The following is a 57,671-nucleotide window of genomic DNA, read 5'->3' as shown; positions in this document are numbered from 1 at the left end:
GACTCTTTGCAGAGCACATCGTTGGATTACTAGAGATTTCTATGGATAAATAAATGTTTTTAGGATTTTTTCAAACGCTTTATCATTTATCACGCAGCTGTAAATTCGGTGTATTATTTTATTTTTGACCGCTTTTTAGAAATATGGGAAACCGTAAGATAGGACAAATATGAACCATTAGATTTGCCAAAACATGAATCAAAAACAAAAGTTAATCTGTATGAGGTTTAAAAATCTAATTGAAGCAAAAGGCTTAACAAAGTATCTATTTTTATTTGCTACTCTATTAACTCTAAATGCGTGCAGCAAAAACCAAGAGGCCATCATAGAACAACCCATGGATGAATTCAGCTACGAAGTGGAATGTAGCAGTTGTGAAATCACCTATACCGATAAATCCAACAGCACAAAAACAGTAAAGCATACAGAAGGAAAGTGGGATTATGTATTTGATCAGAAGATCAGCTTTGAGTTAAAGCTATCCATCAAGACCTTGCTAGCATATAAACAGACAATAAATGCATATATACTAAAAAACAAAGAGATCGTATATGGTGATGTGGGATATAACCAAACTCATATAACCTATGACACACAAAGAGATTTGGGATATGGAGTCTATGGCGCATATAAAAACACAGACTCGGGAAATGGAGGAAATAATGGAGGTAGCACCAAACCGACATCGTCCGTATGCGGAGCCAAAAACAAATCGGGAGGCTACTGTAAGCGTGTCGTTGCCGGTGGAGGAAGATGCTGGCAGCACCGCTAAAAGCTTAGTTATATATTGGTGGATTCCATAAAAGCTTCAATTATGCTAATCGCATTTGAGATAAACCTTTTTTACATGGAGACAGTTGAAACAGCAATACAGGGGCCGAAGTGAAATAAATAAGAAGTACTCCGGATAAACAACATCGGAAACACCTGAGACTAAAGCCAAACATGAGGATATAAAAATACAATACTTGGTGATTCCGAACGACCACAAGGTACGTGTTACCTTATCCCAATAGATCATATCAAAATATAAAGGTAGTATGCGCTTATTTTAACTGCATACTACCTTTTCTTTCTACTGATTGTAGATTACAGCTCTATAAAAAAAAATAGTCGGAGCCTTATTTCTTGAACTGCGCTTTTAAGGTTGTAACGCCAGTGACAAGACTTGTTTCATTTACCGTAACATCTATATCAGTCAGATCCACGCCTTCCCAGACTCCAGCTACTTTGAGAATATACCCTGTATTTTTATCTCTCAAAGTCGCGATATATGGAACATTGAGTTTAAATTTCGCAACTTTCGCAGTAGCAGTAACTTTGGTTTTTGCTGGAACAAGTAAAGGAAAATCATATGTTCTAGTATCTTCAGAACTTTCACTTTGTCCATAAGTATAACTTTGAGATGAGCCAACCTCTGTTTCAATTGAACCTGACGCTAAGAAAGGAACCTTGGCTTTAAAACTAGTACTGACTTTAAGTGAAAAAGAATTTTGTTCAGAGAAGTTGGACGTTTTACTAGCTTTGCTTCCAAAGTTTGTAGTCATTGACTGTTGGACGCTTGAGCCATTTGAATAAGACCAATTTACTATAAAGTCAGGAATTTGAGTAATTGTAGCTCTGGCATCATTTAGGTATTCTATATTTTGAATTTCATAATCCCCTATAACGCGTAATTCAAAAGTTTGATTTAATTGATTAAAATTCTTTCCAAAATATATTTTATTTGCTTGGCCGCCAATAACTTTATTGTATACGTTACCAATTGTAGGTTCTGGACCATCAAACCCTAACACATCTGCATTTTGTAGAGTATAACCAGGTTTATGTTGGTATGACTCTATAAAATTCCACATCGCACCAATTGAATTGGTATTGTCTTTTACGTATAAAATATCTACGTTGGGATTATTGGTGTAAACTCCCGCAGAAACTAATTTATCTTCTACATTTTTTATATAAATATAGCCAGTTAATGGCATGATACCTATTTTAAACCTCTGGTGGGGATTGTTTGAATTTTCTGGGGCTAAGAGAACTTCTTGATTGGTTCCTTGTGAAGTAAAGAATCTGTCTGCAGTGGTATTTCCTTTTACAACAATATTCAAAGGAAGATCTTTAAGGTCATAAAGTGTTGATGGATAAGAAAGTGTTGTGTTTTTAGTTGTAATCAAAGACTGATTGGGGAATAATTTTAAGTATTTCTTTAAGGGAGATTCTTCTATGGGTATTATAGCACCCATTCCCGCAGTGTCGACCACCCCAGCTTGCCCTTTAGCTTGAGCATTTGATAACATCTCTTTCTCATTTTGAATAGGAGAAATAATTTCTTTTTGGCAAGAATTCAATAAAATGAAAGCCGACAAAATAATTAAAAATGACTTTTTCATACTTTATTTTAATTTTGTTAGTAATTTATAGCAATTATAGCTACCTTGTAGTAAATATAGTTAAATATAATTTATAATGAAGAAATTATCATTTATTGTATTCTTAATAATACAACTGTCTTGCTCAAAAAGCAACAACCCAATAGATATAGACCAGAATTCGCCTGATAGCTTATCTTCTAATAAGTATGAGATAATGAATATTCTGTTTGACACAAATTCTACTTCAGTAGAAGAAATTAAAGAGTTGAAACCTAATCTTACCTATCAAAATACTACAGGCACTGTTCAAAAGATAATAATTGATCCCCAACCAATATTCGAAACATCTTTTTTTAATCAAAAATCCGATAGTGTTTTTACACTTGTTGATTCAAGCACATTATATAGTGTCCCTCAATATGTGGATAATTCACAAATTTCTTTAGGGGAAAAGAAATGGAAATACGAAAAAAATGAATTGAAAATACCATCCAATCTAAATCTAAAGGATTCAGTTTATGTTCAACCTAATAAAAATCTAAAAGGGTCAATAGCCATTATTTTCAACAAAATAACGTCTGAATATGTATTAACTCTTAGAGATATTAAAACCAGAGAAATTGTTAAAGTGAATGGTATATGGACTGGTTTTATCCCAAACCGATTAGAATGCTCTATGGAATTCGAAAATCTGTAAATTTGAAATACACTTGAATGTAAAATATTACTTCTTCAGTGGACAAGAATTCGGCACTCAAAAGATTATAATAAGAGTACATAGTATATGTACATAAATGGATTTACTATCAATCCATTATATGTTTGCTACGTTGATTAATTAGGAATATCCTTTAGATAAAGCGCAAAAATTGCCACAACTGAAATTGTTCGCTTATATAAAGGCAGTAAACATTAAAATCTACGGTCTTGGTTCTCTGTATATAGGTTGGAATTCGCGGTACCATTTTTCTAACTTATTATCCTTAAAGCGAAACAAATAGAATTCTTCATCAAAAGGGACATTCCTATAGGAAATTACTTCTATGGTATCCGTATTATTTATCTCCTTTTGCGCGATCGAATAGGATGATCCGAGAATATTAACGACTTGCGATTTGGACATGCCCAATTCGAGCTGCTCCATCTTCGATTGTCTCATTGTGGCTATTCGTACGCCAGAGCAAGAAGATAATATCACCGCCAAAAGACCTATAATAGTTATTAAGTTTTTTTTCATATGTCTAATTTAAGGAATAAATCTATCAAATTGATCTATTTATGTCATGGATACAGTTGCTTTCTTGACGATTTCAAAATCGGTATAGAGTGATATGTCCCTCCACATAGTTGTTTATATTTGATAGTCTATCTTTTATATAAACACGCCCAATACCCAAATCGGAAGCTGTTAAGTCTTTGTAAATGTTTAGGCAGGATGATGCTTAGAGCACTTATTTTTAAATGCTGTAATGATGTGTTCTGCGTAGTGGATTTGTGCATCAGGTCCCTTGGCATCCGGATTAAGCTCGATTTTTTCTGTGTGTATGATCTTGTTCTGATACGCAAATGAAAAGAAGGCAAAAAGCTGGAAACCAGATTCCTGTACAGGTGTCGCATATCCAGTTACAGCAATTCCCCAATCAGTTCCAAACAGCTCGGCAGTATAGAGCGCCATCTTATTGGATATAACACTAGAAACACAGTCGCACTTTTTTGCTTCCTTTTCATCCACTTTTAGCAAATTCACTTTTTCCTGTAAAGTGTAGGCGGTAATGCCACCTTTATAAATTTCAGATGCCTGGAGCATCTGCGACAATAAAAACTGTAGATAGCCTGAAGTAACACTTTCAGCAGTTGAAACAGTTTCACTTAAAGCAGATAGTTTTTTGCTGATTTTGCCCAGTTCATCTGTTGGAAATTCTGATCTATTCTTTATCATTTTTTAATTATCAAATAGTTTGACATTTTGATTAAGATCCCCGTTGATCAAGTCATTTTTTTAAAGAAAAATTTTCTTCCTGTGTACTGCTCAATTGCTTCTCCCAAATCAATTCCCTCACCTAACACGGGTTTAAAGCTAATACCTTCAAAATCTTTGTAGTCTTAAGCAAGACCTTCAACAACTATGGCAAGCCTTCTGACTGCTGGATCCGGAGGTAGTGCTTTCGGAACAGCTCAGCTTTTGAGTACGCCCTACATTTTCAAGCGTAGGACGTAATGCAAATGCGACGCATCGTGCATCTGCACCACAAAGCGAAGCACTTTGCCAAAAAATGTTTCCCCAAAAAGGATATGTTAGAAGTTGTAGTAAATTGCTTTGTTATGCTAGCTTCTATTTGGCATGACGCTTCTTGAGATATTCTTCCAATTTCTTTCTGTCATTGCTACCTATGGCACGTATTGCACCAGTAACCGCTTGGGAAGAAACTCCCATCTTTTCCTTAAAATATTGGATTTCGTAATTTTCTGAACCACTGACTTTGTTTCTGTCAGATTTCCCTTTTTTTGATTTGTTATCTGCCATGATATAATTTTTAAAAAAATTTACGATATGATAAACCAGCGTTTGACTTATTCATACATATAACACCAACAAAACTTAAAAGGTTGCATTTAATAATAAATTTTCTGGTCTTTAATTGCTAGCATCAGTCAATCTTTTTTGCTGAATAACAAAGGTCTCCTTGAAATCTTTCGAGATTTTCAATCTTTTTCTAATAAGTAGAACCTCAAATAGATAATTTTAGTGTCGTTGCATCAATGACCAGATTAGTCATCAATCGTTATTTCAACAATTATTTATTTCAACGCTGGAGATTACTGGTGGAAACTTATAGGTTTTTCCATCCTCTAAGATATTTAACAAAAATCATTTTATAGACGCCTTCAAGGGCGCATCAAAATTTTTTGGCTCTAAATCATTTATAAAAAGGGTAGCTTAGCTTATACTTAAGATTCAAAAAAACACAGGTCTCCTACATTAGGTAGATCTGAATAATCATTAATTAGGTCTGTTCTTTTCCCAAGCATATTACGAATACAATCCAAGGTGTCTCCCTGCTGTCCTTAAAAAACAAATTAAATTTTGACTAACAGATATATTACTATTTCTAAAATCTATAAATCCTAAAAATATAACTTACTTAAAAACCATATTTACTTATTTCTTTGGCCGTGTGCAAATGGTTTCGCAGATTTTGTTCCAGCAGCTTTCTTAGCTTGTCCGGGAGGTACTTTACCGCTATTTCCAGCGGTTCTTGTCGTATAACAAGAAGTCAAAAATACCATACAAATAAGGGTCAATACTATAAAAATTTTTCTCATACTAAATTTTATTATAAAAGACTAATAACGTGCCAAATATATCTTTGGAGACAAAGCAACTAAAAGAATACATTATGGTAATCTAAGAAATCTTTCCACAAAGGACAGTTGACTAGTTAAAACTACTCTAAATTCCTTTCCAAATGTTTGTAAAAAATTATCTGTGCTTTATTTTCCTCTTCTTGATCTTATTGGCAAACTCCTTTTTCTGATAATATTCGTCTAAATAGGCCAAAGTGGATAATTACAAAAATGAAATAATAACCTTCATAAAAATAGCCTATAGAAGATTATTTAATATGAATAGTATTTATTGGTTTTGTTTTTATGAAGTTCATTGATAAAATAGATATAAGCATAATGATAATACCCGTTATTTGTATTAACGTCAGGTTTTCCTTTAGCAGAAGATGTGCAGATAAATACTGCTATGGGTAAAAACGTCAAGGTTTTCTTTGTAAAAAATCGATAAAACGAATTGTAGAACCCTATACAATCAATAGTAAATAAAATTGATCAAAATATTTGGGTTTTTCACTTATACTTGAACTGAAGATTACTTACCATAATAAATACTTATATTTGATCATGAGCAATACCACTGCATTTTTACTATCTATTTTATGCGCCTTTACGGCTTTTCTGATCCTGGGTTTCAACTATTTTGCTTTATACCAATTACTCCCGATAGCTGTTTTTTACATTTTTCAACTGAAAGTTTTTTATAAAATAAAGCGCTCAGAAACAGCATCTTTTATATTCTATATACTCTCCATATTAATATTACTTGTATTTCCACTAACAGCACAAATTATGTGGTATTTTGACATTAATCATCTGGCTTCAAAATCTTCTACCAGCGGTTTACTTTTTGTCTGGCTTCCAATTTATGCAGTTCTTCCAGGAATCATAACCTGTTCACTCGCTTCGATAATTAGCAGAAAATCTGAAAAACAAATGAATAATTAAAAATACCAGATATAGATTTTTCTTGATTAGGAAAAGTAATTTGTCCTGATATTTTAAATTCTTCAACAAATTGGATTACGGCATATAACCTGTAGTAAAAGGAGCTTTTATCTTATTTTCGCCTGGACATAGTTATATTATGGCTCTAACTGTTATCATAACTCCGAGTTACTAGACTACATTTTAATAGAGTTCTTCTCAATAAGTTCAATTGATTAGACTAATTTTTCGTTTACTCTTCTTCTTCTTTTAAATACAGTCGAACATATTCTATAAACCTTTCTTCTATTGATCCAAAAGATTTAAAATCTTCTTTTGCCTGAATTAAACTAACTCTATTTGCACTACCTTCGTATGCAGGGTCTATAAACTGTACACCATCATCTTCCCAATAACAAACGAAGCAAAGTTGAAAAGTATTAACCTGCTTCATCACTTAAAGTTAAAGAGCCACAACAGGGGCAAGCATACTTTCTATTATTCTTATTTTCCATAAAGCTGTACTTGTTTTGGATTCACGTCTTGAACATCCTGTGCTTCCCCAATCTCTAAACCAAGATCTAACATGACACATTAAAAGCACATTTTATTAATGTTTATCATCTTCAAAAAAAAGTTTCTGCATCTACTATGCTATGGAAATGCAGGAACAATATGCCTATTTTACCTTCTCGGAATAGAAAACAATCTGATCAACAATATGGATGACACCATTGTTGGGAACAAGATTCGACGTACGGATTTGCCATTGTCTATTGGTTCCTTCATTGATGAGCCCAACATAGGTACCAGTATGGGATAGGTACATGATCTGATCATTTTCAGTCTGATATGCAATGGGCTTGTTTTTTGGAGACAACGCAGGATCATTAAAATTTACTACTGCTTTTACAATATGATATCGCAACATATCTTTCAGTATGGATATCGGTACTGTACCTATAGCGTCGTAATTATTTTCTTCTAAATATGCCTTAAACGCACGATTTGTGGGCAGAATGAAGGTCGATTTATCTGTACGTTCGTATAATCCTTCATCCTTAGCTAGCATAATTGCTTCTTTTAGGGAAGACAAAGAATCATTTTTTTGGATATAGGCCCATGCAGACATATTTAATTTGCTATTGTCTTCTGCGTAATCGTATTCAAAGCTGTCCTGTACTTCGCAACTAAAAAAAGTAACCAACACAGTAAAAATGCACAGAATAAAAGTAACGATATATTTGATCTTCTTCATATGATTATCTATAGAATTCATTTTGTTTCAAATTTGGATTTTTTAATAGTTCACCTTCGTGTATTGGCCACAGCAGATTTCGATTGTCCGAGAGGCCATTGATCGGTTTCATTATTGAAATTGCAGTTCCTGTACGTACAAGATCAAACCACCGATGTCCCTCGAAACAAAGCTCTATGGATCTTTCATGCAAAATACCAGTGAGTAAGCTTCCAAATTGGATGCTGGCGTTGTTTTGATCCAAAGCGGAAAGTCCTGCACGGATGCGGATACTGTTCAGTAAGTCCAATGCTTCAACGGTCTGGTTTAAATGGGCATGTGCTTCGGCCTTGAGTAAGACGATATCAGCTACTCTGGTTAATACAATATTGCCTGAGGAAGGTTCTGGGCTCTCATCATTAAATCCCTGACCAAAAAACTTCCATATCTTACGTGGCTGTACTTGAGATACATCGTAAATACGTGGTTTGCGAAGATCTCCAGGTTCGATAGACGCGATAAAAGATGTACTCGGTACATAGTCACTATCGGAACCCATGGCATACCATATCCGGAGATTATTGGTCTGTACTTCATTGTAGCCGACTTCAAAAATACTTTCGGCACTGCTTCCTTTCACAAAAATGTTATTCCAATCCTCGATCGATACCAATGTATATTGCGGATCCTCAAGCACTTTTTCGGACATTTCTATCGCCCGTGCATATTTCTTTTGCCACATGTATAGTTGCGTCAGAAAAGCATAAGCAGCTCCTTTGGTAATCAACACACGATTTCCGGCACCTGAATAATTCGCAGCGCAATTCTCCGTCGCTAGCATCAAATCTTCCTCCACCTTAGCCAATACTTCAGCCTCCGTATTCTTTTGGACAAACAGCTCTTGACCCAAACCCTCGTACGGCTCTATGACTAAAGGTACCTCTCCCCAGATCCGAACTAAGTAAAAATAAGCTAGTGCCCTCAACGCATGTGCCTGCCCGAGTAATTGTTTTTTAAGTTCGCTATCTTCAGCTCCAAATGCTTGGGGAATATATTTAATCGCGTAATTGGCTCGGGATATAACGGTGTAAAAATTATCCCACCGTGCTGAATTGATAATGGGCGTTAACGTATTTTGTTGCAGCGCGGCAGGGTCAGCGGCATGACGGGTCACGACATTATCTGCCCGGCCCTCGCCCCAATACGCATAATTCTGACGGAAAAGAGCTTGTAGACCATTATAGATTCCATTGACTCCGGCTTGGGCGTCACTGGGCTTTTTATAGTATCCTTCTCCAGAAAAATTACTAATAGGTTCCTTATCCAGCAACGAATTAGAACAACTGGTAACAGATAGAAAGAGAATAGACAAAAATGTATATTTAAACAATTTTTTCATCGTTATTTATTAAAGTCCAAAGATTAAACCAAACGTAAATGTGCGGCTTTGTGGGTAAGAGCCTTCATCCAATCCTACACGTAGACCAGAATAGGAATTGACATCGGGGTCAAAGCCAGTATATTTTGTCCAGGTGACCAAATTCGTAGCGGTAACAAAGGCATCCAACTTGCGCAGACCTATCCGTTTGCTCCAAGCAGAATCAAAAGAATATCTTAAATTGACGTTCTTTAATTTGAGGTACGAACCATCTTCAACCCATCTACTTTGGACTCTGCTATCGGACTGTTTTGGATCGTCCCGAATCAATCGGGGAAAATCTGTTTGATCTCCTTGCTCCCGCCACCGATTAAGGGCATCGGTAGATAGATTGTTGTAACGAACAATGGAGTTCCGTTGATGATTCAATTCGTTGTAAATCTGATTACCGACAGCATATTGAAAAAACACATTCAGATGAAAGTTCTTATAGCTAAAATCGTTAGAGATCCCACCAAAATATTTAGGTTCTGCATATCCGATAATTTCCCGGTCATTCTGATCGATAATTTTGTCATTGTTGACATCCTTCCAAATGGGGTCTCCACCTACAAATACAGCTCCGTTGGCTCCATTAGTTAGCTTGTTTGTATTGTCTTCATCACGAGCATACACGCCAAGAAAACTCCAACCATAAAATACCCCAATAGGCAATCCTTCTTTTAGTATATGGAAATTACCGTTTTGGATATGCCCATTAGTCAGTAGATTCTTCGGTAAAGAGGTCACTTTATTCCTATTCAAGCTTATGTTTACATTCGTGTTCCAACGAAACGCTCCTTCTAGATTACGGGTCTGTAGGCTAAATTCCAAGCCACGATTCTCAATCGATCCTATATTTTGTGTAATAAACTCAAAGCCAGAGGTTCCGGGGGTAGGCACATTATACAGCAAATCTTTTGTTTTCTTCAAGTAGGCATCTGTTGAAAACAGGATTCTATTATTAAAAAAACCAAGCTCTAAACCTAGATTATATTGATGGGTATTCTCCCAGGTGAGGCTCGGATTGGGCATCACTGTTGGCGCAGCGCCCGAAAAATCCAAATAGTTTGTCCCTAAGGTAAACTCTCCTCTTGAAGTGTAGTCACCGATGGCTTCATTTCCAGTACTTCCGAGACTAAAACGGAGCTTACCATCGCTCAGCCAGCCCAGATTTTTGATACTTTCTTCTTCCACAAAACGCCATCCTGCGGATGCAGAGGGAAAGAAACCAAACCGTCGTTCACGGCCAAAGCGGGAAGAACCGTCAGTACGAAGATTGAATTCTAACAAATATTTGCCCTCATAATCGTAAGTAACCCGACCAAAGTAAGAAAGCATGGCGTGTTCAGAAGCGACATTTACGCCTTGGTTCGAAATCACAGATGCACCATTAAGGGTACGGATATCATCGCTTGGAAAATATTCTCCATTGAGACCAGTCCGGTCATAACGCCATTTCTGAAAACTCATGCCCAATACCGCTCCAATATGGTGCTTATCCGCCACATTTTTTGTGTAAGTGAAGTAACTCTCATTTCCCCAAGTAAGATTTCCGGAAGATCGTACGGCACCGCTATTGTATCCTTCGCGGTAGTCCAATATAGATGGCATAAATTCATCTTCCTTCATTGAAATATAATCCAGATTTACATTGTTCCGGAATTTAAGATCCTTGTAAATATCAATTTCTAGATATTGGCTTCCAATGATACGATTGCTCTTATTGAGATTGGTTGAAAACAAAGCCATACCGACAGGATTACGCTGTCCAATCATATAGCCGTTCAGTGATCCATCAGGCAAGTACATCGACATATTTGGTGGTCTTATCAATAAACTCCTGATAATACTCAAATTCCCGGAGCCAGCAGCATTCGTTCGATTGTTCACCGCATTTGTATAGGAAATGCTCTGCCCTATCCTCACGCGATCTGAAATCGTAAAATCAACATTCAGTCGCGAGGTAAACCGTTTATAATTCGAATTCAATATGACTCCATCTTGATCCAAATAGGAAGAACTCCATGCGTATTTTGTTCCTTCATTACCTCCTCTTACAGAGAGATCTAACTTATACTGTTTTGCGGTACGCATCAACTCATCCTGCCAGTCTACATCACCATTGTTCATGGGGTTGAGGGAATCGATAATTGTATAGAAAGGATCTTCTGGGATTGTCATCCCACGATAAGAGTCCAATACTGCTTCTCGATACTGTCTGGCATTAAGAACACTGAGTTTTCGCGTCAACGAACTTACCCCTGCATTTGCATTCAATATCACTTCCGGCTTACCTGCTGCACCTCGTTTGGTTGTAATCATCACGACTCCATTGGCAGCCCGAGATCCATAAATTGCTGTAGATGCGGCATCTTTTAGTATTTCAATCGAGGCGATATCGCTTGGATTGATATCCGCCATTGGATTGAGACCTGAATTTTCGGTGCCATTTAAAGAAGAAATAGAATTGGATTCAAGAGGAATACCATCCACAACAAAAAGCGGATTATTACCCGAGTTCAGCGAAGAACTTCCCCGGACACGTATACTCATCTCTCCACCAGGTGCTCCCGAATTGGAGGATACCTGCACACCAGCAGCGCGTCCTTGTAAAATGGAAATAGGATCCTGTAACGTTGTTTTCTCAATTTCAGCAGCACCTACAGAAACAATAGCTCCTGTTAGATTCCGCTTTTTCTGACGGCCATATCCCACCACAACAGTTTCTTCGATCATATTGGAAACAGCAACTAAAGCTATCGTATAGCTTGTACGCGAATCTATTTTTATCGTCTGACTTGAATAACCCACAAATGAAAAAGTAAGCGACTGTCCTATTGTCCCATTTTCTAATATAAAACCACCCTGCTTATCCGTCGTTATGGTCGTGCCATTTTTATCTTCAAGCTTTACAGTAACCCCGAGTAAAGGTGTTTTTGCGACCGCATCGATCACTTTGCCGATGATCGTTTTTTGCTGCGCTATTGCACCGGCAGGAATTATCAATAGGACATGCAAAAAAAACAAGGATGGTACATAATACGACAACCATAGCTTACATTGGGTAGCATTAAATTTCATACGAAGGTTTTAAGTTTATATCATCTCTAAATTGTCGATAATGATTAATAAAAAGTATTTTAATGAAAACATTTACATTAAAAAATTAACCATGATCAAATAATTAACGACGGAAAAAAAACTATAGTATATGGAGCAATGCTTTTTGTAACATTATTGTTATAATGATGGGTTTCATGCTCCTAAACCAAGACTAAAAAAAATTCGTCTGGTTGTGCAGAAAGATATTCTAACTTATCGAATGGCTGACACCTTGCGTCGTAATCCACTATCCCTTGGTTCAACTGTTATTGTAAAATGGTAAAATTTGGTCTTTTAGTTGTAATTCAAAATTAGAATGCCAGTATCAGTTGGGACGATAGTCCTAATCAAAGATTAGCTGATTCAATGTACTTTCTTAGAGTTTATTTTAAAACTTGAGTGTCCCTAAAGAATCTTATACTTACTGATCATATCATAATTACATTTTCCAACTTCCAATCGACATCATAGAGTATTAATTGAAAAACTAAAGAAGCCCATAAATTAATACTCGTACGGAATATTCTGATTTCTTTATCGATGTGGTATTGTTGTTATGGCATCCTATATTGAACTTTAGCATCTTTGAATTGTTATTATTGTAAAGCATAATTATGGAAGAATATAATAGTCTGGAGTCTCGTATCTCGCTATATGATAAATACTATGGCTTTATTGAAAATCCTGATGATTTCAATTTTGAGTACAACCCACATCGGCTAATAGTCAAAAATTATGCTTTGCGAACGAAGGACCGCAATAGTTATTATAAATACCTAGATGAATACTTTTCTCACTTTACGAAAATCGAGTTAAACAATTTTGATTATGAAGTCAGGTATATCAGGCAATTTGACCATGCTGAGTTATTGGCATGGCTCTCGACAAACAATGTGAAAGTTTTAGAATCAGATATTTCCTTTGAAGATCCTGATGCAATTTTTAAAATGATATCTGTTTCAAATTCTGAAAGCCCGACTCTATATACGTTAGAAGGTGAAGATTATATTCTTAACCGCATATTACCAAGGGATTTGATTAAATCACCAAATAAAACGTGGATCAATATTAAAAAAATTTAAATACTTGGTATCTATGAAGTTCAATTTTGTTTCATCAGCTTGAAAATATTAAAAAGAATTATAGTGAGATCCAAAAAAGATCACTCTACTACATTGCGATGATCAAAATACCTTATTTTATCTCAAGTTCGATAACTTCATCTGATCTCAATAATATCCGCACAGGTCAATGCCGAACTTAGCTTACTACGCTCATGTGTAATTTGAAATTTAAACTAATTATTGAGCAACAGTTCTAATATTTTACAAAAAATAAAAATTGATTCTTTTTGAAAAAATATTTTGATTATAAATAATTTTCACTTACCTTTGTGATAGAATCAAGCATGATTGTGGGATGTTAAAGATAGTAGGTATTTCCTATCTTGCTTTTCTTCACCTATCGATTGCTAATTTTTGTTATTCATAAAAAGTGCGCAGTACTCTTAGAGCTTGACTCCAATCAACCTTCAAATTACACACCTCCTTTTTCTTTCTAGCAGATCGATTAACTTCTGTAAGTCATATTGGATGACTTTACAAAAGTTCAGATTTAAATAATTTTCAATAAAAACAATAATATAATGCAACAAGGAACAGTAAAATTCTTCAACGTTACCAAAGGTTTCGGTTTTATTACACCAGCAAACGGTGGTCAGGACGTATTTGTACATTCAACTGGTTTAATGGATGACATTCGCGAAAACGAAAGTGTTACTTACGAAGTAGAAAACGGTCAAAAAGGTGTTAACGCATTCAATGTGCGCATAGCAAGATAAAAGAATTCGAGAATTATTCTAATTCTTGTTATTTTTGATGTAGTAATTAGCTAAATGCTAATTAACTACATTTTTTTTTGCATTTAAACCTCCCATCCAAAATCATTCTATGATCGCGTAATGATTGGCATTTAATACATAAACCTGCAATATTGCCAAAAAATATTTCTCCAATTAATTTTACCTCCACATCTGCGTGATCATTCTAAAAAGCAAAAACAAGGATCGATTCTAAGCATAACTAGTTTTTAAATTACTTTGAGGGTGTATTATCATGTCGATTGATTCACTATCATATTGTAAAATCCATCCTAAAGATTAAAATTAACAATTCATTTTTGAATTATGTACGGCAACCACTTGCCTGTGGGTGGCATGATGAAACTGGTGTACTTAATCATCTGCCTCATTCCATTTTTCTTTATTTTTTTCAGTGAACTACCTCAGGTAGCCAAACATAGTGAGCTTATAAATACCTATAAAACAAAAACGAATGAATAAACCAACGATGCATTAAGTTTAGAACAGGTGCTGATGAAATTGATGTACTGATTATAAAAGATATATCACCAAATGCACAATGCCAATACACAATTTGGGCTTGACCATATTACAAGTATATATTAAATTTGGTGATAGGTTAAAGCTAGAGAGAAAAGTTTAAAGAGAGACCAATGATACTGTTGGTGATACCTTTGCTACGATGAACCCCTTTATCCGAAATCTATAATTGAGAACATATCCTCAATACTAGCATTAACGGACGGTATCATTAATTCCAATATCAAAATCAACTCTGAATTTTATAAAAAGGGTTCAGTTATAATGGGTACAACCGAACCCTTTTTTATAAAGTTTGTGAGATTTTTATAAATAAAACTATCGAAACTTCAATAAAGTTTTTTTTGTACTCTTAAGAAACTCATCCATGTTAAAACAGTATCGTTTATATACTTTTTGTTGTCGACAAAAATAGGATAACTCACCTTCTCCGTTATTCAGTCCAATGTAATACGTAGGTGTAGGTGTGCCCCTCAAATGAAATTTAAAGTCAGAAAAATACGTATCCAAATCCTCATGATATGACAACATTTCCTCTTGATTAAAGAAAAACGATCGCTCGTAACCGAGATCTCGCAATTCAGAAATGGATTTATCTTCATCATTCAAGACATCTAAATTTTTGACAGCTAATAAATCCTCAGCATCATCAAACCACTCTGCAACTTCAGTAATATCCCACTGCCAGTCAAGAATATATTCTACTATATTATTTAATTCATAACATAGTCGTATGATACCCCAAACTTCATTGGTAGGCAGCTCTTCTTTGTAAGGACTTTCTTTCCTTTCAAGATGAAAATACAATTTACCACAATTCATTTTTTTTACTTATTTTTTATCAATTTTTTTGTATTCTGAAGTAGTCATAAAACCATCTTTTAACCAACCTCTAACCATACTACCACTTCCATCTTTCATATCTGAATAGGGAATAGGGTAACCATGCCAACCATCAACATTATCAAATTGAACTTCATATATTTTTCCGTATATATATATCCATATCGCTACTTACCGAACTGAGTTAAGGCAATCTCTCAATAACATTCCGCCTTGATCAATCATCTTTACTGGATTATTCGCAGAGTATTGATGGGGACTAAGCGAAACCTAATTCGGCAGCACTAGTCTTGATTATGGAAATACTAGTGATGCGCGAATACGAAAAGAAACAGGTCTTACGCTTATCAGAGAATAACCTTGTTGGCATAGTAAAGCATACGCTTTTTAAGATTGGTATATGTACTGGTCTGCATCTCGATGATGATCTCCTCGCCTGTACTGCGCTGGACAACAAGGTCAAACATAACTTTGCCAATGTCTTCAGCCGAAACGATGCGTGCAGTATCTAGATACGTAAGATCTGTGAGGGTCTTACGACTGCGAAAGATGATGTTAAGAAAATTGATTAGGTTGATCTTGTGTCCGAATAATCGTTTGAATCCTTCATCGTTGGTAGGGTCAATAAGTACGGTTTTTGAATGGGCTAACATAATTTTTGTGGTTTGCTTAAAAAATTAATTACATAAAGCAATTATGATCAAACTATCTACCCCTATCTTTGCTGTAGCGATATAACTCTTTCTCCGAGTATTCTACTAACGATCCATTTTCATAGCGATTGCCAAAAGAAGTGTATTGTAAAAAGACAGTATCCTGATCATCCCCAAATGTGTAATCTGAACGTTTAATTTCACCTTTTACAGGTTGCCAATCAAGTAATTCATGTTTCCATAATTTCTTAAAATTATTATTGGAAATATCACCGCATTCAACAATAAGTTTTCCTGGCTCCACACGATAGAGCACGACAACCCGGGCATCCTCAAAATAATATGACCGGATAGGTTCTTCTTCAAGTAATAGTTCAACAACAGCACCTGAATATTGTAATTGTAGGTTAGCCTTATTCACCATATATACCTTTTGCGAGGTGCAGTAATAGAGCTTATCATGCGTGAATCTGATCTCAGAAAAATAGGGAGGTAATTTTTGGGGCCCGTTTAATGAAACCAATACGTGAGAAAGCTCTCGTTCTTTAGGGAATATAATCACTGCGCCGATACTCTTGTCTTCCTGCTCGGAACTTTCTTGATCAAAATTTGTTTTTTGTCCTAAATAGATCGTAGCAGAATGGTTTTCCTCCTGATTGCCGGCAGAAACACCTATACGCTGTACCAAAAACTTGGAAGTAAGTTCTCCTGGAGCATCTATGATCTTCTTGTATTTTACCGTCCTGTGCTTCTGATCAAGATAAGCTACAAAAATTTTAGTGTCGTTACTACCATAAAGTATTATGTAGTCCCGTATTGCATTATAATCCTGTAATATGATTCGGAAATTTCGCAGCTCGGGTAATATTTCAATGTATTTGGTCCGGATTTCATCCGATATTGTTTCAAGTTTGGTTTTAGGAATTTCAGGTTCCGGTCTATCCTTACTACAGGAGGATATCAGCATTGCAATGAATATAAACAGCGTTAAAACAGGTTTCATAATATGAAAATAATAGACAGTTTTAAATAAAGATTTTGTTGTGTAAAAATTTATTTAAATATAGTTTTTTTTCACAGCTCAGGGATAATTAGTTTTGCGAAAAATAAAACATGGACAGATTTCACTCCTTCCCCAAGCAATTGAAATTATGGAGAAATATAAATATTATAGCAGATACTTTGCCCGAGTGTCCTTACTACGTATAAAATCCAATTATAAAAATGAACAATACTTGAAAATTGAGTGATGACTACCATCAGTAAAAAAGGCCATATGTGCTGTAATATCACCACAATCTAACAAATCCGTTCCTCTCAAGTATATATATTTGTAGCTACAAACGGTACTAATTTAACGAGTTATGAGGATCAATACTGTAAAGGATATCAAAAGCCTATAAAACAGAATAATTTAACATCTTAATTTTTGTGAAATTTATAGATTATTTGAGGCTTACACTTGGTTCATGAAATTTATATTTCTTTTGCTTCAGTTCACTCATATTATAACTATATAACAAATGAAATAGAACATATTATAGTTTCTATTTTGTTATAGAGATGATATATAACAAATACCAAAATGGGAAGGCTTCAAAAACAGGGAACTTTACCGGGTACTAAAACTCCGGAAGAATTTTTTTGAAACGTAAAAGGAATTTCCTTCATTCCTTTTACGTTTCAAACCCTTGAAAACCAAAATACTAAATTCTTAACAGCCCCCAGCAATTAGATACTTTCTATATTCATAAATTAAAATCTTATAAATCCCCTAGATTTTGGATCGTACTAATGTATTTCAGTATCATCGCTTCATATAAAAAATGACCGATAGTATTTTTTATATAAACCAGTCCCTACAAAAATTTCATTGCCATCAATTTCTAACTTAATACTCCTATTATCAATAGAGAATATTCCTCGATGATCGACTGCATAAATCTTTTAGATATTTTTGTAGTTCTTCAGGGGTTGACCAAGATTTTTTTCACACCAAAATCATTATTCTAAATAGCAATACTATAAATTTAAATTTCTTTACTTTTATATTTCTGATAAGCATCTCTTATATAGATCTCTAATTCATCAGTTTTGCAGTCTAAAAAATAAGAAGACAAAGATATTGGCGTTCCGTATGAATTAGCACTCAATCTTAACCACCATGACTTAAGTCTACCAAATTGATTAATGTATTCGTTTGGTTTTTCAATATCTATCAATAAGATGGTAAGAGAACGAATATTTACTTTTCTTATTGCAACAATCTCATTCCATGTAATGAGATATCCTGAGAGGATACTGGAATAATCCATTATTCCCTCTTCATTAATTATTAGACCTTTTTTATTGAAATAAACCTTCAATAAAACAACCATGAGAATGCCGCACATTAAAAATGTTAAAATACCAATCAGTCTTGCTAAAATTGGACGATTTAAAAATGTAGACATTTCATCAGGATATAAAATTGTATAAATACCCAATAAAAAAAATGCAAAACTCCCAATGAAAAATAAAAACAATTTTCCCTTCAATAATTTAATTTCCATAATTTAATTCATTAAATCAAAATAACCACCTACAATCCATTCTCCAAATTTTGCTCCTTTTTCACTTCCATCGTAAGCTCCAGCTGCTTCTATAACTACTGAACCTCTAATAACCCCAGGGGCCTCTATAATTCAACGGAGGCACCCCAAACTGGTTCCTCAACTTCCACCTACACCACCTACAATTATTCCTCAGCTAGTTCTTACAACTGCAAGTGAAGTGTTTTTGGCATACGGAGCACTTTGAGAGTAAGTATTCAAAAACTGAAATTACAGCGATAGCATTTGATAATCCATTACGTTTTTTAAGTGATTTTGTTTCAACATCTTTGGTAAAACTGGTTTCAAGACTTATTCTAAACATAACTAGCACTTGGTCTTATTGTATGCATAAAACTTTAGACACATTAGGAGAGTTTTTAAGACCTTCCGTTGAACCTGAAAGAATATCTGCACCTTTACCAATGCTCTTTTTTAATTAAGTTAATTATTATTTCGATTACTCAACATTAAATAATTTACCTGATGTATTAATATTCCCTGCCACAGTTCGAAGTGCAATTTCACCAGTTTTTAAATCTATAATTATTCACTTTGAATATAAATATCTATTTTTTTTATAATTTTAACAATCCAGTATAATAATCCCTATTCTAAAACAATATTGCCTTGCTATTAGAGACTATGGAACAGTCAAATTTTATCGAATCCTTACTAAAGGATTCAATATTTAAAGAATTATTAAAAGAGTCAACTCAATTTCCTTTTCATAAGCACAAAGATATATTTCAGGAGGTGTATGATAACAGATATGAATTGACTGCTATGAATATTGGAAGATTTCATTTTGAAAAGGGTCACTTAAGCGTATCTAACAGTACTTCCTTATCATTTAGAAGTCCTGAAGCCATCATCAAATTAGTAACAAAGGATTTAGTTTTTTATCAGAACCCATATGAATCTTTTGGCAAAAATGTCAACTTCTTTGCGTTACCAGCAAATGAGGATGGTAGTGTAGAAGTACGAGGAATAGTCGGAAAATATTACTATCTTGATAAAGAATTAGATATAAAAATAAAAATATATGGCGGTATAGTATGTTATATATCTATTTTAGTATTTAAAGTATAATAACTTCTATTTTATGATTTTTTTAAGGTCTAGATTGTATTGGATAATACCTGTTTTACTTTTTATTGGATTGAATATCTACAGCTATTATTCATCTGAAATTAAAGGTATAGGCTTTCCCTTTTTATTCTTAGAATTTGGAAGTAATAATGGCCTGCAAGGTACTTCGATCAACATAGAATTCATACCTAGCAACATTTTACTAGACATATTTATTTTTATCTCGACTGTGTTATTTTTTTATTATTTTGTGAAATTAACAAAAAGAAAATCAAATTAGTAAAAAGCACCATTCTATCCTTGGTTTTTACAGGTTTTGGAAGTAAATTACTTCATATGACTTAACATAAAAAGACTTTATTTTCCTCAAAGGATAACATCGAAGAAAAAATTAACGCCTTGCCTAAAATTTCCTACGACGGTTATCCAAGTGGTATTTACAATTTGACCGAATTTTTAAAAGACGACATTATAGAAATACGAGAAACGGCTTGCACAACAATAATACACCTTTTCAAAAAGATTAATAGAAAAAAGGATATTACGGCAGTCTCAAATAGGCTGATATTTCAGAAAGTGATATTGACTTTTACGAGACCAATTTTGCAAAGGAACTACATGTAGAATTGTTAGCAATCAGTTCATTAAAAGGAAGTGGTTATGTAAGAGGAAAAGCGGTTAAAAAACTCTCACAGGCTGACGCCAAAAGTACCATTCAATTTTTGATATATCGTTTAACTGATTGGGTTTTATCGCTTAATCAAAGTGCTCAAAACGGATTATAAAGCTATAAAACAATCGATTACTTGAAACAGCTTAATTGAAAATTCGCCTACTTTATTCATCCAGTAAAAGATTGTATTGTACTTTAGAAAATATTCACATAATCAGAAAAATACATATATTAATTTAATGAGAGAAATTCCTTAAAAATACTAGTTACTATTTTTATGAAAGTTTTATTATTATTGTATTTAAATATATTTTATTGGCGGCGATTAAAGAATTAGCGGGACAAACGCTATGGTACGGAGTGAGTAGTATTGGAGCGAAATTCCTCAACTATTTATTGACACCTATCCTCACTTATTTAATGGCTGATACCTCTGGTGTACGCGATTATGGTGGTTATAGTTTACTTTATTCATGGATAGCAGTCACTAATATCATATTTACTTATGGATTTGAAACAGGATATTTCCGATTTTCGAATAAACACAATATTTGCCGCCAATTACTATTCCAAACAGCATTCGGTTCTATAATAATCAGCACAGCTTTATTTATAATTATTTTATCATTTTTCAAAGTTTCCATTAATAACTTCATGAATCTAGAGGGACATCCAGAATACATATTATGGTGTCTTTGTCTGATTGGATTAGATGCCTTGTGTACAATACCTTTTGCTAAACTTCGACAAGAAAATCGACCAAAGAAATATGCATTAATAAAGTTAGCGGGTATTATTGTTAATATTATCTTCACATTATTTTTTTTAGTATGGTTGCCTCAGAATAATAAAAATAATTTTAACGATTCGATCATCCAATGGTTAAATAACCAAAATCGTATAGGCCTTCTACTAATTGCGAATATTTTACAAAATTTTATTGTTTTTCTTATGCTATTTTCAGAGTGGAAGAATTTTAAATTTAAAATAGATATAAAATTATGGATAAAGCTTTTTAAATACAGTGCACCTATGATTTTTATTGGATTGGCTGGTATGATAAATGAAGTTATGGATCGTCAGATGTTGGCCAAACTGCTACCTGCAAATATCGATGCGCAAAAAGTAGTAGGTATATATGCTGCAAATTATAAACTAGCAATATTTATTACCTTATTTATACAAGCATTTAAAATGGCTGCTGAACCATTTTTCTTCAATCAATCAAGAGAGGCTAATGCTCCTATTGTATATGCAAGAGTAATGAAGTGGTTTGTAATTATTCTATCTTTGGCATTTCTTTTTTCAGCACTGTATCTTGACATTTGGCAATATCTGATCGGTGCACCTTACCGTTCAGGTTTGGATATAGTACCTATCCTTTTATGTGCTAATATTTGTTTAGGCATTTATTATAACTTATCTGTTTGGTATAAATTAACTGATCGCATGCAAATGGGATTATATATTACAGTGTTTGGTACAATTATAACGTTGGTCGGTAATTATATCTTTATACCTCATTGGGGCATTTATGCAGCTGCCTGGACTACTCTACTTTGTTATGCTTCAATGATGATTTTAACTTATTTAATAGGTCAAAAAATTTATTTCATACCTTATCAAGTAAAGAGGATAGTCCTGTATCTGTGTATGATGCTTATATGTTTCCTTCTAAAAATGTACTTTGATCACCTATCTCTTTCCTTCAGTAATAACTTACAAATGCTAACCAGGTTGCCCGTAGCTACAATCTTATTTCTATCTTACATCCTGTTAATTATAAAAATTGAACGTAAGGAATTGAAAGAAATGCCTTTAATTAGAAAATTTGTTCCCTGATTTAATATTAAAAATTTTATAAAAACGTATTACCATCACTTGCGATTAAGCCCTTTCATTAATTACATACTCTTTGCTAGTATTAATTGTGTTGAGCAAAAAAAAGTAGTTAATGGTCACACTTACTCTTAATAATTGATCAAATGATTGTTAATTTTAGTTATGAAAAATTATATACTTGTTTACTTAATAGCAGCCTACTTGGTCTTTCCTATATTAATAACTTCTGATTATTGGTATCGCATCTATATGGGGGACTATACTTATTATTCAACCAGGTATGCGTCTTCAATCGAATATTGGAATGTGATTAGACCTAATTTTTTAGTAGCAGGATCTTTATTCCTAATAGTAAGCCTATTGCCTTTTCACTTTATCGAAAAGTATCTTATAACTACAAAAGAGATCGTTAATTTTTGGATCAGGAGTATCCTATTTGTCATTTATAATATTCTTGTTATTGTGATTACAGGATATGGTGGTATTTTGACTTTGCAACTTAGTGAGGGTAATATACCTGTTTGGCTTAACATTATTTTTTGGTCTATGTGTATAAGATTAATTTTTAAAGTATTTTCAGCTGATTTAAAGTATTCTATAATTGAATATGAATAAATTGACTATTCTTATTCAATTATAGAATACTCTCGGGATAGCTAACAGCGCGGTCCTCTTTGCAATTTTTTTTGCATCTTAAGATGGTTGAAACTGGCTAACTACATGCCATTGGTCGATTGATCATACCATTAGTCTATAGCAAACCAGGTTTGAAAATGCAATTCTACTTATTCGTCAATGAACACTGAATAATGATTAGTTCTTCTTAAATATTTGTTATTTTCAATATAAAAAATCTCGTTAGTTTATCTGGAAGTATATTTTTCATTTCAATAAAATACTATTGTATTCATAATTCTGCACCACTATCATTTATTTAAGTTAAAACATATGTATTTTTTGCAACATTAAACTTATCATCCGTATTCTCGCCAGGATTGATTGGGCAATTGATACTTATATTTTGTATACTCCTAACAGGAAATTATCAGTTTAATACAAAAAAAGATATCACCATTATACGATGATTCTTGAGGTCTATGACATATCAGATGATGTTTTAAGAGCTGATCTCTTCAGAGAAAATCCGCTCATATTGAATATAAGCTGGGACTTTTAAGCCAAATGGATTTATATCATTCTTTCCGGGGTGTTTCCATTGATTAGCTATATTAGCTTTAGATAAAAAAGAGCGTTTAAAAAGAGTAAATCCGGGATCTATGGGAAATAATTGGAATAAATACGGTTTTTCATGTACTATGGGACCAACGTTAAGGGAACTAGTGCAAATCCAACTTGCTGATGAACTAAATAGTTTATTGGGCATGAGTATCAAATTTGATATTGACTGGTCGGACTCCTGTATTGAAGGACATGACGGAGAGTTTCTTGATGGAAGCCTAGAGAACTACTCTGGTATTAAATTGACCAACAAACAAGCATTTATTAAAGCAGATGGCTGTATGGAATTTATTGAGGAAGAAGACTTCTTCCTGGCTTATTGGGATCATATAACAGTTTGGCAGAATGATAAGGAATTATTCTCAAAAGATTTTGGAATCTCTAGCTTTGCCTATGTATTAGTTCCTGAAGAATTACGTTGGCATCTAAAAGGAGTCAGAAAACATTAAAGAAATGGAAAAACTAAACGAAAAAAAGTTTAGTATGCATGTTACGGTTCCAACCTGCTGCAAGAAAGGTTTATTTGTTATATACAAGGAGGCCAGCCCACCAGCGCAAGGACATCCTAGAAAGGACGTGATAATAAAACAGTGCCTATCGACAGTGAAGAAATGTATATTTCCTCTGAGCTTTATTGTGCTCAAATCTCGGAAAATTGCAACAGAGGTATTAGCTTTATAAGAACCTCATTTACCTCTACTTATGAACGTATCTATTTTATAACAAAGAGCCAATTTGACCTCCTCTAAAAAGAAATGGAGTATTTGCAAGTAGAGAATTCGGGATAGAATTACTAGTTTTAAAGAGGAGAAAAAACGATGAAAAGATCAAAATTATGATTGGCTTGAATCAAATAATCCGAGACAGGTGCCCGGGTAGAATAAGTAACCGGCAAAATCTTTTTCTGCAGGACCGTATTTGTATCGTTATGCAAAGACGGGTGCCGCAATATTGATCAATCAATATGCATGTTATCATTGTAAACCATATATATGATCTATTTTTCTTAATAAAATAAAATTTAAGAAGATGGGTCTGCATACTTGAAATGTGTCATTTTTCAAGTATGCAGACCCATCCGTTATCAACTAACTGAGCTAATATGATGGATTTTGTTCCAACTGCCCATTTGAAGATAAGATTTCGGAACGTGGTATCGGAAGCCAGTAATGTTTTTCCTCAAATGAACGTCCGGAGATTGCTTCTTTGCGTTTATAGACAAAACCATTTGCATCTTTTGTAATCGTCACACCGTATGCTGGAACATTTTCAGTTGCCATAGCAATTTTCCATCTTCTGACATCATAGAAGCGATGTTCTTCAAACGCTAATTCTACACGGCGCTCATAGCGTACATGTTTTCTAAATTCGTCTTTTGATGTTCCGCCGGTTATCGCCGGCATTTCAACTGATGGTCTAGAGCGCACTTGGTTTAAAGCTTGTCTTGCAGTAAGCGTACTTCCAGCTGGAAGAACATCTGGTCCATAGGCCTCATTTGCTGCTTCTGCATAATTCAATAAAATTTCGGCATATCTGAAATAATTCCAAGGCTGGAATCCTGCATTTCCCCAGGGATTTTGCAATGGGTATGCGTCATTCATAAATTTACGAAGGTAATATCCTGTTTTGGATGTGTTCCAGTTATCATTACCCTCTTGACTGTCTTGACCTTTTGGTGTAAAGGTTTCCACAGCGCGTCCTCTGTAAATGGATCCATTGTATAGAATGGTCGCATCAAAACGAGGATCACGATCGACATAAGGATTGTTTGGATTATAGCCAGAAGCAGTGTTAACTGTACCATCTTCATTAAATGGAACTTGTCCATTTTTCATGGCATAAGCATCGACTAAATTTTGATATGGAGTATTGCCTCCCCAACCTCCATAACCATTGGGCCCATTGGCGATTTCTAAATGCACATGGTTCGCATTTTTGGTGTAATAGCGTGCAAAAATAGTTTCTGGATTACGATCTGTTAAAAATAATTCGCGATAGCCTCCTGTAAACAGGCTATATGTATTAAGGGAAATCAAGTCCTGAGCTGCTTTTGCGGCATCTGCCCATGTTCCAGCATTGTAAAGTGGACTCGCGGCGTATAGTAGTAATCTGGACTTTAATGCCATCGCCGCTCCTTTGGTCGCTCGACCAGCTACCCAAGTTGCTTGATGATTGTCTGCTGGCAATTTTTCGATTGCTTCATTTAATTCTTTAATGACATAATCCATGCTTTCTTGGATCGATTTTCGTTCAAACAGATTTGCTTTGGTTAGATCATCATTTAAACCATATACGGTATCTCCCATCAAGACAACACGTCCAAAATTGCGAATCAAATCATGATATCTAAAGGCGCGTATAAATTGAAGTTCACCTTCGAGATGACGTTTATGTGCTGCGCTCATGGTGATATTGGCCAATACCTTTTTGGCATAATTGCATTCTCTGATACTGCGGTAGCTACGGGCCCAAATTGATCCTGTAGCACCCGTATTTTCAGGGGATAGCTGTCCACGTAGCACCACCCAAGTGGCATCATCATTGGTGTACATCGATTCGTCTGTGACGGATGACCATAAGGAATATTCAAACCCACGTCCAAAACCTGGATTTGTGCCGTCTGCTTCATTGGATATAATTTTCTCCCCTAGATATCTATTCATGATAAAGGCTTCGAGTACTGCGGTATCGCTTTCGATGGCATCTGTGGAGATTCGATCTGTAGCGGTGACTTCCAGTAGATTTTTATTACAGGCGGACAAAATAATAGCTCCTAAGCCTAATAATGCGATATATTTATTTAATGATTTCATTGTTAAACCTCCTTAGAATTTTAAATTTGCACCAAAATTAATTATGCGCTGTTGCGGATAGAACTGACCGCTTCCACTATTTCCCTCGGGATCGTAATCTTTTACTTTTGTAAAGGTCAATAGATTGAATCCGTTGGCATAAAAGCGTAGACCACCCAATTTTAATCTTGATAATACATCACTTGAAAGTGAATATCCGATCTCAACATTCTTCAATCGTAAAAAAGAGGCATCATTTAACCAAAAGGTATTATTGTACTGTCCGCCACTAACAGCCGAAGATGCTCGGTCAGATACTTTGGGATATGTTCCTTGTAGATTGCCGATGGCATGGAAACGATTGTCTGCCCATGTACTGTAAAAATTTCCTACGGTACCGGACTCCGGAAGTACATATTGGCTGACCTTGGCTTGACCTGCAAATAAAATGGAAGCATCGAAATTTTTATATGCCGCATTTAGATTAAACCCATAAGTGATCTGAGGAATGTTACCATATTTTGTCCGGTACATATCATCTGCACTGATCTTACCATCATTATTGAAATCTTCGTAGATCAAATCTCCAATCTGAGCACCTTTTGCTTGAGGTGATCCAGCAAGATCTTCCGTTGATCTGTTGAGTCCTATTGCATTGTAAAGCAAATATGTCCCTAGTGGTCTCCCTGTTTGACGTTGATAGTCAAGGGTACCGCTAGCTTCATCGATGAATATAATCTTGCTTTTTGCGTAAGTAATATTACCTGATGCACCCCAACTAAAGTCTCCTGATTTTTGATAAGTAAAGGTTCCTTCAACTCCTGAACTGTTTACCTTACCAATATTCTCTGAAGGTACAAGAGGTGTTGAACTACTTTCTTTATATGGATTGACGATACCTGATATTGCTGGAATCGATGCATTTCTTTCTGTTAAGATATCTGATCTTTTTTGTTGAAAATAAATCGCTTCAATAGTAAAGTTTTTTAAGAACTGTGCATTCAGACCGATGTCCAGTTTTTTAGATACTTCCCAGGTGATGGCTGGATTTGCTAATTTTGCTAGTTTCACATTGGGCTCGATTTGACTTTTATCGTCTAGTAGTGCAACAAAGCCATTTCCTACTAAGGTGTAGTTATCATAATACTGGAATCCTTTTACATTATCATTTCCTAATGTACCATAAGAAGCTCTGATCTTAAGATCATCAAAGAAACCTATTTGATCAGCAAACCAATCTTCTTTACTTACACGCCAACCTGCTGAGACGGATGGGAAATATCCCCATTTTTTTCCTTCTGGAAATATGGATGATCCATCTGCACGAAGCTGTCCTTCAAATAAATACTTTTCGCTAAAGTTGTACGCGACACGGCTAATGATACTTCGACGTGTATAATTGGTACTATAGCCCGAATTTAAGTAATCTGTAGCAGCAGATCCTCCTTGTGACAGTTCTGGCAATTTGGTCGACAAATAATTGAAACGCTGCGCATCAAAATATTCTAAATGCCCTTTACTTTGCTCATACCCAACAAACGCATTGATTGAATGTGCTCCAAATTTTCGTTCAAAATTCAATTTAATGTTGTTTGTAATTAACGATTCATTCGTGTGGGACTCAGTCAAGGTCGCTTTATTGTTATTTCCGCCTACAATGGATTCTTTATACTTATCTTCTGACTGAATGTAATCATACAAAACATAAGGTACACTAAAGTTTTTGCTAAAATTCATCGATTTATCCACGGAGAGAAAACCGTCTACAGATAGCCCCTCTACCCAAGGTAATTTATAACTTGCTCGTAAGATCCCATTGAAAACTTGTTTTGGATTATCTACTGTACCACCCTTGTCTGTTGCGATTACGGCTGGATTTGTTCCTTCAATACCTCTTGAAGGTAATCCATTGGGGTAAAAGGCATTTACTGTGGGATATGCACGATAAATAGATCTAAAAATATCTCCAGCGGATACCGTTGGAAATTTTCTACTTTCCTGTCTTCCTGCGAGAGATAAACCAACTTTTAAGCGTTCTGTAACATCTGCTTCCAGATTTGAACGGAAGTTATACTGCTTATATTTTGTTACTCCTTCTTTGAACAAACCATCTTGATATACTGATCCTAGAGACATGAAATAACGAACGTCTTCTTTGCCTCCTGAAACCGATAAATTATGTTGACTTTGAAGGGCAGTATTTTTCAATGTGATATCTGCCCAATTTGTATTGGGATACAAAAGTGGATTGGAACCATCTTTAAACCATTTGATTTGATCTTCGGAATAAATTTGATTCATCCCCCCAGCTTCATTAGTTCCTTGAGCTATCTCATTTCGCAATAGGGCATAAGTGGCCGCATCTGCCATCTTCGGCAATCGGGTTGGGGAACTTAAGCCCAAATTTCCACTATAGGATATCGATGGTTTACCGCTTTTTCCTTTTTTTGTCGTGACTAAAATAACCCCATTAGCGGCACGGTTACCATAGATTGCTGCTGAAGCATCTTTGAGTACGGAGATACTCTCAATATCATTTGGATCTAACCGTTCTAATCCTCCTACTTGCCCAGGTACTCCATCTACGACAACTAGGACATCATTGTTTCCTGTTGTTGCTTGTCCACGTACTGTAATTGAAGATCCGTCATATCCGGGTTCACCACTACGATTATTGATGACCACTCCTGAAAAGCGTCCTGCTAGGGAATTAGATAAATTGGGTTGGGGACTTTTAACAAGATCTTTACCTTTAACTTCGGAAATAGATCCAGTTAACGTCGCTTTGCGCTGTGTTCCGTAACCGACGACAACGACATCTTCTAAGACATGGTCATCATTGTCCAGCTGAATCTTGAGATTTGTCGTACCATCTAATGGTATTCTTTGCGTTTTATACCCAATATATGATACGATGAGAACACCTTTATTGGCATTCAGTTCAAATTTACCCGACTTGTCTGTGGTGGTTCCAGTCGTTCCCCCTTCAACAATAATACTTGCTCCTAGAATAGGCTCATTTGATTTGTTTGTAACCTGCCCTGTAATCTTTCCTTGAGCATATACCAAAGCTGGCGCAACGCTCAACATGGCATAAACAGAAACAATTTTTAGGTTGTTCATAAATAGTTATACTAATTAAACAGTAAATAAATGAATCTAGTCAGCAAATACATCAGGATGGTAAATCGTAATTTATATGGGTTATATAAATTGCATCGCTGTGGCTCTTAACTAGATTTATAATTGAATTATAGGGTCAAACTTAGACCATTTTGAGCAGTCCGACCATATATAAATCCGTCAATTAACATATATTTTTCAGTCAAAATCTACGTTTTTAGAACATCTGAAACAGATTTTAGAATTTTAAGCTTTTTTGTTATTGATCGTTGATTTTTGGTATTCGGAAGGGAGCTTTCCAAATTCTTCTTTAAAGCATTGCCGGAAATAAATGGCGCTATTAATACCTACCATAAAAGAGACTTCAGTTACATTGTAACGTCCTGAAAGGAGCAATTCGGCGGCCTTATGAATCCGTATCTTACGCACAAGCTGATTAATATTTTTACCTGTAATACCTTTGAGTTTTCGATACAATGTGGATTGACTCATATTCATTCTTTCTGCTAATGTAGCGGCATCCAGTACCTCATCTTGCATATGCTGCTCCACGATCTTTGCAAAGTCTTGCACAAAAACATTTTCTCTCCAAAGATTTTCTTTGGGTCTTTCTTGTTCTTCAGGCTGGCTTTCGATCGTATCGGCTTTTATCTTTTGTAAAATAGTTGCATACATACTCTTCTGCTTACGTAATAAATTGTCTATACGTTTAAACAGTAATGTTCGCCCGATGGGTTTGGTCAGGTATGAATCTATTCCTAAGTCATAGCCACGCTGACGATCTAATTCGGTGTCTTTAGCGGTCAACAGAATTAAGGGGATGTGGCTCGTAACCCGATCTTCTTTTAATTTTTCAGATAATTGGAAGCCATCCATATCGGGCATCATAATATCGCTTATGATCAAATCTGGAACCTGCTCTTTTGCAATTTCAAATCCCCCCACACCGTTTTCTGCTAGTAAGAATTCATAATGTGTCTTTAGGAGATCACCCAGATAATCCCGTAGATCAGGGTCATCTTCAACCAATAGAAGTAGCGGACGTGTGCTATCAACTTCAACATTTTCCTTATCTTTGGAAGCAGGCGGCTCTTCTTCTTTTTCGAGAACAACTTGGTTTGCTAAAAATCGTACTGTAAAAGTCGTGCCTACGCCTTCGGTGCTGTCTACATTAATTTTGCCCTGATGAATCGCAATCAATTCTTTGACCATGGCCAAACCAATACCAGTACCTTGAACTCCGGGTCGTGAAACCTGATAAAATTTATCAAAGATTGAATTTATATTTTTTGCTGAAATTCCACATCCTGTATCGGAGACTGTCAGTACTGCCCAGTTAACTAATTGATTTTTTTCATAATGAAGACTGACTTCAATATTCCCGTTTTCACTATACTTATAAGCATTTGACAATAAGTTCTCTACAATAAGCTGAACAATCTCGGCGTCAAATAAAGTTCGGATATCGGGATCTGGCAATCGGGATATCACTTGTAGATCTTTTTTACTGTTCAGCAGTTTATACTTATTGACGAGTTCATGGAGCATCTCTGCTAAATAGCCTTCTCCGAGTACTAACGGTTTATGTTGAGATTCTATTTTTCTAAATTCTAAAAGCTGATTGACTAAAGTAAATAGTCTGTTGGCACTTTTCTGAACAGCAAGTACTAAACCTTTATTTTTTGCTGAAAGCTGTTTCTCATCGGCAAGATCATCAAGCGGACCTAAAATCAATGTTAAGGGGGTACGCAGCTCATGTGTGATATGGGTATAAAAATTGATTCGCTCGGTATGTAGTTTTTGATCCTGCTCGTGTTGTCTCTCCTTGAGCTTAAGTTCAGACTCTGCTTTCAGCTTTTTGTTGTAAAAGAAAATCACGACATACAGTATACTTGCGAAAATGCCGAAATACAAGATCTGAGCGGGTAAACTTAGATAAATTGGAGGTGCAATTTTAACCAACAAGCGCTGATAATCACTGGACCACTGCCCATTTCTCATGCGTGTACGAATGATCAGTTCATGCTCGCCATAAGGAATATTGCGAAAATCCAAATTAGTCTCATTTCCTAAAAAAATCCAATCATTGTTCAGGCCTTGCAGCTGATAACTGAATTCTACCAATCCATGCAATGCAAAATCCATCACGGCCAGTTCTACTCGGAAACTATTTTCTTCATGGCTTAAATTAATCTCCTGTAGCTGAGAGGGGTACTTATCTACTGTGGTATTAGATTCACCTGATCTAAAGACAATAAATCGACTTATTCGGACTGGAGATGTCGGAAGACTCAGTGGAATATCTTTGGGATCAAAATAAGAAATGCCTTCCTGCATACCGAAAAACAAATGTCCATTGTGATCTTGACCTACGCTTCCATTGATAAAACCTCCAAGAGGTAAACCAAATGCATGATCATACTGTAGAAACTGTTTTTCTAGTGGTAAGTAACGCATCAGACCTGACTTAGTCGAACACCATATATTTCCATGTTGGTCTTCTGCTATTGCATTGATAAATAACCAAGCATCTGCTCCTGGTGGGGTGAGGATATCCAGTTTTCCGATTTCCTTTTGTGCATGCTGAAAAACAATCCCTCCATTTGTTGCGACCCAAATATTGTTATGCTTGTCGCGCAATAAATCGTTGACCGAATTGCTCAAAAGGCCATTATGGTTTGTTATATTTTGAAGTAATTTTCGAGTGGAATCAAAGATATACAGTCCCTGTCCGTATGTACCTACCCACATATTTCCTCGGTCGTCTTCTACTAGAGCACGAGGTGCGTAATCTCCCATCATGGGTTTATTGATGAGTAATTTTTCTACGGTACTATGATGCGGGTTGTAAATAAAGATGCCTTGCTGAGCTGCAATCCAGAGATGTCCATGATGATCTTCTAAAATAGCACGAACATCGGTCGCTTTTTCTCCCAAATCAATCTGATGCCAGGTATTTGTATTTGGTCGTTGGACAGCCACACCGCCCTTGCGTATACCTATCCAAATATTTTGATTATGATCTTTGAATGAGGTAAATATATAATCGTCGGGATCGCCATTTTTTTGTCCAAGATGGCTTAATAGTTTTCCCTTTTTGTCCATCTGAACTAGCCCTGTTCCTTCTGTAGAAAGTAACATCGTATCTTTATCCCTTTCTACAATACTGCTGACTGTTGCGATAGGATTGGATGTCGATGGATCTGGAAAAACATAGAAGAATGGAGCTAGATGGCTCACAAAACCTAGTCCACCACCATATAAGCCTAGCCAAATATTGCCAAAGCGATCGGAAGAAATATGCTGTATCATGACATTATTTCCTTTGCCTACATCAAATAGTTGCTGATTCTTAATGTGTGCGAGTTGCTTGTCAATGCGGTATGTGGGCTGCAAAATAAAAAGCTGAGAAGATTCGCCTCCTATCCAAATTTCGTCTCCAATTTCTTTAATCGTATAAATGAATGGTTCTCTTCCATTTTTTGCTAATTTGGCTAAAGGAATGTGCTGTATATGACCTGTTAAAGGATGATAAATGGACAGCCCTTTTCTTGTCCCAATCCATATATTACCATATCGATCACAATACAGTACTTTGACTTCATTGTCAGGCAATTGATTGGCTGTATTTTGACTTGTCAGATGTTTAAGTACACCAGTCTTAGGGTCTAAGATGGAGACTCCTTTATTAACATGACCGATATAGAGTGTGTGTTTTTTATCTTCTACGAGTGACCAGATGCTATTTTCAGGAAGCTTAGAGAAATTTTTTCTATTATAGCGTCTAAATTCTTTTTTGATATGATCAAAATGCTGTAGACCTTGATGATAGGTCGCTATCCATAAATTACCATCTTTACTTTTGATAATGTCTGTTATATCATTTGTTGCAATTGACTTTGGATTGGCTGGATCATGCAAATAATAGGAAAATTTGTTGGTGTTGAGATCTAAGACGTTTAAACCATTGGATCGTGTACCTATATATATTTTTTGGTCGTCATATAGGAGGGTATTGATTTCGTTGCTATTGATTGACCGACCATCTTGGTTACCTGAAGCATAATACGATTTGAATGTCTTACCAGCAAAGCGATTTAGGCCCAATTCTGTTGCTACCCATAAATAGCCATCATCATCATGGACGACATCTAAAACTTGCTGATTGGTCAGTCCATCTTGAAGGGAGAAAAAACGAACATGGTTGGGTTGCCCAAGAGCTAGGCTAAATTGCCAAAATGAAAAAATGACAATCAACAAATTCTTCATAACCTCTACTCCTCTTCCAACAAATATATAAAATTTCTACTATCCAAACAGTAAAGATCCACCGTGGGGCTGTAATGTCAATTCAATTGTTTTTCCTCTTTTTAATGGAACTATTTGCTGCGTAGATTCCAGTTGTTTTGTCTGGTTTATCAATGGTAATGGTTTTCCAGAAATCATCGAAAAAGTAATCTCAATTTCTCTTTCTTTTGCTTCGGTATTAATTTTGGCAATAGACCATTGATCCCGATTACTACGGGATAGCACTACATATTGGTCAGCATATCCATCTACAAAAACTGTTTCATCACACAGGGTCGGGACGTGTTTTCTAAATTCGATAACATGTTTCGGCATCAATGGAGAATCCTCTAACATCTCTGTACTTTCTATCTTAACTCTATAAAATGTATTTACATTTGCAATATTCAACTTGACCACTAATTTCCCATCAGAATGTGACAAAGAGAGATCTTGTCCTAAAGAAATGGAATAAGATAGGAGAAATAGAAAGCCAATAGTCCTCCACCTGATAAATGTGCTAATTAAGTAATTAAAATTACAAGTATATAAACGCAACATAGAATTATTCAAGTAATGTATTTTTTGAATGTTAAAGATAATACTTTATTTATAAATGTCGAATAAACATTTATAAATAACATCGTGTTTACTTAGAATTGGTGTCTTGATATTAATAGATATTATCAAAACTTGATAAAAGTGGTGGGTAATTTCGATTTCCAGTTGATATAACTGTGTATTTAAGCAGATAAAAAAAATTGAAATGTCATTATTTTATAATATAAATATTCGATAAATTTTGTCAGTCATATTTGATCATTTTACAAAGGTTCAGAATTAGTTACCCTTTTTTAGTTGGCTAAAAATCATCTTCCTAATTCCATTTTTCTTTATTTTATAGTAGATTATCTGAGTTGGTGGACACTTCTAGTAGTCTTTTAAATAGTATGATCATCATGGGGAACTTATGGAACCGTAGGGCACCACGGCTATTGTAGTCATGGCGCCTATAAGTTTAAAAATCTTTTGGCGATTTGTTACACAAAATCTATTAATCATTGTTATTCATGAAGAGATATATGCCATATCACTTCATGTGCACCTGACCCTGGTATTCAAAATCAGTAACAATTTAGATATCTTCATGACCTAACTGACTATACTTTTTCGGCTTAACTCCAATCACCGCTTCAAAAACTTTGGTGAAGTGACCCAAGTTGGAAAAACCAAGCTGATATCCCACTTCCGAAACAGACAGCCGTTCTTCTCTCAGCAAGCGGGCAGCTTCCTGCATTCTGAAATTTTGGAAATACTGAAATATACTCTTCCCGAATACCTGGTGAAATAATCTTTTTAATTTAGTCTCGCTCACACCGGAAAATTGTGATAGTTCGGCAATGGAAGGCGCTTCTTCAAGGTTATCGAGTAAACGTTCTTTAACTTGATACAACATCTTGATATCAGCAATATTCAAAGCGTGCACTTTTTTCTCATCCCTGCTGACAAGCGAAATCAGTAATTGACAAATGAGTTCCTGCGCTTTTAGCTTATAGTAAAAATCCTGAAGCAGCATCGGCACCTGACTGGTCACGATATCATCGACAACCTCCAGCAGCGGAATACATACCAACTCCTCAAACAATAAGGGTTGCTTATTTTCCAAAATGGTGTTTACTAAAGGATGGTCTATGCGGTTTCCGATCAATTCTCGTAGGTAGCTGGCATCAATACTCAATGATATCGAATTTTGAATGGTATTTTTTGGGATGAAAAGTTCCACATTTATTCCTTGGGTCGTAATTTGAACCGAGGGTTGAAATTTGGCACCTGTTTGCGATTGAGGAGAATTGATGATATGTTGAAAGTTAAATAGGAGCATATGAGTAGGCTGATTGCTCCGGCTAATAGCAAAGTCTTGATGGAGCTGATAGTTCAAGATCATCATCCGCAATCGCTCATTAAAACTATAGCCTTGTATAAAGCCTACTCCAACCTCTTCTGGCACTTCTACCCTTCCATTTTCGACGGTGCTACCTACTTTTTGGGCAAAAGCAGCGAGCATTCCTATTCCGTCTTTTGATTTAATTTCAATTTTCATGATGCCGCTTACGAGTATTTCTAGACTAAAATAAGCTATTTTACCTCATTATACAACTGCAATTGTGCAATCCAGCAGCATTGGTGTATCAGCTATTAACTCGGTGTTTTTATTGCACAATGATCAAGATCAATTAATTTTCCAGTTTAACGTAGTTGAATTGAGATTACAATTATACTGTCCCTGACATGGGTTACGTTAGCTGCCTAAAAGATGGGGAATGCGGAATTTGAGCTTAGGTCATTTGACAGGTTTAAAAAGCCGTTTACGACTATTTTTAAGTCTTATTCAATTATTATATTCGATAGAGGCTTGATAATTTTGTGTTATCAAAATGAAAAAATAATGTTATTGAAAAATAAAATAATAGCCGTTATTGGAGGTGGTCCTGGCGGATTGACCCTTGCCAGATTGTTACAGATGAAGGGGTATAAGGTAAAAGTGTATGAAAGGGATGAAGACCAATATGTGCGTCAGCAAGGTGCCACCTTGGACTTACACGAAGAATCGGGACTGAAGGCTTTGATTGCCGCTGATTTGTTAAATGAATTTAAAAAACACTATCGTCCCAACGCTGATAAACTGCGTATAACCGACCACAATGCGGTGATACATGTTGACGATCATACGAGTGGAGCTCCGCTAGAGAAAAGCGGTGCTTCTTTCCGACCAGAAATTGACAGGGGACCATTCCGTGATCTGCTTATTGCTTCACTTGAAAAAGATACCCTGGTCTGGAATTCGAAATTTGTATCTATGCAATCGCTAGATGATGGTTGGAATATCTTATTCGATAATGGCAATTCCGCGTACGCTGATCTGGTCATTGCTGCAGATGGCGCAAATTCAAGACTTAGAAAATACCTAACCCGTATTGCTCCAATTTATTCAGGCTTAACCATTGTAGAGGGAAATATTTACCATGCAGCAACCCATGCGCCTAAACTCTGGAAACTGGTTAATGGTGGAAAAATATTTGCGTTGGGAATGGAAAAAAGCATTATTCTAAGTGCCAAAGGCGATGGTTCACTATCCTTTTACACTGGAACGAAGGAAAAGGAAGAATGGGTAAAAACTTCGGGTATCAACTTTGAAAACAAGCAGGAAATATACGATTGGTTTAAAGAGCGTTTTACCGATTGGGGAAGTGAATGGCATGAATTATTTGAAAGTGATGACAGTTATTTTGTCCCCCGTCCGCAATATCACTTTCCCCCCGACCAGCAATGGGAAAGCTTGTCGAACCTAACGATGCTGGGTGATGCTGCACATCGTATGCCTCCCTACGCTGGTGAAGGGGTAAATATGGCCATGTTCGATGCACTGGAACTCGTAGAACAACTTACAGCACCAGATGTCAGCGATATCAAAACTGCTATTTCAAAATATGAAAGGGCGATGTGCCAGCGTGCTGCCGAAATCACTGAGGTGACACTGCAATCTATGGAAAATATGCATTCTAAAGAAGGTCTAAAATTTTTGGTAGATATGTTTCGACTGATCCACTGATCAAAATTTCATCCAATTTTAAAAAATGAAGATTAAAATTTTTCAGTTTCTTTTGCCAATTTGTTATAATCTTCTTTTGTTTTTCTTACTAATTCATCAACATTTGATACGCCAATAGAGTCAAAAAGAGCATTATTATCCCTTATATTTCGTTGCACCATTTGATAATACCTTTCAGGAATTCCCGTAGCTAAAAATTCTTCTTTGCTAATATCCAATACTTGCTTATTATCTTTTACCACAATATGATTGACAATAATTTTTTGTAATTTTTTAATTAATTCTGTTTGTTCTTCGGTACGTAGACTATCAGGAATTTGTCCTAAAAAATTGTACTTTTGTCCTTTGATATCCACATAGGTCGTATCCTTTATACTTGTCTCATTGTGAGACGTATGATGGTTACATGAAAAGAGTGTCATGCACAAAAGAAGTTTAATAAAGTTTCTCATCACCAGAATTTTTGTTTATTATTTACTGTTCCTGCTTTACTGATCGAACGACCTTGCAGGGATTTCCAACCGCAACCACATTGGCTGGTATATCTTTGGTCACAACACTGCCTGCTCCAATAATGGAATTATCTCCAATGGTAACGCCGGGCAATACGGTTACATTTCCACCGAACCAGACATTATTACCTACCGTAATAGGATGAGCATATTCTAACCCCTCGTTTCTCAGCTTTGCATCTTCGGCGTGTCCTGCCGTATAAAATCCACAATTTGGACCAATGAATACATTGTCGCCAAATGTTACTTTTGCGCAATCCAAAATCACCAGATTATGGTTAGAATAAAAGTTATCTCCAAGCGTGATGTTGTAGCCGTAATCACAGTAAAAGGACTGTTCGATCAGGAATTTGCCTTTTACATTTCCTACGATTTTGTTTATCAGTTTATTTCTTTGTTCGGTATCTGAATATGGGGTTCCATTGTATTCTTGGCAAAGAACTTTACATTCGGCGCGTTCCTTTATGAGTTCCTGATCATAGTTGGCATCGTATAGAAGCCCTTTTTCACATTTTTCTTTCTCGGTCATTTTGATATATGATATGATAGTTAAGTACATATTGAATATACAAAGTATTCATCAAATCTCTGCCGATAAATATTTTTGCTGGACTACTTCAATATAAGGATAAAGCTTTAGGTTAATAAAACAGATCAAAGCTGGTATTAGACGAGATATTTGATTGTAAAATCAACCATATTAAAACATTGAATTATAACAAGATAAGAAAAATCATTAATACAGGTGACTGACACACTAGCTATAATATAGATATAGTATAGAAACTCGCGAGTAATTATTTAGTAAAATATTCCACATCATTACTAGAAGTAATTCAGTAATCCAAATCATTGCTAGAATAAAACTGTTATATGGTTATAAAGAGGATTTGGATCATAACTGAATATAATTACGGTACTTCCAATCAAGATTATGCCTATTTAACAGTGCCATTTATCCCTATGACACTGCTAAATTTATAAATGTTCATGACAAAACTACCAAGCAGTTAAAAATTTAATGTTCCATAGGAACCCATCCTTTTAGTGCTGCAAATATAGTCATCAATTTCGCTGGGATCTTTTTATCTTTCACTGTTGCAAGTTTAAGACTTGTATCAATTCTTTCTTCTTCTCCCCTTTTAACTAATTCCACCCAATCTGGATTGATAACCAAAGCCCTACCTATTGCAAAAATCGATATACCATACTCTAAAACTTGATCAGCAATCGCTGGTGTTGTAATACCTCCGGCAACAAGAACAGGAACTCTGTCGTTTACATAATTGTTGAGTACGACTGATATTGGTTCATCTGAAAATTCTGAATCAATTGGTTTTTGATTTACAGCATCCAATAGAGAAAAATGTAGATAATCGATGTTTTCTTCAATCAACTTATCCATTAAAATGAAAGTATCTTGAAGTCCATAGGTTTGTTGAGGAATTTCTTCAGGTGAAATTCTGTAACCAATTAAGAAAGGACGATCAGCACATTTTGAAACTACATTTCTAACTTCTCTTAAAACTTCCACGCTTAGTCGCAAACGATTTTCCAGAGAACCTCCCCATTGATCATTTCTTTTATTGAAAAAAGGAGAGATAAAATTCTGAAGTAAAAAGCCGTGTGCTCCGTGAATCTCAACACCGTCAAAACCTGCTTCGATCGCTCTTCTGGTAGTTTCTCCAAATGCTTTGATGATTTCCAGAATTTCATTTTCTGTTAATTCAAGCGGAAAATTTTCTTTATCAGAAAGCAGTATTGGTCCACTCGAAATCGCACTTGCACTTACCACTTCTCCATCAGGAATCAGACTAGGAATTGCTTTATTTCCTGCGTGAAATATTTGTAAAATTGCTGGGGCTCCACCACTTTTGGTTGCACTCGCTAATTTCTTCAAACTCGGAAGAAATGTGTCGTTGTATCCTGCAAATTCGTGAGTAAAACCAATTCCATTTGCCGTTACATGCGTACATCCAGTAATAACCAACCCTACTCCGTTTACGCTTCTACGGTAATATTCAACTTCTTCATCAGAAATAGTAAAGTCTTCGTTAGATGCCCAAGTAGTCATAGGCGACATCACAATTCTATTTTTCAAAATAATTCCTTTAGCAAATGATAAGGAAGTAAATAGCTTATTGTATTTATTCATTATTTATTTTTTTACAAATATTACCAGTTTTGCAAAGTTGGGCTTATCACAATATCATTCACGTTCACATTATCCGGTTGGTCGAATGCAAATAGAACAGCATTGGCAATTTCTTCTGGTTCGATAGCTTGCGTGTTTAACGCTGCTGCGATTTCTGCTCCTTCTTTGTTGGTCACTTTGTCTGCCCAACCTGTATTAATCACTCCTGGACTGATGAGACCGATTTTAATACCTTTATAAACAGAAACTTCTTTTCTTAAACTTTCGGTAATTGCCCGAACGAAAAATTTAGTTCCGTGGTAGATCCCTGCACCAACATCAATATTGATTCCTGCCACAGATCCCATATTGAGAATATGACCTGATCTCTGCTTCAACAGTTTGGGAAGTACAGCTGCAATGGCATTCAAGTAGCCTTTAATATTCGTGTCGATCATCGAATTCCATTCATCAATTGCCACATCTTTCCATTGTGAAAATAACATTAAACCTGCATTGTTAACCAAATGATCTACTCTTCCGAACTTATCAATAGTAAAATCAACCATTGCTTTCATTTGGTCAGGATCTGTTACGTCAGCAATAAATATTTCGGCTTTACCGCCTTCTTTTTCAATCTGCCGTTTTACCTTTTCTATTTTATCATCAGCTCTGGAAACCAATACAATGCTGCTTCCGGCTTTGGCTAATTTTAATGCTGTTGCCGCGCCAATTCCGGAAGATGCTCCAGTAATAATGGTTACAGATTCATTTAATTTTTTCATTTTTCTAATTTTTATGAATGATTAAAATCGACTCAGAATTATTTGGACCTATAAATAATCGGTTGCTCTTCTAATTTATCAAATGATGCAAAAAACTCCTTTGAATATGATTGCTCATTATGGAGATCTAAACCATCTAAACTTTCCCATTCCTCATTGAGTATAAATATGTTTTCGTCATCAATACTTTGATGAACATTATATTCGATGCAGGCATCTTCTTGTCTGGATGATTTGGAGAGTCCGTATAAAAAGTCTTTGATTTCTCGCTGATGCTCGGGCTTTGCCTTTACCAAGACGGTTAAATAAATTTTCATAAAATCTTTCTATATATATTAAAATGCAAGCTCGTAAGGTTTAGGAACGGGAATTTGCGAACGAAGCTGTTTTGCAGCCTCTAAGGGAAAATAAGGGTTTCGTAAAAGTTCACGACCTATAAAAATGAGATCGGCATCTCCATTGTTCAATATAGTTTCTGCCTGCTGTGCATTGGTAATCATCCCTACCGTTCCGATGAGTAGTTCATCTTTTAATTGACGTTTGATGGCACTTGCAAAGGGTAATTGATAGCCTGAACCTACATTAATTTTTGCGTCTGGTACTGTACCACCTGAGGAAACATCCATAATATCAATTCCTTTCTCTGTCAATTTTTTGCTTAACCAAATGGAATCGTCATTGTTCCAGCCTTCTTCCATCCAGTCTGTAGCTGAAATACGAACAGCAATTGGAAGTTCAGAAGGCCATACTACTTTTACTTTATCTATGATTTCAAATAAAAATCTTGCTCTATTTTCAATACTACCTCCATAGTGATCGGTCCTTTTGTTTGGAATTGGCGATAAAAATTCGTTGATCAGATAACCGTGGGCACTGTGAATTTCGATCATTTCAAAACCAGCCTTTAACGCTCTCAAGGCAGCATCTGCAAAGGCTTGTTGAAGTTCTTCGATAACTTCCAAAGTCATTTCGCGGGGTGTTTGCATTGTTGAAGAAAATGCAATAGCAGATGGCGCAATCACTTCCCATCCATTTTCTTCATCAGGCATTAACGGGCGGCTATCACGTCCTGAAGCCCAAGTACTTCCTTTCCTACCGGCATGCGCCAATTGAATTGCAGGAATAGATCCACTATTTTTTATAAAAGATGAAATCTTGCTAAGCATATCCACATGTTCATCCTTCCAGATTCCTAAATCCCCAACACCAATACGTCCATCAGCACGCACTGCGGTTGCTTCAAGCATTACTGCGCCTGCTCCTCCCATGGCTCTTGACCCATAATGAATCAAATGCCAATCATTTGCAAACCCATCCTCGGCCATATACATGCACATTGGAGAAGTAACAATTCTATTTCTAAACGTAACTGATCTAACCGTTAACGGACTGAATAATTTTGACATTCTTTCTTTTTTTAAACGCAAAGTTCTTACTGGAAGCAATGAGATGCTACCAGTGAAAACTTTAACAACATGATTTTTGATTATTTATCGTAAAGATGAAAAAGCTTTGCGACCACTTTCCACTTGCCATTCATCTTGATTAATGAGTGGTAATCGGTGAAATTTTCATCTGCAGCATCGTGTTCCATTTCAATACGAACGATTGCTGTTGTAAGTGTTTTGTGTAAAATAGTTATATTGGTCTTGATGTTAGGTGCTGCGCCAAATTTCTCCACATAAGCATACAGATGATCAATACTTCCCTCTGATAGGTCATCACCTAAATGACCATACATAATTGCATCCTTATGAAAGGTCTTTTTTAATTCGGCTATGTTTCCTGTTTTAAGTCCATGAACATAGCCCTCCATTGCGGCCAAGACATCATCATAATCCTGGATGGTGTTCATATTTTGATTTGCAGACATTACTATATTTATTTTGTTACTTGATAAATTTTACTGATAATTTTCCAGTTGCTGCCGTCTTTTACCAAAGTAAACATATCGGCATATTTGTTTGGCCCAAACTGAGATTGGATTCTGACTATTGCAGCATCGCCCTCAACATCCAATGTAGTCAGTTTGTAATTTGATTCCACTGGCTCTGCTGCGGAAAATCCGTCAAATAGCACTTGGATTGGAACACTTTTCAATATACCATCTTCAGACCATGACATGGTTGCAGTTGACGCAAATGCTGGTTTAGCAATACTACCATCGCCTTTTCTTCCTGCTTCCACATATAAATCTATTGCTTTAAGGATTCCTTCTTTTTGTTCTTGATTATTTTGCATAACTTCTGTTTTATTATTTTGATTATTATTATCTTGACAGGAAATCAATAGTCCGCCAATAGTTAAAGTTGAGATAATGGCCAAGCCTGGTAGTGCCGAGAATATCTTCTTCGAAGCTTTTCCAATACTCTGCCTTAAGCCATCAGCATAAGAATCTTCGAAACTCGAAATGATATTTTTTTGTTCAGGAATGTTTTTCATAAATCGTCCTTTTTTTAATATTGTCCATTTTTTGAGCATCATTAACTGTGCTTGTGAACAGCATAATCAAACTCTTTTTCTATAACAAAGGTACAATGACGACAAGGAGATGATTTTTCTAATTAGCTCAAAGATTTTGACTAATTAGTCCTTTTTGAGGGTTAAAATGAGACATTAAAATGTTGAAGTTCCGCTTTAAATCAGATGTGTTTTAAGACTTTATTAATGAGCCCGTGAGAATAAGAAAAAACATGATTCAAATCACTGAATACTAAAACCTTACTAGAGTTGATTTAATGCTTCATCAATAGGAGTATCCCCGTCGTGCATTAAAATCACTTTACCGATGGTAGAATTATTTTCCAAAATTGCGGCAAGGGTATCGACTACATTGGCAATAGAATTAGATCTAGGATTGGTAACATGGGTAGCTATTTTTCCTGTTCCTGGTTCATCTTTAAGTGCTCCGGGCTGCAATATCGTATAATTCAATTGGGTTTGAGTAGTGAGATAAAGATCAGCATAGTGCTTGGCAATATTATAATCTGTTAAGTCACTTAGAAAAGATTCACTCCAACGATCCGGTTGTAATGCGAAAACTGAGCTCAACATAATATAACGTTTGACATTCGCTTTTTCCGCAGCTTGCATCGTTTTAATTGCTCCATGTAAATCTATCTGCAAAAGATTTTTCCCACGTGATCCAGAGACAAAATAAACCGTATCAACACCACTCATGCTTTTTACAAGAGTATCCACATCGTTTTGCAAATCAACATAAACTTGCTCAATATTATTCAAATTATTTTTTCGGTCTGGATTTCTTGAACCTGCTAAAACCTGATGTTGAACAGCTAATTTATGAACTAAAATAGAGCCTACTCTACCATTTGATCCAATGATTAATATTTTCATAAGTTTAATTTTTAAATGATTTCTTAACGAGATATGCTCGGTGTCTGTCCGTGAAATTCTTTATATATTCTTGAAAAGTGGGAGACATTTTCAAATCCTAGAGAATAACAGACATCGGAGACCGATAATGCTGTCGTTTCCAACATATCTTTTGCTTTTTCCAACCGCTTTTCTCTGATCCATTTGGCAGGCGCAACATTATATATCTTTTGAAAATCTCTTTTAAAACTGGATAAGCTTCTCCCGGAAAGATAAGCCAGTTCTGAGACAGAAACCGGGGAAGCATAATGCTGTTCCATCACATTGCGGATATCAGTTCGTACAGGCTCGTGTAATTGGAGAATTTGTAAAAACATATTTCGATTGCATTCAGCAACATCATATAGTAATTCCATTATTTTCAACCGAAGCTGTCCAGGATGAACCACAGAATCATTAAAAAAATATGGTTTCATGGAATTGGCAAATGCAACTAAACAGGCATTCATTGGATAAACACCTGTTTTGATTTCTCCTTCAGGTTTTGACACTTTAACTTCTGAGGTTGATAAAAATGATTTCAGAAGATCATCTTTGATACTGAACATTAAGCTGTCGTAGATATGATCATTTTCAACGTTCCCGAATTTATGAAACTTTACAGCAGTTGCTTTTTTTAGCAAAATCATATCGTTCTTTTCAACCGTATATTTCTGTTTCCCATAAGTAAGAATGACGGACCCTTCTAGTACAATTAGGAGTAAATGCTGTTCAAGATACATAGTTCCTTTCACCTCGGTACTGTGTATGCACTGCTCAATTACAGAACAACCATCTAAAACCAGTGTATTTTGCGGCGCATCGCAACCGATCAGTGAAGTTGGAACTTTAATTATTTTTTTCATTTACTAACTTTTTGAAATACGCAATTTGATTGACTTTACGCCTAATACTAATTTACAAAATAAGCATTAATTAACAGAGGATGAATGCCATAAAGTAGATGTATATTCAAATTTAATGAATACAAAAATATGTGTTATCAAGAAAATAAAATATCCTTTTTAGTCCAAATAATCTTACTAATTAGTTCAAATTGAAGATACTTATTATTTATATACTACCTCTATTATTTTATTAATACAAATAAGCTCATCGCTATGATCTTTTGATTATGTAGAATAGCACAATAGATTTTTACACACACAGCGTATCTTTCTAGCGAAATGGCATTATCAGTTGGTGATTGTGCAATATAATTTAATAATGTTTTTGCTCCACATGTCGAAATGGATATGCCCAAACCAGACAGTGCGGTACGCACAATAGCCGGCATCGGCCAACAAAACTACATCTTCCGAAAAAAGTCTTGGCGCCTTTACATTAATGATTACCCATCCTATCGCAGATCGGTAATCGTTGAAACAAAAATTATTTTTACATATAGCTTAGTATGATCGTATATCGCCCGTTGAAGCCTGCCTTGGGTAAACAGGATAGACTGACATGTATTTTTGATTACCGTTTTATCACTGATATCCTCGAATCATACTACCTTTGGAATCAAGCCATTTCACAAATTCTGAAATAGTGGATTGTTTAATCAGGTTATCGAGAAGACCTATTTCTTCCATTACCATTATCTGTACACCAAAGCTTTTAATATAACAATGATTATCCACCTTGCAATAACGCTACCAACCTTCCATATTGGAGATAGAGATTGCTAATGTACTATTCAAAAAGTAGTTTATGAGGAACTGCTATAAAAATGAGTCTAAAGCTAACTCGAGATATTTTGCAAACAAAGAAGAGAACTTTATCAAAATTTTTAAAAAAATAAGCATTTTAAAAAGAGTTTATTAAAGCTTATTTTTACTTTCTGATAAAAAGTTCAGAAAAGGTATTTTAAATCCATATTTTTCTACACCCAATGCAACAATAGTTCTAAAACTTTTGATATTATCGTTTCCAAAGAAGATACGACGGGTAAGTTTTTCATAATCGGCCATCGATTGTGTGACAATAACAAGGAAGAAGTCTGATTCACCAGTTATATAATAACATTGCTGCACTTCAGCGGTATCAATAAACGTCTTCTTCGCTTGATCAATTAATTCAATTCTTTCATTTACAAGGCAAACCTCAACTAAAATTGTAAGTGGATCACCAAAATGTTCGGGATTTAGAACAGCTACTTCCTCTTTTATTGTTCCATTTTCACTCATACGCTTAATACGACGTTGAACAGCGGCAGCTGATAGACCTACACGATCAGCTATGGATCGCTGAGATATTTGATTATCTTCTTGAAGAATAGTTAGAATGGTAATATCAAACTGATCCATGACCGTAAGTGAAACAAAATTGCAAATAATACATCAAATTTAATGAAAATACATGAAAAAGTTGGTGCAATTTTGCTTCAATAATCATGTAATTAAATATGAGAATGACAAAATACAAAGGAATGCTTTTAGCTATTATTGCGGCTATTTTCTGGGGAATTTCTGGAACTTGCGGACAATACTTATTTGAACAGCGTGGAATTAACGTTGAATGGCTGATTAATATAAGATTGTTAATATCTGGAGCTGTCTTGCTAGCCTATACCAAATATGGACAAAAGAGGGATCTATTTGCAATATGGAAAAATAAAAAAGATAGAATACAACTGTTGATTTTCAGTATTTGCGGCATGCTTGCTGTACAGTACACCTATTTCGCAGCTATTAAACATTCTAATGCAGCAACAGCAACTGTATTGCAATACTTTGGTCCTATTATAATTGCAATTTACTTAGCTCTAAAAAAAAGACAAATTCCAAAACAAAAAGAATTGTTGGCAATAGGGCTTGCAGTAACTGGAACATTTTTATTGGTTACTCATGGAAATATTTATACGTTAGCAATTTCTCCTTTAGCATTTTTACTTGGTATTCTATCAGCTGTGTCTTTAGCAATTTATACGCTTCAACCTACTCATATTTTAACAAAATATGAACCTTCAATTGTGATTGGTTGGGGAATGTTCTGCGGCGGTATGTTTTTCAGTTTTATTAAAGCTCCTTGGGAATTTCAGGGAACTTGGGATATTTACACAGCTATAAATACTACTGCAATCATTTTATTTGGGACCTTAGTCGCTTTTACATTATACCTTTATTCTGTAAAAATAATTGGTGGTCAAAAAGCTAGTTTACTAGCATCAGCAGAACCATTGGCAGCTACCATTTTAGCTGTTTATTGGTTAAAAACACCTTTTGGTTTAAGTGATTACATCGGAACTATATGCATTGTTTCCACCGTATTTCTGCTTACTAAAATTCGATGAATTTAGTAATTATATCTTTTAATTGAGCCACTTTTCTTAAAAAAAAAGTTATTGATCTATCTTTCTAAAGGATTGTAAAATTGCAGGTTCTGCGGTAACTATAGATCGAAAACCATTATCGAATAGAATCAAGTCTTGAGGAGTAATAATCAAAAATGGCTCTATAATATCTATTTTAGAAAAGTTCACTAAATTAGTACTAGATAAATATAAACCATGACAAAAGCAGATATTTTAAATCAGGAAAACAAGCTTTATGACGCGATCAAAGAAAGTGATATAAAAGTGCTTGAGGAATTACTGCACGATGATCTACTTTTTTTAATTCCAAGTGGAGACGTTATCACAAAGGAAATCGATCTACAAAGCTATCGTGATGGAAATCTAAAGATTAGGGAGCTTAATCCTCATGTGGAACATCTAAACATCATCGATGATGTCGCCGTTATTACCTTGATCCTAGAATTAAAAGGAAATTACGGTGGAGATGATTTTGAAAGCAAGTTTCGTTACATAAGGGTTTGGAAAACATTCCCCTCTGGAATAAAAGTAATTGGTGGAAGTGGGATGATTGTTAATTGTTAATCGTTAAATCCGCAATTGCGATAAATTGAAAAAACTAATTGATGCAAAAAATGAGTTAAACAATGCTAAAATAGCATTTTTCAACTTGAATACATTTCCTACTTTTACATCTAGCAAGAGCGGCATTTATAAAAATAAATATCAGTAATCTTTAAATCAGATCCATTATGTTTTTGATAATGATATTAGGATCGTCTTTTCGCCAGTTGATGTAAAGATCTGAGAAAAAAGGAAGTGGAATAAATCGTAATCCAATAGGATCATAATGACTATATGACAGTGGCAAAATAGCAATCCCCAAGCCTTTCTTAATTAAAGAAATAATGGTGGATCCAAATTGAGAAGAGATAAAAGAGCTGGGATGGATATTATAATGTTTGAAGATATCTTGAAGCAATGAATCATACCTGCTGTCTGAACCGCCATAGGTCAAAATAAATTTTTGATTGGCTAAATTTACAGAAGTAATATCTTCCGGAGTTTTGAAATCATGATCGGTCGGAACAACCAGACACAGGTTATCGGAACTAAGTTTTTTTGAATGGAGAAAAACGGACTGATTCATGTCTCTGCTAAGCAAAATATCAATTTTATAGTTTTTCAGAGCTTCTTCTTCTTGGCTGTATGGAAGTTGAAGGAGTTCCATATTTAATTGAGGAAATGCAGATGAAATCTTGGAAATAATTTCGGGAATGATAGTGGAAGATATTGAATCTGGATGAGCAATTTTTATGGTACCTAATTCCCCTAAATGAATCTGAAGAGCCTGTTGATGAACTATTTCTAAAGTAGATAATTCGGACTGCCACTTCTCTTTTAGATATTGCCCTGCAGATGTTAGACTGACATTACGTTTGTCACGGTCAAATAACTTCAGGTTCAGCTCACTTTCCAAAGACATGATTTGTCTACTGAGCGCAGATTGGGTGATACCAACTTTTTCTGAGGTATTCCAGAAATGCAATTCCTCAGCTAAGATCAAAAAGTATTTTATTTGTTGGATGTCCATGATGCAAATTAACCATAAATAGTAGAATTTTCAATAAACTGATAAATCGTTATTGAAAAACAAATTGATCAATTAAAATACAAAATATGAATACAAATCATCGAGAAATTAAAATAAGAAATGCAGTTGCTGCTGACAGTGAAAAGCTATGGGTCCTCATGAAGGAATTAGCAGTATTTGAAAATTACATCGACTCTTTTGCTATTACACCAGCGATTGTTTTAGAAAGTGGGTTCAAAAAAAATCCGCCTGATTTTTATGCTATCGTTGCCGAACATGGCGATTCAATCGTAGGTATGCTGGTCTATTATTTTCTTCCTTATACCGCTCAAAACAGGCCTTCTATCTATCTAAAAGAATTGTATGTGGACCCATATTACAGAGGCCAGAAGATTGGAGAACAATTGATGGGAGCACTTCGTAAAGAGGCGGAAAATAAGAAATGCGGACAGATCAAATGGACAGTGGCAACGTGGAATGAATCAGGCAAAAAATTCTATGAGCGGCTGGGTGCCAATGAAAATACAGAATGGTTAAATTATGAATGGAATATTTCATTATAAAGGATATGGAAAACATCAAGATTAAAAAAGTTACTTCAAGTGACATCGAAATTTTACAAAAAATAGGAAGACAGACCTTTTTTGAAACATTTTCAAAAAGCAATACCGAAGATAATATGAAGAAATATCTGGAGGATGGTTTCTCAGCTGAGAAGCTGGCAGATGAACTTGCTCATGAACACTCGGAATTTTATTTTGCACTGGACGGCCAAGAGGCTATAGGATACTTAAAGCTAAATACGGGAGATGCTCAAACAGAAGTGCAGGAAACTGAAAGTTTGGAAATAGAACGCATCTATGTGCTGCAAAATTATCATGGAAAAAAAGTGGGTCAGATCCTATATGAGAAAGCTATAGAGATGGCAATAAAAAGAAAGTCTAAGTATGTCTGGTTGGGTGTCTGGGAAGAAAATCCAAGAGCTATAAATTTCTACAAAAAAAATGGGTTTGAAGAATTTGACAAGCATGTATTTATATTAGGTGATGATGAGCAAACTGACATCCTGATGAAAAAAATGCTCTGATGCACTTGAATATTTCGCGACAACAAATCAGCATCTTTTTATGCTGATTCTTGGAACAGCATTGTCGAGTATTTCGCTTCCGATGACGAAAACAACCATCGGAAGCGAAACATCATATATAAATATTACAGATTTTTCATGAAGACAATAGGCTATTGGTAGTATGTTGTCAACATCATCAATTAACTTATAAAATTCTTGAGATCGCTTGTTTTTTAGATCTATTCCCAGATATTTTTCAACCAATATCAGGTTTTTTAAAAATTCCTTATTACGTTATATTTAAATGAGGAAAATTAGCATGAGGCTTTAATCTAAGACTTACTTTATAGTATTTGTTTACATTATTGGAGTTGAGCAAAAAAATCCGAGACTTCGTCTTGCTTGGAAAGCGGAACTACTGTAAAAACATAACTATCCGAATCTATATCAAGAATTTTCAGACAATACCCTACAGGTTGAAGTTCCTCTTTATCAATTAATGCAATGATTTCAGAAGTATCCTCATTGTCATAAATGGTTTTATCAGAAAGATTAATACTATATTTTTTTGCAGATATTATACTGTTTATTGCAAAACGAATTTCTTCTTCATCCTCTTTCCAGTCCACTTCTGCCATTTGATTGTTATCTATTAAAGTGTCGATTAAAACAAACTTTGGTGTTAGCAAACGATCATCTGGAAATGTCAATCCACGCTCGGATAAAATAAACTCATCTTGGTCGTCGTAAAATAATTGAGGATTTTCAAGAGCTTGCTTGAGCTTAATTTTCAGATCGGATTTTAATGTCTCTGAAACCACGATTATATGTATTAATTGTTCATATAATTCTATAGGAGATGATATGATCTTCGAAACAGATTTAGTGTCCTCTGCTATCGTTCTGTCCTCGTTTTTTTTGCCAAATAATTTTGAAAAAAGCCCCATATATGATCTCTAATTTAAAGTCTATTTGTCCATCGAATATCTGTCTTACCTTTTAACACTGCCCCTTCCCGATCTTTTTATGAAATCTTCACCGTACATGAACTGGTACTGGATCTGACATCGATTGTATAAACATATAAATGGATTCATTGTTTTTTTAATGAATTAAACCAGACAGCTTTACTGTACCCAACTATTTCTTATACCACACCGGTCCTGTTTGGTTGCCCATTTCGAATAATAAAGTGGCTCCCGACATGATTTGCTGATGGGTGATGTAACTTGTTTGAAGTGGCTCACCATCTATCGAAACAGATTGGATATACTTATTATCTTTACTAACGTGATTGGCTTTGACTGTAAATTTCTTGCCGTTAGCAAGTGTAATTTCACTATGCTCAAAAAGAGGCGTACCAATCTCATATCTGCCACTGACAGGATCTACCGGATAAAAACCTAATGCACTGAATACATACCATGCGGACATCTGTCCACAATCATCATTTCCACTCAAACCAGAAGGATTATTGAGGTACAGTTTTTCCATTACTTCGGCTGCATACTGCTGTGTTTTCCATGGCTGTCCAACAGCGTTAAACAGATATAGTGCATGATGGCTCGGTTCATTGCCGTGTGCATACTGTCCAATCATGCCTGTACTAAAAATGGGCAGCTGGCTCGTGTCTGAAGGATGAAAAGTAAACATACTGTCGAGTTTTTGTCCAAATCGTTCTTCCCCGCCGACCAAATTGATCAAGCCCGGAATATCGTGCTGTACTGACCAAAAGTATTGCCAGGCATTACTTTCACAAATATGTTCACTGTAATCTTCGGGATCAAATGGGCTTACAAATTCACCATTACTATGTCGTGGCTGCATAAAAGATGTTGCTGGATTATAGACATTTTTATAATTTTTTGATCTGTCCAAAAATGTCGCTGCAATATCCTCTTTGCCCATCTTACTTGCCATTACGGCAATACAATGATCATCGAAGGCATACTCCAAAGTGCGGGATAATGACCAGTTTTCTGCATTATATTTATCCGTAACATCATAGGGAATATAGCCTAACTTTTTATACAGACCGACACCTCTGTATGCATCTGTATTTGCTGAAGCGACACAAGCTTCAAGCGCTTTATTGACGTCAAAGTCACCGATACCTTTTAAATAAGCATCTACAATAACAGGGATGGCATGGTGCCCGATCATCATATCTGTTTCGCTTCCATAGATATTCCATACCGGTAAACGACCATGTTGCTCATAGAAGGCAATAAACGACTTAATCATATCATTTACGCGATCAGGATCAGTTAAAGTAAACAAAGGATGTGATGCCCTATAAGTATCCCACAATGAAAAAGTACTGTAATTGGTCCAGTTTTCAGCTTGATGTATTTTTCGATCAGCACCCATATAAGATCCATCGACATCTCCAAATATGGTGGGTGCTAACATACTATGGTATAATGCGGTATAAAATTTCACATGCTCATCTTGATCTTTCGTCTGGATAGCGATCTTCCCAAGTTCATCATTCCAATTTTTTTCCGCCTGCGCAAGATAATATTCAAAATCATCCTTAGGCGCTTCTGCTTTTAAATTTTTAGACGCTCCTTCCATACTCACTCCGGAGAGTGCTGTAGTCAATGTGACTTGGTCCCCAGAAGCTGTTTTAAAGTCAAAACGTGCTTTAAAAGCTGTACCGATACGTTTTGTGGCTTTTGTGATGGTATCTGTCACGGATAGTATCGCAGTACTATCGATATGCACGGCAGAAAAGGGTGTTGAAAAGCGTGTTTCGAAATAGACACGTTGCCCTTTTGCCCATCCCTCAGAAAATCGATAGCCACGGATCGTTACTGAATCGACGACTTCAATGTGGGAATCAACTGTCGTATCCCAGTTCATGGCTTTCTTAAGATCTAAAAATACCGCAGCATCTGCTTCTGGAAAAGTATAACGCTGAATACCACAACGAGGCGTTGCTGTCAATTCGACGTTGATATCGTAATCTGTTAGTCTTACTTGGTAATATCCTGCATGTGCCTGTTCATCTTGATGGGTAAACTTGGAATGAATCCCTAATGGGGCCTCAGCCTCTTTAAACGGAAGGATAACTGGCATAAAGGAGATATCATAGAGATCTCCCGCTCCTGTACCACTCAAATGTGTATGACTAAAACCAGCGATGGTGCTATCTGGATAGAAATAACCTGATATGCGGTCCCAACCTGGTAAACCATTGTCAGGACTTAGCTGAACCATACCAAAAGGAACCTGTGCTCCGGGATAGGTATTTCCTGTAAAATCTGTGCCAATAAATGGATTAACAAATTTTGCATAAGAATCATTTTGGATATCTTTTTTGGAAGCACAGCCTAATAAGACTAATAGACTTGCACAGACCATATATTTCATATATTTCATCGTATATATCGCTTTTTAAATTTTATTTACAAATATTTCCCTCACTAAAAGGTAGATGATCAGAAGTAGTGACGGGTCTATTTTCTAACTAATTTTCAGATCATGACCGGTAAAATTTTATAGGTATACCTAGAAGTCATTAAACCTCAAAACTGTATTGATCAAGAAAAACAAGATGCCAATATAAGATAAATGGAGCGATCAATAAAATTAATTTAAATTTTACATTGTAATTTTAAAACGTTTTAGCAAAATAACGAAGTAAGAGAATAAAATTATTCTTTAATGATAAGATGGAGATGAAAAGGAAGCAGAATTGTATTTTCAATAACAGATCATTAAGACGGCTGATCCTTGTTAAGGAACGTAAGCTTGCGAAAAAATATCTTATTCATAAACAGGATCATCTGTATTTGAGAAGTAGAATATGAGCAAAACACTTGTAATATATAAATTTCGATTCTATCTTTACGTCATCAAAAAAATCCTAATGCGGAAGTGGCGTAATTGGTAGCCGCACCAGACTTAGGATCTGGCGCCGCAAGGCGTGGGGGTTCGAGTCCCTTCTTCCGCACTTCATATCCTCCCGAATGTTAACATTCGGGAGGATTTTTTTTACATCTATTTTTTGACGTCTTAACTTCGGAAAAAAAAAGTCGTCAGCAACCTTCAGATTGTCCAAATAATAAGAAACCTCCTACTAGATACATCAGCATAAAAGGAGCGCTTGATTCATAACTCGCAAAGTTCATTACTTACTTTAGTTGTTTTGACATATCAACGTTTTTAGGTGGTCTTGCTGTTGGGTAACTGACGATCACCTCTCCCATCTCATAAATTGCTTCGGTTAATTTTACTTTCAATATCGGATTTTTAGATAGGTCATGAACAATCTCTTGCTTATCATATCCAACAGATCTAATGGATAATCTTAAATATCTGAAATTTTGTGCATTTGAATAGTTGAAAGTAAAAATTCCTTTATCATCTGTGCTGATAAACTCCTTATTGCTTACCTGGTAGATATGGACTCCGCTTAAGGGTTGATCGGATTCGTCTGTCACCATACCTTTGATGGTGATACTATCCTTTACATCCTTCTGTTCTTTAACCTGGTCATATATTATATTTCTTATTTGATTTTCAGCATGAACGAATTTTGTAAATAATAATCCAGACAACATCAATCCAAAACGTAATTGCTGAACATGCAGTTTCTTCCAAAAATTCGATTTATAATTAGTCTTGACTGGTGTAGCCCATAACTTTCCACATACTTTAGTATTGGATTTTTGAACGTAGCTAACAATATCTTCTGTTTTCCAATTGGTAAAATCGATCACTTCAATCTGGCATTTTGAACACAACATACCTTGAGAAGTTGGTGACATATGATCCCAATTCTCTTGACATTTTACCGGAATTTTAATGGCCATAAGGTGTATCTACTAAATGGATGAATAGGACAATTTAATAAAAATATTTGATGGGGCAGAATCTATAAAAAAGAGACAGCTTTGGAAGAATAACTTTATGATAGCAGCATGCCAACCACAAGCATGTATGCATTAGATAGTAAGGCAGTAATTTTTTGAAGCAACAGATTACTTAATTTTATTTAGAACAATTCCAGATTAAAACCTATATTTGAGCGTTTCAATTTAAATGATTTGCTCAGTGGGCCTCAAACTAATCTTTACAAAAAAAAACCAGCATAAAAAATCACCTGAATGCATCTTTCAGGAATGGTTCGATATGTACTGGAAGCGACTTGTTGCTTTTTGTGAACATCATTGTAATGATGAGGAAATCGCAATGGATATGGTACAGGATATTTTCTGCTCGCTCTGGAAACGTAAAGATGCGATGGAAGAAATAGCGCAAATAGAACATTACCTCTTCCGGGCGGCTAGAATACGGATAAACGATTATTACCGCGAACGATATAAGCGTCTCCATCAAAATAATGAACTTGTTGGGACGTTTTGCGACAGCATCAACAATACAGAGGAAACGATCTATTTTAGAGATCTCGATCATTTTGTGGATGGCCTCGTCAATCGACTCCCTTGTCGCTGCCGTCAGGTCTATTCCCTAAGCCGCAATAGTGGCCTGAGCATCCCTGAAATTGCTGCAGCATTGTCTTTGTCCGAAAAGACAGTTGAAGCGCACCTGACCAAAGCCTTAAAATTTCTACGAAACAAGATCTCCACAACCTCCCAAAAATAATTTACAGTTAGACTAAGGGTAAAACAGCTGAAAGACGACTGGTATATAAAAATATATGAAGATCGATCATCAGCTACTTGAAAAATACTGGTCCGGCCAGTGCACACTTGTTGAAAAACAGGCTGTAGAAGCTTGGATGGCTGATGATATACCTGAAGACGAGTTTGCTCTACGAAAAAGCAAATATACACCTGAAGAAAAAAAAGATATCTTATGGCAAAATATCCGTCATCACGCTGAAATGACGGATGCAGCTCCTAAACAAAAATCTATCTGGAAATCCTGGCCTAAAGTTGGCGCTGCGGCGTGCTTACTATGTATCTTATCCTGGGCTACGATCTACATCAGATCGGATAAAATGGCCAAAAAACCAATTGAAACAACCCGCTTTGTACATATTGAAGTTCCTTTTGGAAAAAAACAAAAACTGACTCTCAGCGATGGAACGGCAATAAGCCTCAATTCGGGAACCAAGCTGCGCTATCCGGAACATTTTGCTGCTGCTAAAAGAGAAGTTGTCTTAGATGGTGAAGCATTTTTTGAAGTCAGTAAAGATCCAAAGAGACCTTTTATAGTCCAAACAAAAAATACCAGCACCCGCGTATTGGGTACCCGATTCAATCTACTAAGCCGTAGTGGGGAGGCTGATATCCTGACTGTCGAAGAGGGCCGTGTGCAATTTACCGCCATGGACTGCATCGATACACTACTCTTAAAGGCAAATATGCAAAGTACCTATCAGGCAGGAAAGATGAAATTAATTACCGTCAACAGCGAACTGTTCAATGCCTGGACTAAAGGGGAGCTTATATTTGACAACAAAACAATCAAGCAGGTGATCCCGGAGCTGGAACGCTGGTATAATGTCAAGATCAGGTGTGAAAATACTGCGATATTGAACGATCAGGTGAAAGGGAAGTTTAAGCAGGCTTCCTTAGCATCAGTTTTGCATGACATCGGGTTCGCTACCTCCATAAAATATACGATTAAAGATAAGGAGGTCAGCTTATATCGATAGGAGATCAACAAAAGAACCCGGTGTACGCATCGCCAAAATTGTTCACCGGGTGATGAAATTAATTATAATTACTTAATCACATTAATCAAAAATATGAACTTTTTGCTACTTAGCACACAGCTATTTTCCAGAACATGGAAAAAAAATAGCCTTTTTTTAGCGCTTTCCTTAACCTGTCTATGGACGCAAGCACAACAGGGTATTCTTCATACAAAGGTCAGCATCCAGCTCAAAAATCAAACCATAGCGCAAGCGCTAGAGCAAATAGAAGAAAAAACGGGCTGTACATTTATCTACAGTCCAAACCTGATCGATGCCCATAGAAAAGTCACGATCGATCTGCAAAATACACGCTTAGAAACTATTTTACAGGAAATCTTGGGTGATGCTGTAAAACGAGTGGAAAGCAAAGGAAATCGGATTAATTTACAACCATCTGCAGGTAAAGGCAGTCTGACCGGACAGGTACATAGTAGTGATGGTCATCCGGCTGGATATGTGAGCATATATTTTGCGGGAAGACAAATCCACGCCGATGAAAATGGCAGTTTTACATTTAATACTATTGAAGCTGGGAACTATACGATAGAAGCTAAATATGTGGGCTTGCTAACCCAGAAGCAGCCTGTAACTATTGAGGCTAATAAAACTACTGCAGTCAATTTTGTGATGTATGAAGACGCTAAAGCGCTACAGGAAGTCGTCGTCAATGGCGAACGTACAAATC

48 protein-coding genes and 1 tRNA gene (1 of these 49 only partly in view) are annotated in these 57,671 nt (G+C 35.6%); 16 read left to right on the top strand and 33 right to left on the bottom strand.

Annotated features, from left to right (window positions below; all coding sequences use genetic code 11):
* The first annotated feature begins 220 nt into the window (after positions 1 to 220).
* Positions 221 to 772 carry a hypothetical protein gene (locus C8N37_RS09830; RefSeq protein ID WP_147051539.1) on the top strand — a complete coding sequence of 184 codons (552 nt, stop codon included), beginning with the start codon at positions 221 to 223 and terminating at the stop codon, positions 770 to 772.
* Between the two features lie 349 nt (positions 773 to 1,121).
* Here C8N37_RS09830 and C8N37_RS09825 read toward each other — a convergent pair whose 3' ends face one another.
* Positions 1,122 to 2,390, bottom strand: coding sequence for an aerolysin family beta-barrel pore-forming toxin (locus tag C8N37_RS09825; RefSeq protein WP_045754549.1), 1,269 nt, complete (start codon positions 2,388 to 2,390; stop codon positions 1,122 to 1,124).
* A gap of 76 nt (positions 2,391 to 2,466) precedes the next feature.
* Between C8N37_RS09825 and C8N37_RS09820 the strand changes: the two genes are divergently transcribed.
* Positions 2,467 to 3,069: a hypothetical protein gene (locus C8N37_RS09820; protein WP_108158748.1), complete on the top strand. Its 603-nt coding sequence runs from the start codon at positions 2,467 to 2,469 to the stop codon at positions 3,067 to 3,069.
* 222 nt (positions 3,070 to 3,291) lie between these two features.
* Here the strand turns inward: C8N37_RS09820 and C8N37_RS09815 are convergent, their stop codons facing one another.
* The 8 genes from C8N37_RS09815 to C8N37_RS09780 all read right to left on the bottom strand — a co-directional run bounded on the left by C8N37_RS09815 (position 3,292) and on the right by C8N37_RS09780 (position 12,382).
* Positions 3,292 to 3,609, bottom strand: a complete 318-nt coding sequence (locus C8N37_RS09815) for a hypothetical protein (protein WP_045754551.1) — start codon at positions 3,607 to 3,609, stop codon at positions 3,292 to 3,294.
* 189 nt (positions 3,610 to 3,798) lie between these two features.
* Positions 3,799 to 4,311: a CinA family protein gene (locus tag C8N37_RS09810; RefSeq protein ID WP_108158747.1), complete on the bottom strand. Its 513-nt coding sequence runs from the start codon at positions 4,309 to 4,311 to the stop codon at positions 3,799 to 3,801.
* Between the two features lie 393 nt (positions 4,312 to 4,704).
* Positions 4,705 to 4,896, bottom strand: a complete 192-nt coding sequence (locus C8N37_RS09805) for a DUF3606 domain-containing protein (RefSeq protein WP_045754552.1) — start codon at positions 4,894 to 4,896, stop codon at positions 4,705 to 4,707.
* A 632-nt stretch (positions 4,897 to 5,528) separates the two neighbouring features.
* Positions 5,529 to 5,696: a hypothetical protein gene (locus tag C8N37_RS22780; protein ID WP_170114505.1), complete on the bottom strand. Its 168-nt coding sequence runs from the start codon at positions 5,694 to 5,696 to the stop codon at positions 5,529 to 5,531.
* 1,201 nt (positions 5,697 to 6,897) lie between these two features.
* On the bottom strand, positions 6,898 to 7,098 hold the full coding sequence (locus tag C8N37_RS09795; protein ID WP_211322223.1) for a CPCC family cysteine-rich protein: 201 nt from the start codon (positions 7,096 to 7,098) through the stop codon (positions 6,898 to 6,900).
* A 225-nt stretch (positions 7,099 to 7,323) separates the two neighbouring features.
* A complete protein-coding gene (locus C8N37_RS09790) occupies positions 7,324 to 7,902 on the bottom strand; it encodes a fasciclin domain-containing protein (RefSeq protein ID WP_244914386.1) in 579 nt (192 codons plus the stop codon).
* 4 nt (positions 7,903 to 7,906) lie between these two features.
* Positions 7,907 to 9,280, bottom strand: a complete 1,374-nt coding sequence (locus C8N37_RS09785) for a RagB/SusD family nutrient uptake outer membrane protein (RefSeq protein ID WP_108158744.1) — start codon at positions 9,278 to 9,280, stop codon at positions 7,907 to 7,909.
* A 9-nt stretch (positions 9,281 to 9,289) separates the two neighbouring features.
* Positions 9,290 to 12,382 (bottom strand): SusC/RagA family TonB-linked outer membrane protein, encoded by a 3,093-nt coding sequence (locus C8N37_RS09780; protein WP_108158743.1) that lies wholly within the window; start codon positions 12,380 to 12,382, stop codon positions 9,290 to 9,292.
* A gap of 635 nt (positions 12,383 to 13,017) precedes the next feature.
* Here C8N37_RS09780 and C8N37_RS09775 point away from each other — a divergent pair.
* Together C8N37_RS09775 and C8N37_RS09770 are read left to right on the top strand one after the other, a co-directional pair.
* On the top strand, positions 13,018 to 13,485 hold the full coding sequence (locus tag C8N37_RS09775; RefSeq protein ID WP_108158742.1) for a hypothetical protein: 468 nt from the start codon (positions 13,018 to 13,020) through the stop codon (positions 13,483 to 13,485).
* A gap of 563 nt (positions 13,486 to 14,048) precedes the next feature.
* Positions 14,049 to 14,243 (top strand): cold-shock protein, encoded by a 195-nt coding sequence (locus tag C8N37_RS09770; protein WP_108158741.1) that lies wholly within the window; start codon positions 14,049 to 14,051, stop codon positions 14,241 to 14,243.
* An 879-nt stretch (positions 14,244 to 15,122) separates the two neighbouring features.
* Here C8N37_RS09770 and C8N37_RS09765 read toward each other — a convergent pair.
* The 4 genes from C8N37_RS09765 to C8N37_RS09750 form a co-directional block, all read right to left on the bottom strand.
* The gene (locus C8N37_RS09765; protein WP_108158740.1) at positions 15,123 to 15,626 is read right to left on the bottom strand and encodes a hypothetical protein; all 504 of its coding nucleotides are present in this window, start codon (positions 15,624 to 15,626) and stop codon (positions 15,123 to 15,125) included.
* A gap of 368 nt (positions 15,627 to 15,994) precedes the next feature.
* Positions 15,995 to 16,300 carry a PD-(D/E)XK nuclease family transposase gene (locus C8N37_RS09760; RefSeq protein ID WP_108158739.1) on the bottom strand — a complete coding sequence of 102 codons (306 nt, stop codon included), beginning with the start codon at positions 16,298 to 16,300 and terminating at the stop codon, positions 15,995 to 15,997.
* A gap of 52 nt (positions 16,301 to 16,352) precedes the next feature.
* Positions 16,353 to 17,303 carry a hypothetical protein gene (locus tag C8N37_RS09755; protein WP_108158738.1) on the bottom strand — a complete coding sequence of 317 codons (951 nt, stop codon included), beginning with the start codon at positions 17,301 to 17,303 and terminating at the stop codon, positions 16,353 to 16,355.
* Between the two features lie 1,027 nt (positions 17,304 to 18,330).
* A complete protein-coding gene (locus tag C8N37_RS09750; RefSeq protein WP_108158737.1) occupies positions 18,331 to 18,852 on the bottom strand; it encodes an STM3941 family protein in 522 nt (173 codons plus the stop codon).
* Between the two features lie 684 nt (positions 18,853 to 19,536).
* On the opposite strand from C8N37_RS09750, the gene C8N37_RS09745 reads away from it, so the two are divergent.
* From C8N37_RS09745 to C8N37_RS09720, 3 genes are all read left to right on the top strand, one after another.
* Positions 19,537 to 19,983 carry a hypothetical protein gene (locus C8N37_RS09745; RefSeq protein WP_108158736.1) on the top strand — a complete coding sequence of 149 codons (447 nt, stop codon included), beginning with the start codon at positions 19,537 to 19,539 and terminating at the stop codon, positions 19,981 to 19,983.
* Positions 19,984 to 20,971: 988 nt separating this feature from the next.
* A complete protein-coding gene (locus C8N37_RS09735) occupies positions 20,972 to 22,498 on the top strand; it encodes an oligosaccharide flippase family protein (protein WP_108158734.1) in 1,527 nt (508 codons plus the stop codon).
* 1,277 nt (positions 22,499 to 23,775) lie between these two features.
* A complete protein-coding gene (locus C8N37_RS09720) occupies positions 23,776 to 24,186 on the top strand; it encodes a hypothetical protein (protein ID WP_146171047.1) in 411 nt (136 codons plus the stop codon).
* Positions 24,187 to 24,834: 648 nt separating this feature from the next.
* On the opposite strand, the gene C8N37_RS09710 is transcribed toward C8N37_RS09720, so the two are convergent.
* From C8N37_RS09710 to C8N37_RS09690, 5 genes are all read right to left on the bottom strand, one after another.
* Complete coding sequence (locus C8N37_RS09710) at positions 24,835 to 26,550, bottom strand: RagB/SusD family nutrient uptake outer membrane protein (RefSeq protein WP_108158729.1); 1,716 nt, start codon at positions 26,548 to 26,550, stop codon at positions 24,835 to 24,837.
* Positions 26,551 to 26,562: 12 nt separating this feature from the next.
* On the bottom strand, positions 26,563 to 29,652 hold the full coding sequence (locus C8N37_RS09705) for a SusC/RagA family TonB-linked outer membrane protein (RefSeq protein ID WP_108158728.1): 3,090 nt from the start codon (positions 29,650 to 29,652) through the stop codon (positions 26,563 to 26,565).
* A gap of 246 nt (positions 29,653 to 29,898) precedes the next feature.
* On the bottom strand, positions 29,899 to 33,921 hold the full coding sequence (locus C8N37_RS09700) for a hybrid sensor histidine kinase/response regulator transcription factor (RefSeq protein WP_108158727.1): 4,023 nt from the start codon (positions 33,919 to 33,921) through the stop codon (positions 29,899 to 29,901).
* A 39-nt stretch (positions 33,922 to 33,960) separates the two neighbouring features.
* Complete coding sequence (locus C8N37_RS09695; protein WP_146171046.1) at positions 33,961 to 34,512, bottom strand: glycoside hydrolase family 97 C-terminal domain-containing protein; 552 nt, start codon at positions 34,510 to 34,512, stop codon at positions 33,961 to 33,963.
* A gap of 562 nt (positions 34,513 to 35,074) precedes the next feature.
* Positions 35,075 to 36,040: a helix-turn-helix domain-containing protein gene (locus tag C8N37_RS09690; RefSeq protein ID WP_108158725.1), complete on the bottom strand. Its 966-nt coding sequence runs from the start codon at positions 36,038 to 36,040 to the stop codon at positions 35,075 to 35,077.
* A 345-nt stretch (positions 36,041 to 36,385) separates the two neighbouring features.
* Between C8N37_RS09690 and C8N37_RS09685 the strand changes: the two genes are divergently transcribed.
* Entirely contained in the window at positions 36,386 to 37,549 is a 1,164-nt protein-coding gene (locus C8N37_RS09685; RefSeq protein WP_108158724.1) for an FAD-dependent oxidoreductase, read from the top strand.
* Positions 37,550 to 37,581: 32 nt separating this feature from the next.
* Here C8N37_RS09685 and C8N37_RS09680 read toward each other — a convergent pair whose 3' ends face one another.
* The 11 genes from C8N37_RS09680 to C8N37_RS09625 form a co-directional block, all read right to left on the bottom strand.
* Positions 37,582 to 38,001: a hypothetical protein gene (locus tag C8N37_RS09680; RefSeq protein WP_146171045.1), complete on the bottom strand. Its 420-nt coding sequence runs from the start codon at positions 37,999 to 38,001 to the stop codon at positions 37,582 to 37,584.
* Positions 38,002 to 38,023: 22 nt separating this feature from the next.
* The gene (locus C8N37_RS09675) at positions 38,024 to 38,620 is read right to left on the bottom strand and encodes a sugar O-acetyltransferase (RefSeq protein ID WP_244914385.1); all 597 of its coding nucleotides are present in this window, start codon (positions 38,618 to 38,620) and stop codon (positions 38,024 to 38,026) included.
* Between the two features lie 459 nt (positions 38,621 to 39,079).
* On the bottom strand, positions 39,080 to 40,216 hold the full coding sequence (locus C8N37_RS09670) for an NADH-dependent flavin oxidoreductase (protein ID WP_108158722.1): 1,137 nt from the start codon (positions 40,214 to 40,216) through the stop codon (positions 39,080 to 39,082).
* 20 nt (positions 40,217 to 40,236) lie between these two features.
* Positions 40,237 to 40,980, bottom strand: coding sequence for an SDR family oxidoreductase (locus tag C8N37_RS09665; protein WP_108158721.1), 744 nt, complete (start codon positions 40,978 to 40,980; stop codon positions 40,237 to 40,239).
* 38 nt (positions 40,981 to 41,018) lie between these two features.
* A complete protein-coding gene (locus C8N37_RS09660) occupies positions 41,019 to 41,297 on the bottom strand; it encodes a putative quinol monooxygenase (protein ID WP_108158720.1) in 279 nt (92 codons plus the stop codon).
* 18 nt (positions 41,298 to 41,315) lie between these two features.
* Positions 41,316 to 42,386: an NADH:flavin oxidoreductase/NADH oxidase gene (locus tag C8N37_RS09655; protein ID WP_108158719.1), complete on the bottom strand. Its 1,071-nt coding sequence runs from the start codon at positions 42,384 to 42,386 to the stop codon at positions 41,316 to 41,318.
* Positions 42,387 to 42,466: 80 nt separating this feature from the next.
* Positions 42,467 to 42,853 (bottom strand): nuclear transport factor 2 family protein, encoded by a 387-nt coding sequence (locus C8N37_RS09650; protein WP_108158718.1) that lies wholly within the window; start codon positions 42,851 to 42,853, stop codon positions 42,467 to 42,469.
* Between the two features lie 8 nt (positions 42,854 to 42,861).
* Positions 42,862 to 43,422, bottom strand: a complete 561-nt coding sequence (locus C8N37_RS09645) for a nuclear transport factor 2 family protein (RefSeq protein WP_170114504.1) — start codon at positions 43,420 to 43,422, stop codon at positions 42,862 to 42,864.
* Positions 43,423 to 43,704: 282 nt separating this feature from the next.
* Positions 43,705 to 44,337: an SDR family oxidoreductase gene (locus C8N37_RS09640; RefSeq protein WP_108158716.1), complete on the bottom strand. Its 633-nt coding sequence runs from the start codon at positions 44,335 to 44,337 to the stop codon at positions 43,705 to 43,707.
* Positions 44,338 to 44,360: 23 nt separating this feature from the next.
* Positions 44,361 to 45,221: an AraC family transcriptional regulator gene (locus tag C8N37_RS09635; protein WP_108158715.1), complete on the bottom strand. Its 861-nt coding sequence runs from the start codon at positions 45,219 to 45,221 to the stop codon at positions 44,361 to 44,363.
* A 957-nt stretch (positions 45,222 to 46,178) separates the two neighbouring features.
* The gene (locus C8N37_RS09625) at positions 46,179 to 46,664 is read right to left on the bottom strand and encodes an Lrp/AsnC family transcriptional regulator (RefSeq protein ID WP_108158713.1); all 486 of its coding nucleotides are present in this window, start codon (positions 46,662 to 46,664) and stop codon (positions 46,179 to 46,181) included.
* Between the two features lie 104 nt (positions 46,665 to 46,768).
* On the opposite strand from C8N37_RS09625, the gene C8N37_RS09620 reads away from it, so the two are divergent.
* Entirely contained in the window at positions 46,769 to 47,650 is an 882-nt protein-coding gene (locus tag C8N37_RS09620) for a DMT family transporter (RefSeq protein ID WP_211322222.1), read from the top strand.
* 216 nt (positions 47,651 to 47,866) lie between these two features.
* Positions 47,867 to 48,235: a nuclear transport factor 2 family protein gene (locus C8N37_RS09615; protein ID WP_108158711.1), complete on the top strand. Its 369-nt coding sequence runs from the start codon at positions 47,867 to 47,869 to the stop codon at positions 48,233 to 48,235.
* A gap of 151 nt (positions 48,236 to 48,386) precedes the next feature.
* Here the strand turns inward: C8N37_RS09615 and C8N37_RS09610 are convergent, their stop codons facing one another.
* The gene (locus C8N37_RS09610; protein ID WP_108158710.1) at positions 48,387 to 49,244 is read right to left on the bottom strand and encodes a LysR family transcriptional regulator; all 858 of its coding nucleotides are present in this window, start codon (positions 49,242 to 49,244) and stop codon (positions 48,387 to 48,389) included.
* Positions 49,245 to 49,330: 86 nt separating this feature from the next.
* Between C8N37_RS09610 and C8N37_RS09605 the strand changes: the two genes are divergently transcribed.
* Both C8N37_RS09605 and C8N37_RS09600 read left to right on the top strand, forming a co-directional pair.
* Entirely contained in the window at positions 49,331 to 49,807 is a 477-nt protein-coding gene (locus C8N37_RS09605) for a GNAT family N-acetyltransferase (RefSeq protein ID WP_108158709.1), read from the top strand.
* A gap of 5 nt (positions 49,808 to 49,812) precedes the next feature.
* Entirely contained in the window at positions 49,813 to 50,331 is a 519-nt protein-coding gene (locus C8N37_RS09600; RefSeq protein WP_108159056.1) for a GNAT family N-acetyltransferase, read from the top strand.
* A gap of 344 nt (positions 50,332 to 50,675) precedes the next feature.
* On the opposite strand, the gene C8N37_RS09595 is transcribed toward C8N37_RS09600, so the two are convergent.
* Positions 50,676 to 51,260 (bottom strand): DUF6630 family protein, encoded by a 585-nt coding sequence (locus tag C8N37_RS09595; protein ID WP_108158708.1) that lies wholly within the window; start codon positions 51,258 to 51,260, stop codon positions 50,676 to 50,678.
* A 193-nt stretch (positions 51,261 to 51,453) separates the two neighbouring features.
* A complete protein-coding gene (locus C8N37_RS09590; protein WP_108158707.1) occupies positions 51,454 to 53,697 on the bottom strand; it encodes a GH92 family glycosyl hydrolase in 2,244 nt (747 codons plus the stop codon).
* Positions 53,698 to 54,189: 492 nt separating this feature from the next.
* On the opposite strand from C8N37_RS09590, the gene C8N37_RS09585 reads away from it, so the two are divergent.
* A tRNA-Leu gene (locus C8N37_RS09585) sits at positions 54,190 to 54,271 on the top strand.
* A gap of 181 nt (positions 54,272 to 54,452) precedes the next feature.
* Here the strand turns inward: C8N37_RS09585 and C8N37_RS09580 are convergent.
* Positions 54,453 to 55,133 carry a carboxypeptidase-like regulatory domain-containing protein gene (locus tag C8N37_RS09580; RefSeq protein ID WP_108158706.1) on the bottom strand — a complete coding sequence of 227 codons (681 nt, stop codon included), beginning with the start codon at positions 55,131 to 55,133 and terminating at the stop codon, positions 54,453 to 54,455.
* Between the two features lie 229 nt (positions 55,134 to 55,362).
* Here C8N37_RS09580 and C8N37_RS09575 point away from each other — a divergent pair, with 229 nt between their 5' ends.
* The 3 genes from C8N37_RS09575 to C8N37_RS09565 all read left to right on the top strand — a co-directional run.
* Positions 55,363 to 55,926, top strand: a complete 564-nt coding sequence (locus tag C8N37_RS09575) for an RNA polymerase sigma-70 factor (RefSeq protein ID WP_108158705.1) — start codon at positions 55,363 to 55,365, stop codon at positions 55,924 to 55,926.
* A 55-nt stretch (positions 55,927 to 55,981) separates the two neighbouring features.
* Positions 55,982 to 56,944, top strand: a complete 963-nt coding sequence (locus C8N37_RS09570) for a FecR family protein (RefSeq protein ID WP_108158704.1) — start codon at positions 55,982 to 55,984, stop codon at positions 56,942 to 56,944.
* A 93-nt stretch (positions 56,945 to 57,037) separates the two neighbouring features.
* Positions 57,038 to 57,671, top strand: the beginning of a protein-coding gene (locus C8N37_RS09565) for a TonB-dependent receptor (protein ID WP_108158703.1). It continues 1,955 nt past the right edge of the window; the window shows 634 of its 2,589 coding nt (coding positions 1-634); it begins with the start codon at positions 57,038 to 57,040; its stop codon lies off the right edge, out of view.

This window comes from Sphingobacterium faecium, from assembly GCF_003054045.1.
In the GTDB taxonomy this organism is placed as follows: domain Bacteria; phylum Bacteroidota; class Bacteroidia; order Sphingobacteriales; family Sphingobacteriaceae; genus Sphingobacterium; species Sphingobacterium faecium.
This window is presented reverse-complemented; position numbering and strand designations above follow the sequence as displayed.

Excerpts from the sequence above, each read along its gene's own strand:
- C8N37_RS09830 (WP_147051539.1), top strand. The coding sequence starts at position 221 with ATGAGGTTTAAAAATCTAATTGAAGCAAAAGGCTTAACAAAGTATCTA.
- C8N37_RS09825 (WP_045754549.1), bottom strand. The coding sequence starts at position 2,390 with ATGAAAAAGTCATTTTTAATTATTTTGTCGGCTTTCATTTTATTGAAT.
- C8N37_RS09820 (WP_108158748.1), top strand. The coding sequence starts at position 2,467 with ATGAAGAAATTATCATTTATTGTATTCTTAATAATACAACTGTCTTGC.
- C8N37_RS09815 (WP_045754551.1), bottom strand. The coding sequence starts at position 3,609 with ATGAAAAAAAACTTAATAACTATTATAGGTCTTTTGGCGGTGATATTA.
- C8N37_RS09810 (WP_108158747.1), bottom strand. The coding sequence starts at position 4,311 with ATGATAAAGAATAGATCAGAATTTCCAACAGATGAACTGGGCAAAATC.
- C8N37_RS09805 (WP_045754552.1), bottom strand. The coding sequence starts at position 4,896 with ATGGCAGATAACAAATCAAAAAAAGGGAAATCTGACAGAAACAAAGTC.
- C8N37_RS22780 (WP_170114505.1), bottom strand. The coding sequence starts at position 5,696 with ATGAGAAAAATTTTTATAGTATTGACCCTTATTTGTATGGTATTTTTG.
- C8N37_RS09795 (WP_211322223.1), bottom strand. The coding sequence starts at position 7,098 with ATGAAGCAGGTTAATACTTTTCAACTTTGCTTCGTTTGTTATTGGGAA.
- C8N37_RS09790 (WP_244914386.1), bottom strand. The coding sequence starts at position 7,902 with ATGAAGAAGATCAAATATATCGTTACTTTTATTCTGTGCATTTTTACT.
- C8N37_RS09785 (WP_108158744.1), bottom strand. The coding sequence starts at position 9,280 with ATGAAAAAATTGTTTAAATATACATTTTTGTCTATTCTCTTTCTATCT.
- C8N37_RS09780 (WP_108158743.1), bottom strand. The coding sequence starts at position 12,382 with ATGAAATTTAATGCTACCCAATGTAAGCTATGGTTGTCGTATTATGTA.
- C8N37_RS09775 (WP_108158742.1), top strand. The coding sequence starts at position 13,018 with ATGGAAGAATATAATAGTCTGGAGTCTCGTATCTCGCTATATGATAAA.
- C8N37_RS09770 (WP_108158741.1), top strand. The coding sequence starts at position 14,049 with ATGCAACAAGGAACAGTAAAATTCTTCAACGTTACCAAAGGTTTCGGT.
- C8N37_RS09765 (WP_108158740.1), bottom strand. The coding sequence starts at position 15,626 with ATGAATTGTGGTAAATTGTATTTTCATCTTGAAAGGAAAGAAAGTCCT.
- C8N37_RS09760 (WP_108158739.1), bottom strand. The coding sequence starts at position 16,300 with ATGTTAGCCCATTCAAAAACCGTACTTATTGACCCTACCAACGATGAA.
- C8N37_RS09755 (WP_108158738.1), bottom strand. The coding sequence starts at position 17,303 with ATGAAACCTGTTTTAACGCTGTTTATATTCATTGCAATGCTGATATCC.
- C8N37_RS09750 (WP_108158737.1), bottom strand. The coding sequence starts at position 18,852 with ATGGAAATTAAATTATTGAAGGGAAAATTGTTTTTATTTTTCATTGGG.
- C8N37_RS09745 (WP_108158736.1), top strand. The coding sequence starts at position 19,537 with ATGGAACAGTCAAATTTTATCGAATCCTTACTAAAGGATTCAATATTT.
- C8N37_RS09720 (WP_146171047.1), top strand. The coding sequence starts at position 23,776 with ATGGGAAATAATTGGAATAAATACGGTTTTTCATGTACTATGGGACCA.
- C8N37_RS09710 (WP_108158729.1), bottom strand. The coding sequence starts at position 26,550 with ATGAAATCATTAAATAAATATATCGCATTATTAGGCTTAGGAGCTATT.
- C8N37_RS09705 (WP_108158728.1), bottom strand. The coding sequence starts at position 29,652 with ATGAACAACCTAAAAATTGTTTCTGTTTATGCCATGTTGAGCGTTGCG.
- C8N37_RS09700 (WP_108158727.1), bottom strand. The coding sequence starts at position 33,921 with ATGAAGAATTTGTTGATTGTCATTTTTTCATTTTGGCAATTTAGCCTA.
- C8N37_RS09690 (WP_108158725.1), bottom strand. The coding sequence starts at position 36,040 with ATGAAAATTGAAATTAAATCAAAAGACGGAATAGGAATGCTCGCTGCT.
- C8N37_RS09685 (WP_108158724.1), top strand. The coding sequence starts at position 36,386 with ATGTTATTGAAAAATAAAATAATAGCCGTTATTGGAGGTGGTCCTGGC.
- C8N37_RS09680 (WP_146171045.1), bottom strand. The coding sequence starts at position 38,001 with ATGAGAAACTTTATTAAACTTCTTTTGTGCATGACACTCTTTTCATGT.
- C8N37_RS09675 (WP_244914385.1), bottom strand. The coding sequence starts at position 38,620 with ATGTACTTAACTATCATATCATATATCAAAATGACCGAGAAAGAAAAA.
- C8N37_RS09670 (WP_108158722.1), bottom strand. The coding sequence starts at position 40,216 with ATGAATAAATACAATAAGCTATTTACTTCCTTATCATTTGCTAAAGGA.
- C8N37_RS09665 (WP_108158721.1), bottom strand. The coding sequence starts at position 40,980 with ATGAAAAAATTAAATGAATCTGTAACCATTATTACTGGAGCATCTTCC.
- C8N37_RS09660 (WP_108158720.1), bottom strand. The coding sequence starts at position 41,297 with ATGAAAATTTATTTAACCGTCTTGGTAAAGGCAAAGCCCGAGCATCAG.
- C8N37_RS09655 (WP_108158719.1), bottom strand. The coding sequence starts at position 42,386 with ATGTCAAAATTATTCAGTCCGTTAACGGTTAGATCAGTTACGTTTAGA.
- C8N37_RS09650 (WP_108158718.1), bottom strand. The coding sequence starts at position 42,853 with ATGTCTGCAAATCAAAATATGAACACCATCCAGGATTATGATGATGTC.
- C8N37_RS09645 (WP_170114504.1), bottom strand. The coding sequence starts at position 43,422 with ATGAAAAACATTCCTGAACAAAAAAATATCATTTCGAGTTTCGAAGAT.
- C8N37_RS09640 (WP_108158716.1), bottom strand. The coding sequence starts at position 44,337 with ATGAAAATATTAATCATTGGATCAAATGGTAGAGTAGGCTCTATTTTA.
- C8N37_RS09635 (WP_108158715.1), bottom strand. The coding sequence starts at position 45,221 with ATGAAAAAAATAATTAAAGTTCCAACTTCACTGATCGGTTGCGATGCG.
- C8N37_RS09625 (WP_108158713.1), bottom strand. The coding sequence starts at position 46,664 with ATGGATCAGTTTGATATTACCATTCTAACTATTCTTCAAGAAGATAAT.
- C8N37_RS09620 (WP_211322222.1), top strand. The coding sequence starts at position 46,769 with ATGACAAAATACAAAGGAATGCTTTTAGCTATTATTGCGGCTATTTTC.
- C8N37_RS09615 (WP_108158711.1), top strand. The coding sequence starts at position 47,867 with ATGACAAAAGCAGATATTTTAAATCAGGAAAACAAGCTTTATGACGCG.
- C8N37_RS09610 (WP_108158710.1), bottom strand. The coding sequence starts at position 49,244 with ATGGACATCCAACAAATAAAATACTTTTTGATCTTAGCTGAGGAATTG.
- C8N37_RS09605 (WP_108158709.1), top strand. The coding sequence starts at position 49,331 with ATGAATACAAATCATCGAGAAATTAAAATAAGAAATGCAGTTGCTGCT.
- C8N37_RS09600 (WP_108159056.1), top strand. The coding sequence starts at position 49,813 with ATGGAAAACATCAAGATTAAAAAAGTTACTTCAAGTGACATCGAAATT.
- C8N37_RS09595 (WP_108158708.1), bottom strand. The coding sequence starts at position 51,260 with ATGGGGCTTTTTTCAAAATTATTTGGCAAAAAAAACGAGGACAGAACG.
- C8N37_RS09590 (WP_108158707.1), bottom strand. The coding sequence starts at position 53,697 with ATGAAATATATGAAATATATGGTCTGTGCAAGTCTATTAGTCTTATTA.
- C8N37_RS09580 (WP_108158706.1), bottom strand. The coding sequence starts at position 55,133 with ATGGCCATTAAAATTCCGGTAAAATGTCAAGAGAATTGGGATCATATG.
- C8N37_RS09575 (WP_108158705.1), top strand. The coding sequence starts at position 55,363 with ATGATTTGCTCAGTGGGCCTCAAACTAATCTTTACAAAAAAAAACCAG.
- C8N37_RS09570 (WP_108158704.1), top strand. The coding sequence starts at position 55,982 with ATGAAGATCGATCATCAGCTACTTGAAAAATACTGGTCCGGCCAGTGC.